Raw genomic sequence first — 57,671 nt, 5'->3', positions numbered from 1 at the left:
CAGAAGAGCAAAAGGAAGAAAGGTACTATCCGCATAGAAATCACCACCAAGGTGATTTTTTTGTCTTGATAGGGGGTTTTCATGAAAAAGGAATACAGAGTCTGTAAAAATTATGAATTCTCTTCTATTATTGGACAAAAACGATACGTGGCATCACATTCATTTGTGTGTTATTTTGAACAGCGAAAAAACGAACATGCTCGTGTAGGAATTAGTGTGGGCAAGAAGTTGGGAAATGCGGTTCAAAGAAATAAAGTAAAACGTCAGGTTCGTTCAATGATCGATCATCATTTTAATTTTCAAAGTGATTTCGATTTAATTTTAATTATTCGTCCTAAATATAAAGAACAGAGTTTTATTGAAAATGAATGTGAACTTCAAAAAGATTTGGCTCGTATAGAGAAGAGAATGAAGAGGTAAATCATGGCAAATTTATTAAAAGGGAAGTCAAAGATCCTGTTTCTTTGCTTGTTTATCCTGTTAACGTGTACGGCTTGTTCCAGTCCGCGTGCAACAGATGGAAAAACAAAATTGGATATGATCATCGCATCGGAAGAAGTAACGGTTCGTAAAGATCAGGTCAATATTTCAGAAATTCAAGATGAAGATTTGAAGAAAGAATATAAAGACTATAAAGATGATGAAAAAATTACGATCAAACCGATGACATTTGGAGAAGCCTTCAATGAAGGATGGTTTAGTGGTCTGATCGTATGGCCTTTGGCACAGGTTATCAACCGCATTGCGGCTTTTACAGATGCCGGTTGGGGTATCATCTTGACAACGGTTATTATTCAGGGTGCTGTATTCTTATTTACACGTAAATCGCAGATGTCAGCACAGCGCATGCAGGAAATTCAGCCGGAAATGCAGCGTATTCAAGATAAATATAAAGGTAAAACTGATGATCGTTCTCGTATGATGATGGCACAGGAAACACAAAGACTGTATCAGAAATACGATATTCATCCATTCGGTTCTATCCTTGTTACATTTATTCAGTTGCCAATCATGATGGGTGTATATTACGCAATGGTGCGTGCATCCAGTGTAGTCTATGGAACATTTATGGGAATTGACTTAACGCAAACTCCGTTATTTGGATTCCAACATCTACAATGGGCTTACATTGTGATCTATATTTTAATGGTCATTTCTTCGATTGCTTCTATGAAAATGCCGCAATGGCTGAAAAAACGTCAGGATAAAATTGATCATGTGAAGACCAAGGATTATTTAAAGAATGGTAAAGATCCAATGAGCAGCATGAATATGACCATGTATTTCTCAACCGGATTTGTTGCGTTGTTGTATATTTCCTGGCCAATCGCCATGTCTTTTTACTGGTTAGTGTCTTCTTTAACACGTGTATGCTTTAACATATTTATGCATGCGATGATTGTCAAAGAAGCCAAGGAAAAGAAATCGAAAGATATCATCAGGTAGGAGGCCAAGTCCATGGAATTTAAAAGATACACAGAAAAAACTTTGGAGGAGGCTTTAAAATCGGCTGCCAGAGATAAAGGTGTTTCTGTCGAAGAACTTCATTACAATGTATTGGAGGAAAAAAGCGGATTTTTAGGAGTCGGCAGGTCTGTTGAGATTGAGGCTTATTGTGAAAAAGATGTAGAAAACTTTATCGTTTCTTATATTCAACAGTATTTTGACAATTCGCAACTGGATGGTCAGGTTGATATTGAAAATGATAACGGATTCTATCGTATCACGGTTAATACCTCCAACAATGCGATATTGATTGGTAAAGCCGGAAAAACTTTGCAGGCATTTAATCGTTTAGTGAAAGCAGCTGCCAGCGCTGAGTTTAAAAAAAGAGTTGGTCTTTTGATCGATGTTAATGGATATAAAGAAGATCGTTATGAAAAGATCACAAAAATGGCAATTCGTGTTGCCAAGGATGTGCGGCGAACTAAAATTGACGCGACTTTAGATCCAATGCCGGCCGATGAAAGAAAGGCTATCCATAATGCATTAGCAAATATGGAGGATATCACAACACAATCAACCGGTGAAGGGGCAACTCGTCGCTTGCAGATTTTATATTCACCAGGTAAAGAAGTGGATTAAACGGGATTTATTCCCGTTTTTTTTGGAAAGGAAAGACTATGAAAATATTTGTAGGATTAGGAAATCCCGGAAAAAAATATGAAAATACAAGACACAATGCTGGTTTTATGGTCATGGATGAATTGGCTAAGTTATGTGAAGTATCCTTTGATCAGGAAAAATTTTCGGCGTATTTCGCAAAGACAAAATTAAAAGGAAAAGATGTTATTTTATTGAAGCCGACTACTTATATGAATAACAGTGGATTTGCTCTTCGTCAATGTATGGATTTCTATAAAGCATCACCGGAAGATGTTACAGTTATTTATGATGACGTGGATTTACCGGTAGGAAAAATTCGTCTTCGTCAAAAAGGAAGTGCAGGCGGACATAATGGTATCAAAAGCATTATTCAATGTATTTTTACCAGTGAATTCGACAGGATTCGTGTAGGAGTAGGAAAAGATCCGCAAATTGATATGATCAATTGGGTATTGGGAAAATTTAGAGAAGAAGAACAAAAAGATTTGAAAAATGCAGTAGAAAATAGCGCAAAAGCGGCTTATTATTCTATTGATCATTCTTTTATGGACACGATGAATCTATATAATAAAAAGTAGAAAGAGGAATTGTTTTTGGAAAAGATATGGAATTCTTTACAAGACAATGATGTAGTAAAAGGAATCGTCAATTCTAATGTTTCCTGCGGAAATTTGTTTTTGATGGAAGAAGCCTTATTGTTGGTATCCAGCTTTAAGAAAGAACCGAGAAACTACATTGTTGTGAAAAAAAATATGTATGAGGCGCAGCAACTCTATAAACGAGTATCCCCACTGATGGATGAGGTGCTGCTTTTTGTCATGGAAGAAAGCTTGCGTGTACAGGCAATCGCCAGCTCTCCGGAAGATAAAGATGAAATGATTTATTCCTTAACACAGCTTGTTAAAGACAATAAGCCTAAGATCATCATATGCAATGTCGCAGCTTTTACAAGATATTTGCCAGATCCTGTCTTTTTTAAGGAAAACTGTATTCATTTAGAAATTAATCAAGAGCAGGATATGAATACTCTAAAGAAACAACTTAATCGAATGGGGTATTCTCGTTTGAATTATGTGGATCGACCATGTACCTTTGCGTCACGTGGAGGTATTATCGATGTATTTAGTTTAGAATATGATCATCCAATACGAATCGAATTTTTTGATACAGAAATAGAATCAATTCGTTTCTTTGATGAAGAAACACAAAGAACAATTGAAAGAATTGATTCGATTGATTTTGGTCCGGCAACCGATTTACTTTTTACAGATGAACAGATTTCAGAAATTCAACAGGAAGTACAGAAAAAACTGGAAAAAGAATTGGCTTTGTTGGAGTTGGAAGAAGATAAAGAAATGCTGCAGGATCATATTGAGGCAGATATGCGTTCCTTGGAAAGTTATGAACCGGAAAATATACTGTATATTTATTTTTCCTATATAAAAGGATATCATCTGTTGGATTATTTGCAGGGAAAGATTATTTTTAGTTCCACTGAAGAAGTGCAACAATCTTTTAAAAAATTAAATGAAGAGACGATTTCTTATATGCAGGAACGTGTGCAGGATCATATCTCATTGCCTAAATATATGCTTTTTCAGGATATTCATATGATTATGCATAAAAAAAATATCTTGGAATTTCATGAATTTTTAGATGAAGATTCTATTGTTTCTGAAATTTTTCCTTTAGAGAAAGCCGCATTGCCTTTGATTAATCAATTAGAGGCAATCGATCGACATAAAAAGGTTTATTTTTCTCTGGAAACAAAACAGGCTAAACAAGTAGAGGCCTGTATGTTTGAAAATGAAATGAACTTACAGTGTGAGTTTATAGAACCTTGTTTTTATGAAGGCTTTTCCTATCAAGATATGATTGTGATCAGTGCCAGAGAATTATTTGTGGATGCCCATCATTCTAAACGATATCAAAAGACCTTTAAAGAGGGTCGTATCCTTGAAAATGTAATGGAGCTGGAAAAAAATGATTATGTAGTGCATGAACAATATGGAATCGGACAGTATCTGGGAATCGTCACGAGGGAAAACAAAGGAAAAAAATTGGATTATCTGCATGTAGTTTATCGAGGCGGTGATGAACTTTATGTTCCTTTATCTCAGTTTCAATTAGTTCGAAAATATATTTCAAAAGAAGGTGCGGGTGTAAAATTATCGCAACTGGGAAGCAATGCCTGGCAGAAGACCAAAGAAAAAGTCAATCAGCGTGTGGAAGAGATTGCGGCTCGACTGGTCGAACTCTATGCTCTTAGAAATGAAAATATTGGATATGCATTTCCAAAGGATGATGCGTTACAAAAAGAATTTGAAGAAGCATTTGAATATGAACCGACACCGGATCAGCTCAAAGCAATTCATGATATCAAAATAGAAATGGAAAAGCCAAAACCAATGGATCATTTACTTTGTGGTGATGTCGGTTTTGGAAAAACCGAAGTGGCGATGTGCTGTGCCTTTAAAGCCATTGCCAGCGGTAAACAAGTTGCCTTTTTATGTCCAACAACCATTCTTTCGATGCAACATTATCAAACTGTTCTGCATCGTTTTGAATCTACCGGCGCCAATATTGCTTTGGTGAATCGTTTTGTTTCACAAAAAGAGATTACGCAGATTACAAAAGATCTAAAAGCCGGAAATATCGATATTATTATCGGTACACATAAATTATTGAATAAAAGTTTTCAATATAAGGATTTAGGATTACTGATCATTGATGAGGAACAACGATTTGGTGTCGAACATAAAGAAAAAATTAAGGAAATGAAAAGTTCTATTGATGTACTTTCTTTAAGTGCCACACCGATTCCTCGTACTTTACAAATGTCTTTGATTGGGGTACGAACAATTTCACAGTTAAATACACCACCAGCCAAAAGACATCCGGTACAGACTTATATCATGGAAAAACGAGGTAGTGTCATACAGGAAATTATTGCCCGAGAATTGGCGCGAGGTGGTCAAGTCTTCTATCTATATAACCGTGTGGATCAGATTCATTCAACAGCCAATCATTTATCCAATTTGTTCCCGGATGCCAATGTTGCTGTGGCACATGGTAAAATGGCTAAAGAAACGATAGAAGAAACCATGATGGATTTTGCTCAGGGGAAATACCAGATTTTGGTTTGTACTACGATCATTGAAACTGGCTTGGACATTGCCAATGCGAATACGATCATCATTGAAAATGCCGATAAATTTGGTCTATCGCAGTTGTATCAGATTCGTGGACGTGTAGGACGAAGAGATAAGATTGCTTATTGTTATTTAATGATCCAGCCAAATAAAGAGTTAACAGAAACCGCACAAAAGCGTTTAAAATCCATCAAAGAATTTACCCGTTTAGGCAGTGGCTATAAGATTGCCATGCGTGATTTAACCATTCGTGGCGCCGGGGACTTATTAGGTCCTCAACAAGCCGGTTTCATTGACCAGGTCGGATTGGATATGTATCTGGAATTATTAGGAAATGCGATTTCTCGTCATAAAGGAGAACCGGTATCCAAAGCGAAGGAAGAAAAAAGAGCCATGCTTGATTTTAAAGGGCATATTCCGCAACAATTTACAGAAAATGATGGTGATAAGTTATCTATTTATCAACAAGTACGAAAAATTGATACGTTTAAAGATCTTAAATCATATCAACAGCGAATACAGGATTTATTTGGTAAAATTCCTAAAGAAGTACATCAGATCTTTGAACAAAGATGGTTTGATCTTTTTGTAAATCAAAAAGGAATTGAAAGCTTAAAAGAAGAAGAGAAACAATATGTACTGACATTTGATGAAGACTTTTCAGCACATTGCGACGGTATAAAATTGTTTGAAACAATGAATGATATCAATCGTGCAATTTCTTTAACCTTAAAGAAACAAAAGATCATCATAACAATTCCGAAGAAAAAGAATAAGGATCTGTTGATGGAAACACTAAAAAATATTGAGGAGAAATTTTTATGAGACTGGATAAATACTTAAAAACGGCTCGTATCTTAAAGAGAAGGGAAGCGGCCAAAGAATTGGCTCTTCAATCTCGAATTTGGATCAATGATCGTATCGCGAAACCTTCTTCAGAAGTGCATATCGGGGATCAAATTCGCATTCGTTTTGGATATCGTCTTTTAGAGATTCAAGTTATGGATATTCAAAAACAAGTTTCAAAACAGAATGCTCAAACTTTATTTGAAGTGATTAAGGAAGAAAAAATCGATGAAGAAGATTAAAGTTGTCTGTGGTGTCCTTGTTCAAGATGAAAAGGTTTTGATTGCCCAGAGAGCTACAGGAGATTCTATTGGGAAATTTGAGTTTCCGGGAGGAAAAGTAGAAATAGGGGAATCCAATGAAGAGGCTCTGATTCGAGAATTTAAAGAAGAATTAGATATTGATCTGATTTCGGTGATCTTTTTGGAAAAGAGTGTTGATCATCAGGCCGGTAAAGAAATTGAATTATATTGTTTCCTTTGTTTTGCCGATCAGAAGCCTGAAAAATGTATTGTTCATTCTCAACTGGTATGGACAACACCGGAACATATATATGATTATGACTTTTTCGAATCGGATAGAGGCCTTGTTCAAAAACTCATGGAGGTATGGCCATGTATGAAAAAACCAATGAAATCAAAGTTTTAAGAGATCCTATTCACGGATATATTCATGTGGAAGATCAAGTAATATGGGATTGTATCAATGCCAGAGAATTTCAGCGCCTGCATAGAATTCATCAGCTGGGCGGCGATTTTCAAGTGTATCATACGGCAGAACATTCTCGGTTTTCTCATAGCTTAGGTGTTTATGAGATTGCCAGACGTATGATTTATGAAGTCAAAAGCTTAAATGAGGCATTGGATGAAGATGAAAAAATTCAAGTCATGTGTGCTGCCTTACTGCATGATTTAGGGCATGGTCCTTTTTCGCATTTTTTTGAATCCATTACACATGTTTCTCATGAAACTATGACACAGAGATTAATATTAGATCCAGGCACTGAAATTCATCAGGCTCTGGTTAAAGCTAAGAAAGATCTTCCGCAAAAAGTGGCTTCCATCATTGCCCATACACATCCACGTTTATTGCTTACACAAATCATATCCAGTCAGTTGGATGCCGATCGTATGGATTTTCTATTGCGGGATGCCTATGAAACCGGTACAAGCTACGGTACGTTTGATTTAGAAAGAGTGCTTAGAACTTTACGGGTTTGTGAGGATAAATTATGCGTCAAGGAAAGTGGAGTACACTCCATCGAAGACTATATCATGGCTCGTTATCATATGTATTGGCAGGTTTATCTGCATCCGGATGCGAAAAGTTATGAATTGTTGATTCATATGTTTTTTAAACGATATATGAATATTCATACACAAATCAGACCCATTCCTATTTTTGAATGTTTATGTCAAAGCGAATTAAGCACAGAAGATTTTTTACTGATGGATGAATATCGGATGATGGTAGGCTTTCAGGAGGCTTTACGATCAAAAGATCCGCTTTTAAAAGATTTCGCATCTCGTATTTTAGATAGACATTTATTTGACTGGATCGAAGATCCGACAGAAGAGCAGGAATCCGAAGTTAAAGAAAGAATTCAACAACGAAATTTAGATTTAAATTATTATTTTTATGAAGAAACAAGTCGTTATCAAGCTTATTTGCCTTATCAGGAAAGAGAAGAAGGACAGATGATATGGATTCTTACTTCCAAAAAAGAATTGTTGCCACTTTCCCAGTGTTCTGAAATCGTTAAGGCTTTATTAAAAATGCCAAATAAGACCAAAAAACGAATTTATTTCGCAAAGGAGATTGGAAGATGAAAGAAATTCAATGGATCGTAAGTGATTTAGATGGAACACTTTTAAACGATCAAAAACAAGTATCCCAAAAGAATCAAAAAGCCATTCAATGGTTATTTGAACAGGGGATTGATTTTGGCATTGTTTCCGGAAGACCGGTAAAAACCATTTATGAAACACTGGATTTTTGGCAGATCAAACCTTATGTTCGTTTTATTATCGGTATGAACGGAGCTGCTTTCATGGATATTTCAACGCAAGAAATCACCTATGCTCCTTCCTTATCACTGGATGTGATTCAAAAAATTATGAATCATTTTAAAGGCTGGGATGTATGTTTTCAAATCTTAGATGAAAAAATTCGTTATACGAATCGTTCTACAGACTCTTCTATACAATACACTACAAAATGTCATGAAAGAGAAGTTGTAACGGATTTGATCGAATATAGTAAAAAGAATAGAGTTTTAAAATGGATGATTTATTGCGAGCCACAAATGATGGAACAAGTGCGAAAACATGCCAATGCACTCAATGAAAATCAAATTTCAGCTATCCAGACAGATGATTGCATGCTTGAATTTATGTCGGCAGATATCCATAAAGGATCTGGTCTTTTAAAGGCAAGTAAACAACTTCATCTGGATTTAAAGACGTGTCTTTCTCTGGGAGATGCGGATAATGATGTTTCTATGTTTGACGTAACTGGTTATAGTTTTTGTGTTCAAAATGGCACGAAATATGCCAAAGAAAAGTCAAAACAAGTTCTTCCTTATACCAACGAAGAAGACATTATCGATAAAATTGTTCGCGAGTATATATAGATGTTTACAGATGGTAAACAAATAGTAAAAAATGTATATTTTCATAAACAATAGATTGAAATTTTCATAGAAAAAGAATACTTTAGTAAGGGGATAAATTTATGATGCACCAAATCAGAGAATTTGAAAAAAATCGTATCGTTCATCTTATTGTTTCGATTTTATTGATGATTGTCAGCGCCTTGATGCAGTCGTATATCATGCAGGTATTTATGGATCCTTGTAACTTATTGTCAGGGGGATTTACCGGTATATCTATTCTGATCAGTCGAATTTTAGGCTTGTTCCAAATCGACTTTCCGGTTTCTGTAGGAATTATTCTTTTAAATTTGCCGGCCGCCATCCTTTGTTATAAGGAGCTGTCCAAACGTTTTGTCTATTTAAGCTGTTTACAGTTTAGCCTAGTATCTGTTTTTCTGGAGCTGTTTCAGTTTGATCCGTTTTTTGACGATCGAACTTTGAATGTTTTATTTGGTGGTTTACTTTGGGGCTTTTCCATTGCGATGGCTTTGCGTGCCGGAGGAAGTACCGGAGGAACGGATTTTATTGCACAGTATGTATCCAATAAAATTCATAAAGGAATATGGGATTATATTTTTATTGGAAACTGTATCATGCTGGTGATTTTCGGATCTATTTTTGGATGGGTCTATGCGGGCTATTCCATTGTGTTTCAGTTCTTATCCACAAAGGCCATCTCCAGCTTGTATCAACGATATAAACAGATCACTTTGGAAATTATCACAAAAGATCCGGAGCCCATTATTGAAACCTTTATGGCAACTTGTCATCATGGCATGAGTATCTTTGAAGGATACGGAGGCTATTCACATAGTAAGATTTATGTATGTAAAGCTGTTGTCAGTACGTATGAAGTGCAGGATGTCATTTATAATGTTCGGCAAACCGATCCTAAAGTCATTATCAACACCTATCATACCGCCAACTTTTACGGTCGTTTTTATCAAAAACCATTGGATTAAGAATACATCACACAGAAAAGGCTGTGTGATTTTTTTTTGTTTATAGCTTTATTATTTTTGTGAAACAAACATTCCGTAGCATTTTTTTGTTTGCATTTTATGTAAATTGTGATATATTTCTAGCGCTATGTTTAAAATACAGTTGATTGATCATCTGAATCGGCAGATTCTTTATCAGGGAAAAGCTGAGATAGAGTACACAAATCAAGGTGTGCGGTATTGTTTTGCCAATGAAAGGTTTTCTTTCTCGTGGACAGCGTATAAAGACACTTTGATCATCGACAGTATTTCCGAAGTCCATGTACATTTGGTTCTTAGATCTCATAAAAGGACAAAAGGATGGATTCGTACAGAATTTGGCGAGATCGATGTATCTTGTTTTACACATCATTACGAGATGCAGGATCAGCGTATTGAAATACAATATGAATTGGATATGGAAAAACAAAGTCAAAGGTTTGAATTTGTATTAGAAATAAAGGAGGCAGAATATGCAGTCCATTGAAATTGAATTAAAAAAAGCAATCCAGCAAGCGATTCAAAAAAGCTTTGGTTTGGAAGTTTCTTTGGAACAGATTGCCATTGAGATCCCTAAAAATAAAGACCATGGTGATTTTTCCAGTAATGTTGCGATGCAGCTGGCAAGAACGTTGAAACAAAATCCAAGAAATATCGCAACACAGATTACCGAAGCTTTGGATAAGGAAAGCTGCTCCGTTTCCTCAATGGAGATTGCGGGTCCTGGTTTTATCAATTTTACTTTGGATACCAATCGATATTCCAAAGTCATTGAAGAAATTTTGGAAAAGAAGGAAAACTATGGTCAACAACCATCCAATGGAATCAAAGTAAATCTGGAATATGTCAGTGCCAATCCGACCGGTTCTTTGCATTTGGGTCATGCCAGAGGGGCCGCCTGGGGAGATAGCTGTGCGCGTATTATGAAGAAAGCCGGGTACGATGTCACACGGGAATATTATGTCAATGATGCCGGAAATCAGATTACGAATCTGGCCTTATCCTTGAATGCCCGCTATCGTCAGGCGCATGGCATAGATACGGAAATCGGTGCCGATGGTTACCTGGGGGACGATGTAAAAGAAAAAGGTTTCGCATTGGCCAAGGAGTACCCGAATCAATATTTGGAACCGACACCGGAAAATTTAAACTTCTTTAGGAAAGAAGGAATAGCCTTTGAATTGGATAAGATCAAAGAAGATTTAAAAGAGTATCGTGTAGAATTTGATGTTTGGTCCAGTGAACAGGCGATTCGCGATGCCGGTAAAGTAGAAGAAGCGCTGCAGTTGTTGGATGAAAAGGGATATACATACCGAAAAGATGGAGCTTTGTGGTTTACCACTACAAAATTTGGGGATGATAAAGATCGTGTACTTCAAAAAACGGATGGATCCTATACGTATTTAGTACCGGATATTGCTTACCATAACGATAAATTCAAACGTGGCTTTGATGTGTTGGTTGATTTCTTTGGAGCCGATCATCACGGCTATATTCCTCGTTTAAAAGGAAGTATGACAGCCTTAGGTAATGATGCCGATAAGCTGCATGTGGATATCATACAGATGGTGCGACTGGTATCAAATGGTGAAGAAGTCAAGATGTCAAAACGATTAGGCAATGCGACAACGATTTCGGAACTTGTGGAAAGTGTCGGAGTTGATGCGGCTCGTTACTTCTTTGTACAAAGAGCACTGGATTCGCATTTGGATTTTGATGTCGAACTGGCCAAGAAACAGTCTAACGATAACCCGGTTTATTATGCACAATATGCGCATGCCCGTATGTGTTCTATTCAAAAACAAGCTACAGATATTGCGTTAGCTGATCACTTTGAGCGATTGAATCATGAAAAAGAAATAGAGCTGTTAAAGACACTGCAGGAGTTTAATAAAGTCATTACCGAAAGTGCTCGTACTCGTCAGGTTCATAAAGTATGTCACTATATTCAAAACCTGGCCTCTAAATTTCACAGTTTCTATAATGCCTGTAAAGTCTTAGATTCACAGGATATTGAACTTACTTCACAACGTTTAGCCTTGGTGAAAGCCACACAAATTGTCTTAGCCAATGCTTTAGAATGTATCGGTGTACAAGCCGTAGAATCTATGTAAATGTTTTAAAGGAGATTTTAGTATTATGAAACAGTCAATGACCGATGTTGCCTATCAGATTTTACAAAGTGGTAAAGATGCTATGCCATTTATTGAATTATGGACTCGTGTATCCAAAGAATTGGGATTTAATGAAAGCCAGTTTGATGACAATATTGCTCAGTTTTATACGGATTTATCAATTGATGGGCGCTTTTTCAACATGCCGCAAAACAACTGGGATTTAAGAAGCCGTCATACTTTTTCAGAAAGCGTGATGGATACGGATTCAATCGCCATTGATGAAGATAGCGATGACGAAGACCAGGATGAAACACTGGATTTGGATGAAGAAGTCAAAGACGAAGATCAAGAAGACGAAGATTAGTCATTTTTTAGTCACTTTCCTTTTTGATAATAAAAGGGAAAGGAGAAGAATGCGCACGATAAAGGCCTGCCGTTTGGCAGGCTCTTTACTTACTATTTAGAATAGAATACAATGAAGAACGAGGAAAATGTATGTTTAAAAGTATAAAGTACGTTTTAAAAGAAAATTTTTCAAATTTATTTCGAATCTATTCCATTGCCAAATATGAACTGTTGGCCGATATGCGTGATTCCAAATTTGGGATCTTCTGGAATTTCGCATCACCGGCTATTCAGGTCTTTACCTATTGGCTGATCTTTGGTGTCGCATGGAATAGAAAACCAATAGAAGTAAACGATATTAAAGTTTCTTATCTTCCATGGCTTGTTGTAGGATATGCGACCTGGTGGTTCATTCAGCCGTGTATTCAAAAAGGGTGCAGTGCCATTTTTTCCAAGACCAATGTGATCACAAAGATGAAATTTCCGGTTTCGGTCTTGCCGGCAACGGTAGTCTGTAAAGAATTGTTCAATCATGGATGCATGTTGATCATTGCCTTGGTTACTTTGTTTTTATGTGGTTATACACCTCAGTTCAACTGGCTTTGGATTTTTTATTATATGTTTTGTGCCTTTGTATTTTCGGAAAGTGTATCGTTGATTCTTTCAGTGTTGACCATGCTCTGGCGAGATATCAAAAAACTGGTGACATCTTTGATTCGAATGTTTATGTATTTTTCACCGGTCATTTGGGATTGTACCTTCAGCAGTCATGTACCTTTTCATGAATTTTTGAATTCTATCATGAAGTTAAATCCAGTCTATTACATTATTCAAGGATACAGAGATGCAATCTTCTATGGACAAAGTGTGCTGGATCATCCGGTATATACCTTATATTTTTGGTGTGTGGTACTGGTCTTGTTTGCCATCGGCTGTACGTTGATGTTTAAATTCAAGAAGAAGTTTATCGATTTGATATAGAGGTGGATATGGCAGAATATGCAGTAAAAGTAGATCATATTTCCAAAATCTACAGTTTAAAAAATAAAAATAACCAGCATAAGTCCAACAAACGATTTTATGCCTTAAAGGATCTGTCTTTTACGGTCGAAAAAGGAGATGTTGTCGGTATTCTGGGAACAAACGGTTCCGGAAAATCAACATTGTCATCAATATTGGCCGGTATCAGTGATATTGATGAGGGATCGATCGAAATTCATGGAGAACAAGCCTTGATTGCCATCAACACCGGCTTGAATGTGCAATTGACCGGGGAAGAGAACATTCGGGTAAAAGGCGCATTGTTGGGATTAAAGAAAAAAGAAATACAACGTATTACACAAAGTGTGATTGATTTTGCCGAATTGGGAGATTTCTTATATCAACCGGTAAAAAAATATTCCAGCGGTATGAAATCACGTTTAGGTTTTTCCATTTCACTGGCTCTTGATCCCGATATTTTTATCGTCGATGAAGCTTTGTCCGTAGGGGATAAAGGCTTTGCGAAAAAATGTTTGGATCATATGATGAAATTAAGAGATAACGAAGGAAAGACGATCTTCTTTGTGTCCCATTCTATTTCACAGGTTCAACAGTTTTGTAAGACGGGAATGTGGATCGAAGGAGGAAGGCTACAGGAGATGGGAGATATTGAAACGGTCTGTGCGCATTATTCGGAATATGTGGATCAGTTAAACGCGTTAAAACCAAAAGAAAAGAAAAAAATATTGAATGAAAAATTTGAAGAACGTGTTTTACCAGATACGAAACAAAGCTTTTTTTCAAGATTGTTGGGAGGATTATAAGATGAAAACAGTCATTACTTATGGAACCTTTGATTTATTTCATATCGGGCATCTGAATTTACTCAAGAGGGCAAAGGCATTAGGGGATTATTTGATCGTTGCGGTCAGCAGTGATGAATTTAATCGTGGTAAAGGCAAAGTCTGTCAGATCAAAGATACTGATCGTATGCAGATCGTAGAAGCCATTCGCTATGTCGATAAAGTCATTCCGGAAACCAGCTGGGAACAAAAAATAGAAGATGTCAAGAAATATAATGTAGATATTTTTGTCATGGGAGATGACTGGAAGGGAAAATTTGACTTTTTGAAAGAGTGTTGTGAAGTCATTTATTTGCCAAGAACAGAAGGCATTTCCACAACACAGTTAAAGGAAGAGTTAAAAGGCGATGAATAAGATCAGTATAATCATCCCTTTTCAAAAATATCTTCATTATTTAAAAGAATGTTTACAGTCATTAAAAGAAAGTACCTATCAAGATTTTGAAGTTTTGATCGTGTGTGATCATGTGGATGAAACTATGCAAAAAGAGATCCGGAATTTGAGTGATCTTTCCTTGCGTATTCTTTCATTGGAAGAAAAAACTGGGGTAGCGGCTTGTCGTAATGAAGGCTTACAACAGGCAAACGGAGAGTATGTCTATTTTTTAGACAGCGATGATTATATTCTGGAGGATACATTATTCCATTTGGTTGAACATCTAAATGGACAAGATGTGGTCTATGGAACGATTCGCAATACATGGAACAATAAAGCCAATTTTTTAGATAAACTTTCTAAAAAAGAGGTTGATGCGGATGATGAAGCCGAAAAAGAGCAGGCACAGGAAGAAAAGATTCAAAATCATTTAGAACGTTTCCAGAATCAGGACACAGATCGAATGCTTGCGATTTATCATACGATGGTCAAGCGCAGTGGATTTCAGACCATCACGGCTTTGTCTAATTTATACAAAAGACAATTCTTGATTAATCATCAAATTTCTTTTGATCCAAACTTTCGCTATTTCAGTGATCAGATCTTTTTGGCACAGGTTCTTGAAAAAGCATCCTCTTTTCAGTATGAAGAAGAGGCCTGGTATATCAAGAGAAAACACAACGATCCAATCAATGAACCAAGCTTAAATCAGGAAGAAAGCGATACTCGTTTTGAAGAAAGATGTCTGGCGGTAGAATGTGCTAGAAAATTGATCGATGCGCAAGGACCGGTACGTTATTATCTGGATAAAAAGTTGATTCGTTATGTCACTAAGACAATGATCAAACGCATACGAAGATCGCAGGATGAAAAATGGAGAAACGAATACTTTGTTCGTATTCAATCCACTTTATTAGATACGGCCCCTAGAGTATTAGATGATCTTTCTGCCAAACAAAAGCGAATCATTTTATTGATGATGAAAAATGATCTAAAAGGCGTACAAAAGGCAATTCGCTGGAGTTTTGGCAAGGCAAAGCTTAAAAGCATATTTGCGAATAAAAATAAGAATACGTTATATAAACTGGCCTATTATCATCGATATTTAAAAATGCCCATCAAAGAAAATGTGGTTTTGTTTGAAACATTCATGGCGAAAAATTATTCTGATTCTCCCAAATACATCTATGAAGCTTTAAATCGGATGTATCCGGGAAAATATGAATGTGTGTGGGCCATCAATGGGAAACATGATATTCCGTATGGGGCAAAAACGATCAAACGTTTTTCTTTTCAATATGCTTATTATTGTGCCATAAGCAAATATCTTGTCTTTAATGTTCGACAGCCATTATGGTTTCGTAAAAGAGAAGGACAGGTATTTTTAGAAACATGGCATGGAACCCCGTTAAAGCGTCTGGTGTTCGATCAGGAAGAAGTCACCAGTGCATCTCCGAAATATAAAGAACAGTTTTATAAACAAAGAAAAGAATGGGATTATCTGGTTAGTGCCAATCCATTTTCATCTAAGACATTTAGAAGCTGTTTCATGTACGAAGGAAAAATGTTGGAATATGGATATCCGCGCAATGATATTTTATATGCCCCGGACAAAGAAGAAAGGGCAAGGCGTTTAAAAGAAAAATTAGGTATTCCTTTAGATAAAAAGACTATTTTATATGCGCCAACATGGAGAGATGATGAGCATTATGGTAAAGGTGAATATAAATTTACGCTGGCTTTAGATTTAAAGAAAATGAAGACCATGCTGGAAAAGGACTATGTGCTTTTGTTGCGTACCCATCATTATATTGCGGACAAGATCGATACGACAGGCCTGGGAGGGTTTGCGTACAATTTAAGCACTTATGATGATATTTCTGAAATTTATCTGATTACAGATATTTGTATTACGGATTATTCCAGTGTCTTCTTTGATTTTGCGAATTTAAAGCGTCCGATTCTTTTCTATACGTATGATATAGAGAAATATAAGAATCAACTTAGAGGTTTTTATATTGATATGAATACCGAAGTGCCGGGACCGCTTTTATATACCAGCGAAGAAGTGATTGATGCGATTCTTCATATAGATACGATACAAAATCGTTATCAGAAGCGATATGACGATTTCTATGATCGATTCTGTTGTTTTGATGACGGCCATGCCAGTGAGAATATTGTTAAAGAGGTGTTTGGCTAGAAAGGAAGAAAGAATATGACCATCTTACGTTTTTTTAAAAAATGGGCAGGTAAGCTGATTCGTATTGTTTATCGATGTATCTATCGGTTGATACCGGTCGATGACAAGCTGGTCATATTTATTTCATTTCATGGGCGGGGATACTCGGATAATCCCAGAGCGATATTTGAGCAGATGCAACAGGATCCAAACTGGAAAGGGTATCGCTTTATCTGGTTTATCAAACATCATAAACAAAAGAACATTCAAATCAAAGGTGCGGAAATCAAAGAGTATTTTAGTTTTTCCTACTTTTATTATTTATCCAGAGCTAAGATTTGGGTGGTAAATTGTAAATTACCGCTTTATATCTGTAAAAAGGAGAATCAGATCTATTTACAGACATGGCATGGAACACCGTTAAAGAGATTAGCCCATGATATCGATGTCAGTGAAGATACCACGTTTTATCGTTCCGGTGTTTCTTATGAACAAATGTGTCACAGTTATGATGTCGATGTAGCTCGTTATAACTTTATGATCTCGCCAAATGCTTTTTGTACTTCGGTATTTCCTCATGCCTTTGGGATCAATCCTAAAAAATTGGTGGAAACCGGATATCCACGCAACGATTTTATTGCGAATGTGACAAAGGATGAAATTAGTTCGATCAAAAAAAGGATGAATTTGCCATTGGATAAAAAAGTGATCTTATATGCTCCGACATGGCGGGACAATTCGTATGTGGCGGCCGGCTATACGTTTGAGTTAAAAGCTGATTTCCATTTGTGGAAAGAAATATTAGGTAGCGATTATATTGTGTTGTTTAAACCACATTACCTGATCATTAATCATTATCAAAATGATGCTTCTCTACAAGGCTTTTTATACAATATTCCGGCAGAGGCAGAAATCAATGAATTGTATGTGATCAGTGATGTTTTGATCACGGACTATTCCAGTGTGTTCTTTGATTATGCGATCTTAAAACGTCCAATGTATTTCTATATGTATGATTTAGAAAGCTATGCCAGTGATTTAAGAGGATTTTATATGGATATCACAAAAGAGCTTCCAGGCAAGATCTATCGTGATGAAAAACAACTTTGTGAAGATATTAAAAACGAAGTTTATGATGCATCTTATTTAAAAGAATTTCACGATCGTTTCAACAATTTGGATGATGGACAGGCATCAAAACGTATCAGTAAACTGTTGATTGAGGCAAGGACATGAAAATAGAAAAAATCATCTTAAATATAGTCTTATCCATTTTAAACGGACTTACATTCTTTATACATCCTAAACAAAATCGAATTACGTTCATCTCAATGACGGCCGATCATTTGACAGGGGATTTCTATCAGATCGATCAAGCCTTAAAAAAAGAAGGATGTTACGACATTCACTATGATTTGTTTCAGATTCATAAAACGATAAAAGGATATTTTCTATATTTTATTAATCTTTGTCATCAGTTGATTCAGATGAAACAAAGCAAATTGATCATTTTAAATGACAACAATTATATTGTTTCTCAATTTAAACCAAAAGAAACTAAGGTTTTACAGATATGGCATGCCTGCGGTGCCATAAAAAAGTTTGGTAATCAAATTGAGCGTTCTTATCCGATCCAAGGGTATGATGCGGTTTTATGCAGTGCCCCGTACTGGAAAGAAGTGTATGCCCAGGCGTTTGGTGTAAATTCAAGCCAGGTTTATGTAACAGGATTGCCGCGAATCGATGAGCTGTTAGATCCACAAAGACAAAAAACACAAAAAGAAATGTTGTATGCGAAATATCCAATGATCAAAGAGAAAAAATGTATCTTATATGCACCTACATTTCGTGGAAATATGGTCAAAGGATTTCAAGTGGCCAGCTTTGATATGGGAAAGATATTGGATGCTTTAGGGGATGAGTATTGTATCTTATATAAGTTTCATCCATTATTGCCGGATATTCAAATCAATCATCTACGAGCTATCGATTGCCATGATGAAGATTTGTATGCTTTAATGCATGTCAGTGATGTTTTGATCAGCGATTATTCCAGTGTCATTTTAGATTATTCCTTACTGAATAAACCTATGATTGCCTATATTGATGATGTAGAAGAGTATGATCAAACGATAGGATTCAATTTAGACTATCGAAAGGAATTTCCGGGACCTGTTTGTCTAAATGAAAGAGAATTGATCGATGCGTTAAAAGAGGTATATATCCATTCCGATATATCGCGCTTCCAACAAAAATATATTATTCATAAGGATGGACAGAACACCAAAAGAGTAATTGAGAAAATTCATGAATTGATGAGAGGATAAAAAATCCTCTTTTTTTATACCTTTTGCCTGAATATAGATTGATGAAATATAAAAAATAGAAATTTTTCAAAAAAAGTCTGAACTTTGAATTTTTATACGTATATAAAATACAGAAGATCTTCAAAAAGCATATAACAAAGGAGATGAAGTGTGAACAAAGACAATATTATGAAGAAATTATTTGAAGATAAAGAAGTATTCGCAAGCTTTATCAATGGTGTGATCTACTAGGGAAGAAAGAGTCGAAGTCACTCATGAACTTGGCAGTTATCAAAGAAGAATGATCAATCAAGGAAGAGGCGAATTAGGAAGTAAAAGAGAAAATTTGTGCATTAGGCTACATAGAACAACAAATACAGGAAATTTATGATTTGTGAGTAGAATGAAACAATAACCATAGTTATCTTATAGACATGAATAATGTCTGTTTTAAAGATAGACTACTCCTAGGAAACGATCTTTGATATAATGACATCGCATGGAGAAACAGAATGAATCAAATAACATTTAAAGAAGCTTGTATGAATCATGGGATTTCTATAGAAGACAAGCAAATTGAACAATTAAAGCGATATATGGAACTTTTATTGGAATGGAACGAGAAGATGAATCTGACGGCCATAACCGATCCGGACGAAATTTGGGAAAAGCACTTTTTAGATTCAATTCTTCCTTTTAAGGATCTTTCTATTTCCAGTTTTTGTGATGTCGGAAGTGGGGCAGGATTTCCATGCCTGCCGGTGAAGATCGTATTTCCGCAAATACAATGTACGATGATCGAACCGTTACAAAAAAGATGCCGCTTTTTGGAACATGTGATCCAGGAATTAGACTTAAAAGAAATCGAAGTCTTAAATCTGCGGGCCGAGGATGTTGCCAAAAATCATCGTGAAGTTTTTGACTGCATCAGTGCCAGAGCAGTGGCTCGGTTGAATATCTTATTGGAGCTTTGTACTCCTTTATGTAAAGTAAACGGACGATTGGTTTTCTTGAAAGGAAAAAGTGGACTGGAAGAGTTGGAAGAGGCAAAAAAAGCCATGGAAGTATTAGGGCTTCAATTTGATCGAAGTGAAACACTTCAGATTGAAGATGCGCAACATATCAATTTATATTTCACAAAGAAGAAAAAGACTTCTTTAAAATATCCGAGAAATTATGGACAGATCAAAAAGAAGCCTTTAGGAGGATAGTATGTCAAAAGTAATTGCGATTTCTAACCAAAAAGGTGGCGTTGGGAAAACGACAACCGCTATCAATTTAAGCAGTGGATTGTCCTATATGGGCAAAAAAGTTCTTTTAATTGACTTTGATGCGCAGGGTAATGCTTCGCAGGGACTTTTGGCTATCACAAAAAGAGGACAGCCAAGCATCTACAATGTGCTTTTAGAAGATATGGATCCAGAACAAGTCATCGTACATAAACAAGAACCAGCTATTGATATTTTGCCGGCAAATATAACATTGGCCGGAGCAGACCTGGAACTGGACAAGATTGGCAATGGAAAAGAACAGATTTTAAAAAAGCGGTTGGCTTCTATAAAAGATCAATATGACTATATCATTATTGATTGTCCACCTAGCCTGGGAATCTTAAATACCAATGCCTTAACGGCGGCAGACAGCGTATTGATACCGGTTCAGTGTGAATATTATGCACTGGAAGGTGTGACACAGCTTTTATTGACGATCCGTTTGGTTCAGCAGCTTTACAATCCAGATCTTAGAATTGAAGGAATCTTAATGACGATGTTTGATATCCGTACAAAACTGAGCGTTGAAGTCTCACAGGATGTACGGCAAAATTTCGGCAAGCAGGTTTATCAGACCAGTATTCCAAGAAATATCAAATTATCCGAAGCACCTTCACGCGGCATGTCCATTTTTGAATATGATGTGACCAGTGCAGGAGCCAAGGCGTATGGAGAATTGACAAAAGAATTAGTAAAACGTAACGAGAGGGGGTAGTGCTTATGGATAATAACCGTTTGGGAAAGGGGTTGAATCAGCTTTTCGGACAGGACATTTCAAAAGTGCTGGATGAGATTCAAAATGGCGAAGTTCATACTGAATCACAGGAACAGACAAAAATCGATGTGGACCAGATTCGACCTAATCCTTATCAGCCTCGAAAAGTATTTAATGATGAAGCTTTACAGGAGCTGAGTCAAAGTATTGCACAACATGGGGTATTTACACCGATCCTGGTCAAAAAGAGCATTCAGGGCTATGATCTGATTGCCGGCGAACGAAGGCTTCGTGCCAGCAAATTAGCAGGATTAAAAGAAATACCGGCGATTGTTGTTAACTTTAGCGATCAGGAAATGATGGAGATTGCTTTACTGGAGAATATCCAGCGAGAAGATCTAAATGTCATCGAAGAAGCGAAGGCGTATGAACAACTTATGCATCGACTGCATTATACGCAGGAGCAACTTGCCAATCGTGTGGGAAAATCCCGAGAACATATCACAAACACGCTTCGTTTGTTGAAACTGCCAGAAGATGTACAAGATTTGGTTGTACAAAAGAAATTGACAATGGGGCATGTTCGCGCTTTGTTGGGATTAAAAAATGAACTGGATATGCGTAAAGTAGCCAAGCAGGCAATCGAACAGGGCTTATCGGTTCGTAAAGTCGAACAAATTGTAAAAGATAAGACTTCTAAAAAGGTCACAGAACCAAAACCGGAAGAAGATCCGTATGTTAGAGATGCGAAAAGTAAATTGGAAGAATATTTTCAGACATCTGTTTCTATTTCAGCGCATTCGGTTTCGATTCATTATCAAGACAAGGAAGATTTAACTCGACTTTTAGAACTTTTACATCTGATTGAGGAAGAGTAATCTTCCTTTTTTTTGTGGAGGAATTTGTCAAAGCTTATCTTTTTGCGTATAATAGAATGCATTCATGGGGTCTATACAAAGAAAAGCGCCAGGACTGTAATTTTACAGTTGACGAGGACCAGGTTTTTCGAAAGATTCGGCGGGTGACCTGGAGGCTGGATACGGCCTGAAACAATGGACAAAAACAGTCTGTGAAGATTGAACAAATCCATTCGGTATCCTCCATGAAGTGAATAGAAAATGGAGGATTTTTTTCATGTGCGGAATTACAGGTTTCGTGGGTAAAGGGGAAGCTTTACCATTTTTAATGCAGGGTTTAAACAAACTCGAATACCGGGGATACGATTCAGCCGGTGTGACTTTAGTAGATGATAATGGATTATATACCTTTAAAAGTAAAGGGCGTTTGTGTCAGCTGGAAGACTTGTTGAAGGGAGAGTCACATCCACAGAAAACCGGGATTGGTCATACGCGCTGGGCTACGCATGGCATTCCCAGTAATCTTAATTCACATCCACATACGAATGCGAAGAACACGATTTCTATCGTACATAATGGTATTATCGAAAATTATCAGGCCATCAAAAAAGAGTTGATTCGACAGGGATATCCTTTTTTATCGCAAACCGATAGTGAAGTCATCGTGCATTTGATCGACTACTATGATCGAGGAAATCTATTTGCGGCACTACAAAAGGCAGTGCGTTATTTAGAAGGAAGTTTTGCCTTGTGTGTGGTGTCTGTACAAGATCCTGATACGATTTATGTTGCCAAAAAGGAAAGCCCTATGATTATCGGACATTGTGCATCTGGTAGTTTTTGTGCCAGTGATATACCGGCTGTTTTAGAATACACCAAAGATATTTTGAGTTTAGAGGATGGACAAATTGCGGTGTTAAAAGCCGATGGAATACAAGTCTATGATTTTCAGGGAGAACTTCAGAAGCAAAAATGGATGCATATTCCTTACGATCTGCAGGCAGCGCAAAAAGGTGGTTATGACACTTTCATGGAAAAAGAGATTCATGAGCAGCCTTATGTTCTATCAGAAACCTTGCGTGGTCGAGTGGATAATGATGTGAGAATGGATGAGCTGAAAGAAATCAATATCAACTGGGAAAAGCTGGAAAGAGTTTACTTTTTGGCATGTGGAACTGCTTTAAATGCAGCTTCATTTGCGCAAGATCTGTTTCGTCAATGGGTTCCAGCCTGTCCTTCCTTTGCGTTGGCAGCCAGTGAATTTCGGTATGGGAATTACTATTTGAATTCGGATACGCTATGTATTTTTGTGTCGCAATCCGGAGAAACAGCTGATACCCTGGCAGCTTTACAGTTGGCAAAGGAAAAACAGGCAAAGACGTTATCTATTGTCAATGTATTGGGGTCTTCACTGGCTCGTAAGTCGGATTGTACGCTTTATACTTGTGCCGGACCGGAAATCGCAGTGGCGAGCACAAAAGCTTATACGACACAGCTTGTACTCTTGGTATGTCTGATGATCGCATTGAGTGAGAAATTAGGATGCCAGCCTAAAGATGTATCTAAACTGATGGCAGATTTGAAAAGAATTCCGGAAATCACAAAGGATATGTTGGCGCAACAAGAAATTGTCAAAGATTATGCACAATGTTTAAAAGATCAAAAAGATGCGTATTTTATCGGACGAAGACTGGATTATTTCAGTGTTGTGGAAGGCGCTTTAAAGCTAAAAGAGGTTTCCTATGTCCATGCGGATGCTTATATTGCCGGCGAACTTAAACATGGACCGATTGCCTTAATTGATAAAGGAACGGTGGTCATAGCGCTTGCGACACAGGAAGAAGTTGCTTCTAAGACGATTTCCAACATTGAAGAAACCATCGCCAGAGGAGCTAACGTTATACTGATTACGACTCAGTATCAGGATACCCATGCATTTCAAAAAGTCCTGCGCATTCCGGATGTACACCCGGCTTTGGCAGCTATACCAGCCGCTATCCTTTTACAGCTTTTTGCCTATTATGGAGCGGTGTTAAAAGGCTGTGATGTCGATAAACCTAGAAATCTTGCCAAGTCAGTAACCGTGGAGTAATCAAATAACTTTGATAAAGCATAAAAATTGAAAAGCCTTTTTGAACCGTGATTAAATAGGGTCAAAAAGGAGTGAGAACAAGTGCTAAATTATGTACATGATATTCCGACTAAGATCTATTTTGGGAAAACCAGATTTCCCAACTGGAAAGTATTTTAAAACCATTGGGAAAGAAAGTTTTGTTGGCATATGGCGGTGGTTCCATCAAAAAGACAGGATTGTATGATACGGTCAAAGAAATCCTTGATGCGGGTGACTTTGAGGTGGTGGAATTATCCGGTATTGCGCCTAATCCTCGAATTGAATCCGTTGTTGAAGGCGTTGCACTTTGTAAGCATCATCAAATTGATGTGATTCTGGCAGTTGGCGGCGGTTCTGTCATTGACTGTTCCAAAGCCATTGCGGCCGGTGTTTATTATCCAGGAGAGGATCTATGGGAAATGGTCAAAACGTCAGATCATCTTCAAAAGGCATTACCACTTGTTGATATTTTGACATTGAGTGCTACTGGTTCTGAATTTGATGGCGGCGGTGTTATTTCCAATTTAAAAACAAAAGAAAAACTTGGAGGACTTTTTACCTATCCTACGGCTTCCATTTGTGATCCGACCTATACTTTTAGTGTTTCTTCCTATCAAAGTGCTTCCGGAGCTGCTGATATCATGAGCCATATTATGGAAGGATACTTCTCAAAAACAAAAGACAGTGATTTATCGGATGAATTGGCACAGGGTGTTTTAAAAACGGTGATCAAAAATTTACCAATCGTACTTAAAGAACCGGATAATTATTCTGCCAGAGCTAATTTGATGGCCTGTGCCTCCGTAGCATGCTCCGGCATTCCGGAATACGGAAAGGCTTCTACCGGATGGCCTTGTCATGCGATGGAGCATGAGCTTTCCGCTTACTATGATATTACGCACGGTGTGGGACTGGCGATCTTAACACCTTCATGGATGCGCTATATTCTTCAAAAAGATCCCTCAGTAACGTGGCGATTTGTTCGTTTTGCCAAAGAAGTTTGGAATTTGGAAGATCAGGATGAAACAAAGATTGCCTATGCGGGCATCGATGCGTTGGAACATTTTTTCAAAGAGGCGGGTATCCCTATGCGTTTAAGTGAACTAGGTATCGATGATATATACTTTGAAGAAATGGCCAGGCATGCCAATCGTAATGGACGTTTATCCAATGCCTTTGTTGCTTTAAATGAGCAGGATATTGTCGAAATCTTTAAAAATTGTCTATAAAAACAGGCTCTTTCTCAATTTTGTTTTGAGGAGGAGCCTGTTTTGTCTTCTAAAATGGAATATCCTTCTTTTCGTACACGATGAACGATAAAATCGATCGTATCATCCAATCCATGATTTGCCAGATATTGTAGAAGAAAGAGAATTAGTCGGTCTGTATCCGGATGGATCATGATGCGATTTCTACCTTGCATGTAATAATCCAGAGCACTGTGGTTGGTATATTGATCTTTTTGATAGATCATACTGGCGGCGACACGATCACAAAACATCTCGATGACATAATTGACCGGCATCTTTACCGGATGGACTCCATTTGGTCCATTATCTAACCAGTATTCCCAGTGATGTTTATTACGCCCTTTATGATGCAGCCAGCTTAAAGAATAACCTATGTCTTCTTTCTGGGCATCGATAGGGGAACGAAAGCCTTGAAAGTAAGTAAAGCCTGTTTTTAATTCTGTCCAAGTGTATTTACTGAGATCGTGCAAAATCCCCTGCTTATACAAATGACAGCGAAAACAAAGCTGTGTAACTTTGGCTTTATGTTGATTGATCGTTTTCAGATGACCTCGAACCTTATGCATGGACAACATAGGATCCCTCCTGTCTGTATCTTATTCTAACACAATCCATGATCACAAAATTTTATTCTGTATTTAAAAGTGATAAAATGGTTCCGTTGAATGAATCGCAGGGAGGCAAACACATGAAATTCAGTGAATATCCATATCATACAATTGATGTCAAACAGGCAAAAGATACACTTGTCAAAATAGAAAAACGGTTGATGAACGCAGAAGATTATGCTTCTTTTAAACAAGCCTTTAAAGATTTAGATGCGTACAAAAAAGAGCTTTATACACAATTTAGTTTGTGTGAAGTTCGTCATACGATTGATACAAGGAATGAATATTATAAGAAAGAACAGGAGCATATTGATGAAATTGCACCAATCTTACAGGAAGATCTGGTTCGTATTTCTAATGTGATTCTGGAAAGTCCGTATCGAAAAGAATTGGAAAAGGAAATTCCTTCTACTTATTTTCTGGCTAAAGAATTTGATAAAAAATGTTTTTCTCCAGACATCATTGAAGAGCTCCAAAAGGAAAATCAATATTCCAGTCAGTATCAACAGCTGGTTGCCAGTGCGCAAATTGAATTTGAAGGAAAAAAGCGTACTTTGTCCGAATTAGAACCATTCATGAAGGCAAGCAATCGCTCTATGCGAAAAAAAGCTACAAAAGCATACTGGGGATGGTTTGAGAAACATGAGGAAGAATTAGGTAAGATTTTTGATTCTTTGGTAAAGATACGAACAAAGATGGCACAGAAGCTGGGATATAAAGACTATACAGAAATGGGATACTATCGCATGTATCGTTTTGATTATACGAAAGAGGATGTTCAAATGTATCGCAAACAGGTATTGGACACGGTCGTACCGGTTACGACTTCTCTTTTTGCGCGCCAACAAAAAAGACTGGGACTGGATGCGTTATATGCATGGGATGAAAAGGTGGAGTTTCAAAGCGGAAACCCAACACCTAAGCAGGATGCCAGGACTATGGTAGAAATTGCACTGCATATGTATCAGGAACTTGATAAAGATACCGGTGAATTCTTTCAATTTATGGTAGATCATAAACTAATGGATTTGGAAAGCAAACCGGGTAAGGCTGCCGGTGGATATTGCACATCTTTTGATACATATGGTGCACCGTTTATCTTTGCGAACTTCAATCAAACCAGTTCAGATGTAGAAACTCTCACGCATGAGGCTGGTCATGCTTACCAGGCATATGCTTCCCGTGATATTTTTCCGTCGGATTGTATCTGGCCAACCAGCGAGAGTGCAGAGATTCATTCCATGTCCATGGAGTTTTTGACATATCCCTGGATGAAAGACTTCTTTAAAGAAGATACCAGAAAATTTTATTTTCAGCATTTAAGCGATGCCATCAAATTTTTACCTTATGGAGTTTTGGTAGATCACTTCCAACATGAAATCTATGCCCATCCAGAATATACGCATACCAAGCGTATGGAAACATGGAGAAAGTTGGAGAAGATGTATTTGCCACACAAAAACTATGATGAAATTGCTGTGTTGGAAAGAGGTGGCTGGTGGATGCGACAGCTTCATATCTTTATGGATCCGTTTTATTACATCGACTATACACTGGCACAGGTCTGTGCTTTACAGTTTTGGAGCCGGGCTCAAAAAAGGGATCCAAATACATTAAAGGATTATAAAAAAATCTGTAAATTGGGTGGCAGTCTTCCTTTCCGAAAAATCGTGCAGGCTGCAAACTTAAAGAGTCCTTTTGAAGAAGGTTGCCTGAATGAAGCAATGAAAGAAGTACAGAACGCATTGAATGCGATTACCGATGAGGAACTACAATGAGAAGAACAAGGCAGGAACTACCAAAAGAAGAAACGTTAGAGATTTTGAAGAGAAATACATCGGGAGTTTTGGCTTTATGCGGCATGGATCAAAAACCATATGCGGTGCCATTAAGCTATGTTTATGCCAACCAAAAGCTTTATTTTCATGTGGCTTTGGAAGGGTATAAATTAGAACTGCTGAACCAGAATCCAAATGCTTCTTTTTGTGTCATTGATAAAGATGAGATTTTACCAGAAAAATTTACGACAAAATATAAAAGTGTCATTGTTCAAGGAAAAATCACAGTGGCAGACGAGCATGAAAAAAGGAATGCGATTACGCACTTAGCAAAAAAGTATGCCCCAGATATGGATCCACAAGACGAAATTGATCGATTTTGGAATCAGTTTCTGATCTTGGTTTTAGAACCGGCAACATGCACGGGAAAACAAGGAATTGAACTGGTGGAAGATGGATTACAGCTTTAATAGATTGGCATATTCGGCATAGTGTTTTTGAATCAGATGATTGAATTGAAGCTTTAAATATCCCATCGATAGAAACCAAACCAGGATAAAAACAAGAACTAGCATAGCAGCCAACATGGCAAAACAAATCCATAATATATCTGGTTTTTCACTGAGAAAAAAAGTAAGGATCAGTAAGATTGCCAAAATCAAAAGAGTCAAACAAACGGCAGCTTGAAAGGCTTTATGTTTGCGTTTTTGTTCCTTAAGTAAAATGGAATATATAAATTTTAACTGTTCTAAGGACAGTTCTTTGTGACAGATTTTGTGTTTTGTATCTGCGTCCAGTTTTGCGATAAAGATCTTAGCCATATCTGTATTATAAATCGGGAAAGTATCAAAAGAAAGGAGAAAGGTATGCAGAATCAGTATTTATCCAAGCTTCGAAATGGAGAAACGTTACACACATCTGATCAGATCAAGATGATATTTTTACTGGCATTGCCGGCCATCCTTTCCCAGATTTCCAGTACCGTGATGCAGTATATTGATGCCAGTATGGTGGGAAGCCTGGGTGCCAATGCCTCTGCCAGTATTGGGTTAGTATCCAGTACAACATGGATGTTTGGCGGAATTTGTTTTTCCGGTATTACCGGTTTTAGTGTTCAGGTGGCTCATGCCATTGGAGCCAAACAATTTAGTAAGGCACGAAATATCATGAAGCAGGGCTTTGTGATCGGTTTGGCTTTTGCCCTGGTTTTAAGCTTGATTGGATGTCTGATTTCTTCTTCGTTACCAATATGGTTAAAAGGAACACCGGAAATTGTTCAAAATGCATATTACTATTTTTTTGTGTTTGCCCTTTTTTTGCCCTTTCAACAGCTGAACTACATCGCCACAGGGATGCTGCAGGCATCCGGAAATATGAAAGTGCCCAGTTTATTGAATATCCTGATGTGTCTGTTGGATGTTTTCTTTAACTTATTTTTTATCTTTTATTTGAATCTGGGCGTCATGGGTGCCAGTATCGGTACGGGCTGTTCTCAGTTGGTCGTGTCGTTATTGTTGTGTGGATTTTTGTTTTATAAAAGTGATATTTTAAAGCTTCATAAAGGGGAAAAGCTGTGCTTTGATCGACATACGATTCAAAGAGCCATGCAGATTGGTCTTCCGGTAGGATTGGATCGCTTTGTGACAAGCAGCGCTTATGTGGCATTTACCCGTATCGTATCACCTCTTGGGACGATTGCGATTGCGGCCAACAGTTTTGGGATCACGGCTGAAAGTTTATGTTACATGCCGGGGTATGGAGTACAAAGTGCTGCCGTTACATTGATTGGACAAAGTATTGGTGCCAAAAGACAAGATTTGACCTTTCGCTTGGGCACGTTGACTACGGCATTAGGCGTTGGCTTGATGACTTGTTCTGGCTTGTTTATGTATTTTGGTTCACCTTTGATGATGCATTTATTAACTCCTGATGCGCAGATCATCGCTTTAGGGGTACAGATCCTTCGTATAGAAGCTTTTGCCGAACCGATGTATGGAGCCAGCGTTGTCGTGGCTGGTGTTTTGCAGGGAGCTGGGGATACACTGTCTTCCTCTTTGATGAATCTTATCAGTATGTGGCTGGTTCGTATTCCTTTGGCAGCCGGTTTAGCCGGTCATTATGGCTTACCGGGCGTCTGGTTTGCGATGGCGCTGGAGCTTAATGTTCGTGGCATTCTCTTTTTATTTCGACTCCTTCGTAAAAAGTGGATGCATCGCCTAAAGGCTTCCTAGAAAAGACTCTTCGTTGTTTTTAAAAGAAGATAATGGTATTCTTATCGTATGAACGAAAGACATGCGAAAATATTAGAGTTATTAAGTCGATATCATAAAATGGAAGTCTCGCGCCTTTCCACGCTTTTAAATGTTTCACAGGTAACGATTCGAAAAGATCTGATTGCCCTGGAACAAAGTGGGATGTTGGTTCGTGAACATGGATATGCCACGCTTAATAACAGTGATGATATTAATAAAAGGCTTGCCTTTCATTTTGAACAGAAGATGCAGATCGTAAAAAGAGCCGCACAACTGGTTGAAGATGGGGAAACGATCTTTATTGAAAGTGGATCCTGTTGTGCTTTGTTGGCAGTGGAAATCGCACAGACAAAAAAGGATGTAACGATCGTAACCAACTCGGCTTTTATTGCCGACTATGTGCGCAAGATCGAAAATGTTCAAATCGTTCTTCTGGGTGGAAACTATCAAAAGGAATCGCAGGTCATGGTAGGACCGATGACGGCGCAATGTGCGCAGGCTTATTTTGCGGATAAATTGTTTATCGGCACAGATGGTTTTAGTATTCGTACCGGATTTACTGGAAATGATTATATGCGAAGTGTTGCGGTACAAGATATGGCTAAACAAGTGGAAAAAGTCATAGTGGTGACAGATTCCTCCAAGTTTTATCAGAAAGGCAATGTATCTTTGATCGCCACCAATCGAATTCATATGTTGATTACCAATCCGGATATTCCTTTGGAACAGGAACAATATTTATTGGAACAAAAAGTAGAAATTATAAAGGCTTAGAAAAAACAATCTAAGCCTTTTTTTATGAATTCATTTTGATATTCCGTTAAATCTTCTTTCTGCAGTGCCTTGACATTTTTATAGGCATATTCTTTATGCATCATTTCATATTTTCGTTCTCCAAATTGATGAAATGGAAGAAGTTGTACTTTTTTTAACCCGATTTCCGTCAACAAAGAAGCTAAACCGGCGGCATCTTGGATGGAATTGTTAAAGCTGGGGATAACCGGAATACGGGGAAGGATTTCCAGACCTTGATGAAAGGCCCATTTTAAGTTGTTGATAATTTGTTCATTGTGAACGCCGGTACCTTCAAAATGGCGGTTGGTATCATAGTGTTTGACATCAAATAAGAGCAGATCAAAGAGTGGCGCCAGCTCATGAAAGGTTTCTTTTGGAATATAACCGGTTGTTTCAATCGCCAGATGTAAATTGTGGTTTTTTAATTCTTTGACCAGTTCTTTTAAGAAGTCTGGTTGTGACATCCCTTCCCCGCCGGATATCGTGATACCACCGCCGGACTCTTCATAAAAGTCTTTATCTTGTAAGGCAATGCGCACGATTTCTTCAATTTCCTTTGTTTCTCCTTCATTAGACAGTGCACTTTGAAGACACGTTGAAACGCAGTTCAGACAGCCTTGGCAAAGCTCTTCATCGATATGAATTTCTTCCTCTCTACATGAAATTGCCTGATGCATACAACTTTTTACACACTGAAGACATTGTACACATTTCTTTTGATCCCATAAGATTTGAACATTGGCGCTTTGGCTTTCAGGATTGGCACACCACTTACAGCGCAAAGGGCAGCCTTTTAAAAAAATCGTAGTTCGAATACCGGGTCCATCATGAATCGAAAATTTTTGTATGTTGAAAATAAGTCCTTTTGTCATGGCTATAGTGTATCAGTAGAAAGTCAGTTTGTAAACATAAAAAGTTTCAAATGAAACTAAAAAATATTACAAATGAATTGACAAGAAAGAAAAGGATTGATAGACTACAGGTAAAATAAGGAGGGCATTCTTATGGAGGATACACAACGTTTTGGTTCTTTGACACCTCGTATGCAGAAATATCGTCAGAGTGTTTTAGATAAGAAACCGTATGTTCGATCACAAAGAGCTTTATTATGTACAGAAGCATATAAGGCAAATCTGGAAAAGCCGGTTGTCTTAAAACGTGCGTTGATGTTAAAGAATATTTTGGAAAAGATGGATATTTATATCGAAGAGGAGAGCTTGTTGGCAGGAAATCAGGCAGAATCAAATCGTGATGCACCCGTCTTTCCGGAATATACATTGGAATTTGTGATCAATGAGCTGGATACCTTTGAAAAAAGAGATGGTGATGTGTTCTATATTACAGAACAAACTAAAGAAGAGCTTCGTTCAATTGCGCCTTTTTGGGAGAATAATAATTTGCGAGCTAAAGGGATGGCGATGCTTCCTAAAGAAGTAGATGTTTATATGGAAACAGGTTTCTTTGGTATGGAAGGAAAGCTGAATGCAGGTGATGCACATTTAGCGGTTTATTATGAACGATTATTAAAAGAAGGTTTGAAGGGATATGAAAAGCGTACTTTGGAGGCAAAAGAAGCATTAGATCTTTGTGATCCTGCATCCATCAGTAAATATCATTTTTATGATGCGGTCCTGATCGTGATCGATGCCGTGAAATCGTTTGCCAAACGCTATGCTGATCTTGCCAGAGAACAGGCTAAAACCGCAAATGAAGAAAGGCGACAAGAGTTGTTGGAAATCGCAAGAATCTGTTCTAAGGTTCCTTATGAGCCGGCGGAAAGTTTTTATGAGGCCATTCAGGCAATTTGGTTGATTCAGGTTGTTTTGCAGATTGAATCCAATGGACATTCTGTATCTTTTGGACGCTTTGATCAGTATATGCAGCCGTATTATCAAAAAGATAAAGAACAAGGATTGATCGATGATGATCAAGTCTTAGAACTTTTAAGCAATCTTTGGATCAAAGCTTTGACGATCAATAAAGTACGTTCGCAGGCTCATACATTTTCCAGTGCCGGTTCACCGATGTATCAAAATGTAACGATTGGTGGACAAACAACAGATAAAAAAGATGCGGTCAATGAGATGTCTTATCTGGTGCTTCGTTCGGTAGCACAGACTCGCTTGACACAACCGAATTTAACGGTTCGCTACCATGCCCATATCGATCCAAAATTCTTTGACGAATGTATTGAAGTGATGAAGCTGGGCTTTGGCATGCCGGCTTTCAATAACGATGAGATCATCATCCCTTCTTTCATCGATAAAGGGGTAAAGGAAGAAGATGCATATAATTACAGTGCCATCGGCTGTGTAGAAACGGCAGTTCCAGGGAAATGGGGCTATCGTTGCACAGGTATGAGCTATATGAATTTTCCAAGAATTCTTTTGATGGCCATGAATAATGGGATCGATCTGACCAGCCAAAAGCGGTTCACAAAAGGTTATGGTCAATTTACGGATATGAAAAGCTTTGATGAATTGATGGATGCCTGGGATAAAACCGTAAGGGAATTAACGCGAATGAGCGTGATCGTAGAAAACACGATCGATCAGGCTTCGGAAAAAGAAGTTCCGGATATCTTATGCTCTACACTGGTCGATGATTGTATTGCCCGAGGAAAGACCATAAAGGAAGGTGGCGCGATCTACGATTTCATTTCCGGATTGCAGGTGGGAATTGCCAATATGGCAGATAGCTTGGCAGCCATTAAAAAGCTGGTTTTTGAAGAAAAGAAGATTACCCAAAAAGAGTTGTGGGATGCGATTTTAGATGATTTCATCAGTCCGGAAAATCAAAGAATTCAGAAAATGTTGATTAAAGAAGCTCCAAAATACGGTAATGATGAGGATTATGCGGATCAATTGATCGTACAGGCTTATGCTTCTTATATCGATGAAATGAAGAAATATCCAAATACTCGTTATCACAGAGGTCCGATTGGCGGTATTCGTTATGCGGGTACTTCTTCAATTTCTGCAAATGTGGGGCAAGGATTTGGTACCATGGCTACACCGGATGGCAGAAAGGCCAGAGAGCCATTGGCGGAAGGCTCCAGTCCAGCGCATGCGATGGATACGCATGGACCAACAGCGGTATTCAAAAGTGTATCTAAGCTTCCGACCATTGAAATCACCGGAGGTTCTTTATTGAATCAAAAGGTAACACCGGCTATGTTATCGACGGAAGAAAACAAGCAGAAGTTGGAAATGATGCTGCGAACTTTCTTTAATCGTCTGCATGGCTATCATGTACAATACAATGTCGTAGATAAGGAGACATTATTGGATGCCCAGATTCATCCGGAAAAACATCAGGATCTTATTGTTCGTGTTGCCGGATACTCCGCATTCTTTAATGTATTAAGTAAAGCGACACAGGATGATATCATCGCTCGAACAGAACAGCAATTATAAAAAAGTCAGATGTTGAATCATTTATTCAGCATCTGATTTTCTTTGTATTTACTGTTGAGATAGTTTTAGAACAGCTTCTTCGCTAAGTCCTGTCAAGCGAGAAATGAGGTCATGTTGTAGGCCCTCAGATAACATATTTTGCGCAATTTCATAAGCTTTATTTGTTAAACCTTTCGAATAACCTCTTTGTTCACCTTTTGTAATACATTCCTGTGCATATTCTTCTAAAGCTTTACACATGCTGATAACACCCTCCTTTGTATGCTTTTGTATAAACTCTTGATTTAAATTCACAAATACATTGGCATGATAGAAGATATCCTCTTCTACGTTCTCCAGTAAGGAATCTGTATATAAATTTTCCCATTTCTTTTGATATACATATTGTATGATACGAAAGAACTTCTGTAAATAAAGACACATAAAATCGATAGGATCACTGTTGATATCAAACATCTTCATCTCATAATCCGGGATTTCATCTTTATTCCAGTCGCTTCTGTGTATGCACTCATACAAGGTTTTGCGATGTTCCCATTTTGATTCGCCCATGTAAAGGGTCAGGGAATATACCGGAGTTTGGTATCGATCTTGATCTGTTGATGGATACCGGCATATTTGTAGTTTAAGATGCGAACAGGCATATAGGATCCTTCTTTCTTTGAAATTCAAGATGGAGAAAGAACTTGTCATCATAAAACATCAATAAATCATTTTCCTTACGAAAACCAAGATCATGATGCGTTTCCTTGTCATAAAGTGAAAGCTTGTCGGGATCCAGGAGGAAATCCTTCTTAAAATAGACGGAAGAAAACAAATCGGCAAAATGCTGTTTATTGGAAAAGACTTCCTTTAAACAGAGATCATAGGGATTCATTGTCAAAATATCACCTTCCTTTCTTTTTATAAATGAATCCTGAACCAGCACTATTTCTATTCCGGAAAAAATAAGTACTACTATTTAATACGATAAAAAATCAAAAAACGTTTAAAAGTTTTTTAAAAAAATTGTCTTATACTTCAGAGATATGGTCTTGTCGGTAGGTGAAGTGTTTTTCCTATGGTATAATAACAAGGCAGGTGATAAAAAATGGAACATAAAACAATTTCAATCAAAGGTGCTCGTGAAAACAACCTGAAAAATATAGATTTGGAAATCCCTCGTGATAAGCTGGTCATTATGACTGGAGTATCCGGAAGCGGGAAGACCTCTTTGGCATTTGATACGATTTATGCCGAAGGGCAAAGACGATATATGGAATCTCTGTCGGCGTATGCCCGACAGTTTTTAGGGAATAGTGAAAAACCAGATGTGGATCAGATCGATGGTCTGTCTCCGGCCATTGCGATCGATCAGAAAACGACTTCCAACAATCCTCGCAGTACAGTCGGTACGGTAACCGAAATTTATGATTATCTGCGTTTGATGTATGCGCGGATCGGTGTGCCCTATTGTCCACATCACAATGAACCGATTACCGGCAGTACGATCAAAGAGATGATCGATCGCATTATGGAATTGGAAGACGGAACGCGCTGTACAATTTTGGCACCGGTGATTTCCGGAAAGAAAGGAACACACAAGGACCTTTTGGATAAGTTGATCAAGGAAGGCTATGTTCGTATTCGTTTGGATGGACAGATCGTTTATCTGGAAGAAGTAGAACCATTGGAAAAAAATAAAAAGCACAACATTGATGTGGTTGTGGATCGTATCGTGAAATCGGATAATCGTTCGCGTTTTCATGATTCACTGGAAACCGCATTGAAGTTGAGCGATGGCCTGGCCGTTTTACTGACAAAGGACGAAGAGATTCTTTTCTCCAGTAACTATGCTTGTAAGATCTGTGGTTTCAGCGTACCGAAACTGGAACCTAAATTGTTCAGCTTTAATGCGCCTTTTGGGGCCTGCCCGGAATGTAAGGGTTTGGGAATCACACAGAAGGTGGATCTGCAATTGTTGATTCCGGATCCTTCTTTATCCATTGATAAGGGAGGTATTCGCTATTATAAAAATATCGTCAATACGGAAAATCTCGAATGGCAGCGTATGCAGGCATTAATTGATTATTATCAAATCGATACAAGTGTTCCAATCAAAGATCTTCCGAAGAAAAAACTGAACTATATATTATATGGATCGGATGTACCGATTGCCTATCAGCTTCATTCGCGCGGTGGTATCCATCAAACGAAAAATGAATATATTGAAGGGGTTATACCGATGATTGAACGTCGGTATATGGAAACGACTTCGGCAATGTCCAGAGACTGGTATGGGTCTTTTATCGCCGATGCACCGTGTCCGGTATGTCATGGTGCGCGTTTAAACGAACAGGCTTTAAGTGTGCGTGTAGGTGGAAAAAACATTCATGAATGGACACAGATGTCGATCAAGGAAGCCTTGGACTTTATGAATCATTTAGAGCTGACCCCCATGCAGGAAAATATTGCACATCTGATCATTAAAGAAATTAAGAATCGTTTAGAATTCTTAAATCATGTCGGATTGAATTATTTAACCTTGGATCGTTTAGCTTCTACCTTATCCGGAGGGGAAGCACAGCGTATTCGCTTGGCCACACAGATCGGTTCTCGTTTGACCGGTGTGATGTATGTATTGGATGAACCGAGTATCGGTCTGCATCAAAGAGATAACGATCGTTTGATTTCTGCCTTAAAAGATATGCGTGATTTAGGCAATACACTAATTGTGGTAGAACACGATGAAGATACGATGAAAGCCAGTGATTATATTGTCGATGTCGGACCAGGAGCGGGTATTCATGGCGGACGGATCGTTGCGGCGGGTACTCCACAGGAAATCATGGAAAATCCGGATTCTATCACCGGTGCGTATTTAAGTGGACGTAAACGTATTGAAGTACCGACAAAGCGCCGTAAAGGAAATGGGAAAAAGTTGCGTATTGTCAAAGCCAGTCAAAACAATTTGAAAAATGTAACCGTAGATTTTAAACTGGGAACTTTTACCGTTGTGACCGGTGTTTCCGGATCTGGAAAGTCCAGTCTGGTGACGGAAGTTTTAACCCATGGTGTACAAAATGCACTAGGTCGTCTTCGTATTAAACCGGGCCAGTGCAAGGAAATCAAAGGACTGGAAAATATTGATAAGATTGTAGAGATCGGGCAAGATCCGATCGGTCGTACACCACGAAGCAATCCGGCGACTTATACCGGTGTTTTTGATGATATTCGTGATTTGTTTGCCCAAACTAAGGAAGCAAAAATGTTAGGATATGATAAAGGACGTTTCTCGTTTAATGTTAAAGGAGGACGTTGTGAAGCGTGTCAGGGGGATGGAATTCTTCGCATCTCCATGCATTTTTTGCCGGATGTGTATGTACCTTGTGATCAATGCGATGGAAAACGATATAACGAAGAAACATTGCAGGTACGCTATAAAGGAAAGAATATTGCGGACGTATTAGATATGACGGTCGAAGAAGCACTGGACTTTTTCTCTAATGTATCCAAGATTCGTCATAAGCTGCAGACTTTATATGATGTAGGTTTGTCGTATATCAAGCTGGGACAGAGTGCGACGACCTTATCCGGTGGGGAAGCACAGCGTGTCAAGCTGGCCAGTGAACTGCAGAAAAAGGCAACTGGAAAGACTTTGTTTGTCTTAGATGAGCCAACGACCGGCTTGCACAGTGATGATGTACGAAAACTGATTGAAGTTTTACAGCGATTGGTCGATCATGGTGATACTGTGGTTGTGATCGAGCACAACCTGGATGTGATCAAATGTGCGGATCAGATCATCGATATCGGACCGGAAGGCGGTCAGGATGGTGGAACGATCTTAGTCACCGGAACACCGGAACAGGTAGCTGCCTGTGAAAAGAGCTATACTGGACAATATTTGAAACCATTGTTGGAAAGGAAGTGAGAACATGGCACAGCAGGAAACACAGCCAACGATCAGCGTCAAAGATCTGGCGGCTAAATTTAATTGGGAAAGAGTAACGGGCGATGAAGAAAGCCTGCAGCGAAAGTTGGTCACCGCAGAAACCAATCGACCGGGGTTGGAGTTGGCCGGTTATTTTCCCAATACAGTAACCAAAAGACTGACGATTTTAGGAGATAAAGAAATCTTATATATTGAGCAGGAGATGGATGAAGTCTCACAGCGAAGAAGCTTTGAATTTTTGACGGGTGAAGATACACCGGCCATCGTAATTGCCCATGGGCATGAATGTCCGGCTATCTTGGCGGAAATTGCGATTCGTAAGAATTTTCCGATTTTTAAAACGGCGGTAGAGACAGCCCATACGATTGTCAATGTCACTAACTATCTGGATGAAAAGTTGGCACATTCGATCATCATTCATGGCGAATTGATGCGTATTTATGGAATTGGTGTCATGATCACCGGACCTTCCGGCATGGGAAAAAGTGAGATTGCCCTGGAATTAATCAAAAAGGGACATCAGTTGATTGCCGATGATCGCATCGACTGTTATCGAATTCATAATGTATTGGTAGGGCGTACCCCGAAGATGTTGGAAGGATTTATGGAGCTTCGCGGTGTTGGCATCATCAATGTAGGGCGTATGTATGGTGTTGGTGCTTTTGCCCATCAGACTAATATCGATTTTCAGATCGAACTGGTTTCTTTTGATGGAAATGAAGAGTATGACCGCGTGGGAATCGAAGAAAAAGAATACTCGGAAATTATGGGGGTAAAGATCTTAAAGATGCGCATCCCGGTCAGTGGCGGACGTCCGATGTCAACGATCATTGAAACGGCGGTTACGAATTACTTGTTGTTGCAGGACGGATTTGATTCGGCCAAAGAATTTGAAGAAATGGTCTTAAAAAAGATCGCAGCCAATAAAGAAGAGGATGAAGACAATGCAGCTCTTTCCTGATACAAAGATCATTCTTTCTATAGGAGGGCTTCATGTCACATGGTATGCCGTTTTGATTTTGACCGGTGTACTGGCCGCCTACTTTCTGGCGCAAAAAACCATGAAGAAATGGGGTTACAGTAAAACGATTTTAGAAGATTATGTAATTCCAATGATGGCTTTATCCATTATCGGCGCACGTTTGTACTATGTAATCTTTGAGTGGGATTTCTACAGTGCGCATCCTGATCAGATCATTGCGATCTGGAATGGTGGGCTCGCCATCTATGGAGGTTTGATCGTAGGGGTTCTTTACAGCATCTACTACTTTAAGCGACAGAGGATCAGTGCTTTGCGAATGGCAGACTGTATCATGCCTGGTGTTATGGTGGCGCAGGCTTTCGGACGTTGGGGCAATTTTATGAACCAGGAAGCTTTTGGAAAGGTCGTACCGGAAAGCTACTATGCGTTATTTCCATCTTTTATAAAAGATCAGATGTATATTCAAGGGGCATATCGTGAACCGACCTTTCTGTATGAAAGTGCCGGGAATATTTTAGGCTTTTTGTTTATTTATTTTATCTTTCGTAAACGATTTTATAAAAGACGAGGCGATTGTGCCTTTATGTACTGTATCTGGTATGGAGTTCTTCGCTTTTTAGTCGAAGGCTTGCGTACTGATTCTTTGATGATTGGTGCTTTTCGAGTCTCACAGCTTGTTTCTTTGGCCATTGTGTTGTTTGGCATATTCGGTTTAAGTGGTCTTTTACATAAAGCCTTTCACTGGAATCATAAGCCGGTGATCCTTTTTGATCTGGATGGAACCTTACAGGATTCTCAACATCTGGTCTTTGAAACGTTTAAAGAGGTATTTCGAATCCGTAAATCGGAACATCAGCTGTCACAAGAGGAACTGTATTCTTTCTTCGGGCCTACCTTGGAAGAAACCTTTTTAAAATACTTTAAAAAAGAAGAACTGGATGATGTGATCGCCTTGTATCAGAAAATCAATATCAAATTACACGATACTTTATTGAAACCGATGCCCAATGCCTTTGAAACGGTATCGACATTACATGAACAGGGCTATCAAATGGCTGTTGTGTCCAATAAGCGAATCGGTATTGTGAAAATGGGATTAAAGGCCATTCATTTAGAACCGTATTTTGATGTGGTTTTAGGAAAAGAGCAGCTTCCAGAACCCAAACCAAGTCCATCCGGACTCTTAGAAGCATGTAACTTGTTAAAAGTGGGACATGATGATGTAATATATGTCGGAGATAATGTGACAGATATCGTGTGTGCCAAAAATATGGCAGCTTATTCGGTAGGGTTTAGTAACGATGATAGACAGTTGGAACAACAAAAACAGGCGCATCCTTGTAAACAGATCACAGATCTTCGAGAATTAATTCAATTATGTAAGGAGGAACGAGCATGGAGCGACAATACGATTTGGTAATCATAGGAGCCGGGCCAGCCGGAATGGCGGCCAGTGTATATGGATCTCGTGCCGGTTTAAAGACATTATTATTAGATAACGGTGCTCCGGGAGGAAAGCTGATCAAAACGCATTTGATTTCTAACTATCCAGGAGTAAAGGAACTTTCAGGTGTCGATCTGGCAACACAGATGTTTGAACAATCGACATCCTTTGGAGCTGAATATGCCTATGGCGATGTCGAAAAAGTAGATGCTGACAAAAAAGTGTATTTAAGTGATGGTACGGTTGTAGAAGGAAAGGCCGTGATCGTTGCGACGGGAACGAAAGAACGATTATTGAACATACCGGGCGAACAGGACAACATCGGACGTGGTGTATCTTTCTGTGCGGTATGTGATGGAGCCTTTTTCAGAGGAAAAGATGTAGTTGTGATCGGTGGCGGTAATTCCGCTTTGGAAGAAAGTTTGTATTTAACACAGTTTGCCAATTCAGTAACGATTGTGATTCGAAGAGATGTATTCCGGGCAGAAAAGAGAATTCAGGATCAGATTCAAAACAATGAAAAAATCAAGGTCATCGTAAAACATATTCCCAAGGAAATCTTGAGTGAAAATGGTAAAGTTTCCGGTATTGTTTTGGAAAATGTAGATACCAAAGAAAAACAGACAGTTGCCTGCCAGGGAATCTTCCCTTATATCGGACAAGATCCGATCACTTCTTGTTTGGAAGGTTTGGGCGTTTTAGATGAAAGAGGCTATGTCAAAGTCAATGAACACATGGAAACATCGATCAAAGGTTTATATGCGGCCGGCGATGTCATCCAAAAAGAACTTCGTCAGGTTGTGACGGCTACCAACGATGGTGCCATCGCTGCCCAGCATGCTTTTCACGAGATTACGGGAATTTAACTTGTAAAGGCTTTCATTTTTTGTAAAAAAATGCTTTAATAGGGATAGAATTATTAGTATTGGGGTGAAAGATATGAACGCTATGGAAGCAATCTATAAGGCTATGGATGCCTATCATGAAATTACCGGATTGCACAGTTATTTTGTACAGGACGAGACAGATATTGTCAGTGCCAGTGCCAAAGAGAAGAATTTTTTCTGTAAATGTCTGAAAACCAGCAACAGTGCTTTAAAACATTGTGATGAGTGTACAGTAGAAAACTATACACAGGCATTACAATCCATGAAGGTACAGACATATTCTTGTCATGCCGGTCTTGTCAAATGGTCGGTTCCGGTAGAAGTTAAGGGATTGACAGGTGTGATCATTTCTGAAGGAGTTATTTCTAAACAGCAGATCAAGGAAAGTGAAGACTGGATCTCCTATTTATCGGAAAAGTATAACGTATCAAAGTCGATCCTGTTGGAAAACTATCATCAGGTACAACAGATGACAGAAGAGCAGGTGGATCGAAGCATTCAGCTTTTAAAAGATATTTTAGCTTATTATGCCGCAAGTATCAGTGAGGACTAAGGTTCTCACTTTTTTCATGCATCAAAAAAGATGCATTATGCGATCTGAAGATATTCGCAAAGTGCATCTTTACAATCTTGTGCATCTTGATAACCGGTTTTATAGAGGCTTTCCAGTTTTACGACATCTTGTTCCAGTCGTCCCACACCATGCGTATCACTTGGATAGATGACAAAAAGCTTGCCTTCCTTTTCCAACTCTTCCATTTTTTCAAACTGAGCATTGTATCGAGTGTGTCTGTTTTTACAGGCATCAATCACATAAGGATAGTCTTTGTACATTTTCTCAATCATTGGCATCAGTTTGTTGGAGCTTTTACGATAGCCTCTGACTTTTGTGGAAACCACAACGATCTTGTCATAGCCTTTATCCATCATAAATTCAAAAGGAATCGAATCGCCTAATCCACCATCTAACATCTTATGACCATCAAACTCTACGATCTTAGAGATGATTGGTAAGGATGCACTGGCACGTATATATTCCATGTTTTCCTGAATATGAGGGATGGGCGCATAGATGGACTGTCCGTTTTCACAATCAAAACAAACGCAGTACATACGAGTCTTAGAATTGTTGAAGGTTTTATAATCAAACGGATCTATGACATTGGGAATTTCATCATAGATGAATTGTGCATTGAATAAATCACCTGTTTGTATCAAAGATTTAAAAGAAAAGCTTCGTTTATCTACTAAATAGTGCGCACCGATACGAATGGCACGTCCTCTTTGTTCGCTGATATAGCTTGTCGCATGGCAGGCACCGGCACTGACACCGATGACACCGTCAAAATGAATGTTGTTGTCGAGAAGAAAGTCAATGGTTCCACACGTATAGGCACCACGCATGCCTCCTCCTTCTAAAACGAGTGCAGTTTTCATGAAATGACCTCCTTTATTGAATATTTATTATACCGCAATTGACGTTTGAGGCAAGGAATTAAATTGATGTGAAACCAGCAAAAGGGGTATAATGAAAAAAAGAAAGAGAAGTGATTCAAATGAAATTGATTCTTGCGATTATGTCAAATGATGACAGTCCTATGGTGAGTTCTGCCTTGAATAAAGATGGTTTTCAAGTGACCAAATTAGCAACGACCGGCGGCTTTCTTCGAGCCGGTAATACGACGTTGATTTGTGGATGTGAAGATGAAAAAGTAGAAAACGCAATTTCTATCATAGAAAAATATTCCAGTAAACGAACAGAGCTTGTTCCTAATACAGCAGGTTATGATATGAGCCATTTTGCGACATTTCCTTTAGAGGTTCAAGTAGGTGGAGCCGTTATCTTTGTTTTGGATGTCGATCAGTTTATAAAGGTATAATTCATAAGGATATTGAAAAACTTCTTAAGAATAGGTGTTTATAGCTTATTTTTAAGAAGTTTTTTATGTACGATACTATTAAATCACACAATTTGTGATTTTTTTATATAAAAACGGGAAAATGTAAAATAATATACTAGTAAAGCGATATGAAATATGGTATAAATGAATTAATCTTATATGACTAAAATAACAAACAGGTCAAAACATGATCTTATTTAACGAATAAAAATGACAATATAGAGAACAAATAGGAAGGTTAAAGGGTGAGAAAATGAGAAGAGGATTAAAAAAATGCTGGATTTTTTCTCTGGCTGTTTTTTTATCATTAACCACAATATTAGCTCGTGTACCACCGGATTTGACGGTATATGCGCAAAGCAAGGATGTAGAAGTATCCGCCGTAGATTTAGATGGAAATTCGTTAGGGCAAACGGTTTCATTTGCAGGGGGAGATATTACCGAAGCCACTGCACCGAAAATAGAAGGGAAACGATTTATCCGGGCTTATGTGATTGATTCTGAAACCAATAAAAAAGAAGCGATTCAAAGTATTGAATCCAGAGGTGGACGTGCTTACATTAAGCGAATCAATGAAAGTGTAGATGCTTTGGAACGCTCTTATCTAAGTACAGATACTGCTTCTAAGATTTATTTTGAATATTTAGATCTGGCGAAAACAGTAACAGTTACATATCAACCCGAAGATGGCAAAGATATTATTGTCACCGGGCCACCACATCTAGAGTTAGTGAATGGCAGTGCTGTTGGATATTTTACGGTATCTGTTCCACGAAATGCCAAACCCATAATTGAGACAAAGGAAGTTGTTTTCGATCAGGATGTGTCAACAACTAAAAGAACAGTATATCGTTACAAGATTACTACTTCAAAAGATTTAAATATTCCTATCCGAAGTGAAGTCAAAGAAACTCTGACTATCACGGCAAAGGCAAGTAATGATGGCAAACATGCCGATGATTGGAAGATGTCGGGGCTTCCTGCCTGTAATATAGGGGAAGCAACTGATAATGGCAGTTATGGACGTGCGTGTGTTCGACAAGATTATTTCTATGCCCAAACAGAAATTGTTACGGGAAATATTACCAATCAGGATATTGCCAACAAAAATTCGGTTGGTGAACAAATTACAGAAAGTACAGAAACTTCTTCGTATGGTAGTACAGTTCACCTCAAAGCCTATCATGATATGACTTATTGGGGCGGAAATAAACCTGCTGTATATTCTACCTTCATGTCTATTCTATGGATCAATGGACAACCGTTTGGAGCGCCGCAACCGTTTGCTCGTTTTGGGCCGTCTGCTTATGAAAATACATCGAAAGAGGCGTCCTATAAACGACCGTACTATGAAGATGTAAATGCGAGTTGGGAGAGTCGCCCTGGCTATGCGAATAAATACACACTCGTTTCCACTTTTGGGCGAAGACAAGGATGGGAACCCTATTGGGGATCGAGTTATTGGAGCGAAAAGAATCGTGACAATGGTTTTTACAATTGGTACAACGATATTATAAAAAGGCATGTCATCGGACAAAAAACACAGACATATGTACAACATGGTCCGCTAGCCGGGGCAACGGTAACGATCACGATTACGGATGCCAAATCAGATAACTATCGTGGCAGCTTAAATACATTTAATGAGTATAAAGATGGTGACGGTTGGGATGACACCTCAGCTTACAATAAAGGGCAGCATAATTCACTTCGTTTAGCCTATGATATTCAAATTGATAATGCACCAACGGATATTGAGGCTATACCTGAATGGGCATCAACGAATCAGTCAAAAGTCGGAATGTATCTAAACTATGGTGTGGAAGATACATGGGTACATGCTGCTGTTGTGAATGAAACAGGTTCTGGTCAAAACAAAACCTCCACGGTCAATGATCCGGCTGATTGGCGTAAAAGTGATTCTTCTTGGTTTACCACCGCAAATTCAAATGATCGATATGTGAATGGTGTAGATACAAAATGGGATAAAGATTTTAACCGAGAAAAACTAGATGATCCATTAACTTCCATTGCAGGAAAAGTGAAGAATGGATATACCAAGCCCATGTATCGAGATATGGCGATTAGTGATGTACACCTTGTGCCTAATTCCAGAGAGGCAAAATATGATGATCGATATGCCGAGCCCGGCAATTTCTTTGTGAATGTACCTGTGTTTGTAAAAATAGGAAATTCCATAGAAAATGATCGAACGAACGGATATGTTTCTGTCGGAGGAATGAATGTCATTGGTGTAGAAGCAGAACTACTACATTTGCCGGTTGATTATTATCTGGATGGAGGAACGGTTCAAACGCCTTCGGATTTCCCAGATGCGGCAACATCTAAGGCCGATGGAAATGAACGGTTTATGTATGATGTGGAGGGAAATCCGATTATCCATGTACCGTTAGAAGTTCCAACTCGCGAAAACTCTCAGTTTGTCGGTTGGGGATTATATAAGGTCAGTAACGGGGTGAAAGGTGAGAAGATTGCTTCTGTTGCTCCGGGAGAAGATATTGATATTCGAAACGAAACATTGTTTGGTCGTATCAGCGATACGCTTGGAAACGTTAACTTTGATAGTGTGCGCTTGGAAGCGGAATATATCGGTACCGAACAGCAAGCTGCAGATGCGTTTGTTGTCAATCACGTATATAAAGAAAACGAAGACAGCAAACAAGAAGATGGAACAGCGACGGTTGGATCGTTTGTTTCTATTCATGGTAGTGATTCCAGCTTAACGGAAAGCGGAGAAAAGAAATTCGCACCGGATAAGCTAGAATACAATGGCAATAAGTATAAACTGGTACTTTCTGATGATGCATCGCCTAGGGGTGGATATACAACCTTTACAGATACATCGACTTCTCTGACATTTACATATGTACGAACACGAGGCACAGTAAAAGTTCGATATGAAGATACAGAAGGAAATTTATTACCGGATACGAATGAGATTACCCTGGTTGATAACGGACTGGAAGGTACCGAATATGAATCGACAAAGGAAGAATTTACGGATTATGTGTTTGTCGATATGAAAGAGGACTCGGCCCCGGCAAAGGGTACGGTCCAAGAAGGGGATCAAACTGTTGTGTATGTGTATCGTCCTAAGGTCAAAGTTCCGAATACGGGACTGGATGTACCAATGGGCCCTACACTGGCCATACTATTGGATGCTGTGTTGGCTACGGGGATATTCTTGTTAATACGCCGTAAAAGACGAGGATTGTAAAGTAAGAAAGTCAAAGGAGAAAGAAAATGAACAAAAGATTTCAAAAAGGTTTGGCTGTTAGTACTTTAACAGCCATGGTAGTGGCACCGTTTGCACACCCTGTATATGCTGTAGGGACTGATGCCAATTCAAATGGTCTGAATGAGACAGAGGAAAGTACATTAAATCTTAAAAAAGATTTGACAGTCAGAGATTTAGATGATGCGAATTATACACCAGAAACACCAAACGTTACTTTTGGCTACACTGTTAGCAATGGTGAAGCAGGAACTTTTACATCTAAACAAGAAGGTAAAGGAGATCAAGTGTTCCAGGTAAAAGCCGGTAAAGATGGAAATTTGGTTAAAGTTAACGGTACAGCGACTACAGGTAATGTTGTATTTACCCAAGATGATTCAGCAAGTCAGGGTAAGGTTACTAAGGATATTGCATTGGATTTTAGTGGAATTACATTTACTGAAGCAGGTATCTATCGTTATGTGATTACAGAAGCTGATTATACGGTTAACGACAATTCTCAGCTTACAAATGCACTTCCACAAACCACAGCGAACAAAACACGTAATGTCGATGTATATGTAGAACAAGATGGTGATGCCTATAAAATTAAAGGCTATGTTGTTAGTAAAACAAGTGATTCTACTGGAAAAGATGCCGGTTTTACGGAAGAGAAAACAGATGGGAATGTAGATCCAACAAAGAGTAGTGTGTACTCTACATATGATGTAACATTAACGAAAAAAGTAGATGGCGTTTTAACAAACAATGCTGGTTATTCTTTTACTATCACATTGCCAACGGATGACAACGGTACTTATAAATATCAAAAGAATAGTGATCCGGCAACTACGGTAGAAACAACAAACGGTAACAATACTCATACTGTAACATTGGCGAAAAATGACACAATCAAAATTCAAGGTTTGCCGGTAGGTGCAACGATTGACATCGCCGAAGATCATGTAGAAGGATTTAAATTGCCGACTATTACTGTAGATGACGCAGCAAAAGAAATGTCAAATGATGACGGAGCTAAGAAGTGGACATATAGCGGTGTAGGATCTAACAATGCCAATAACGATGCAACCGATGTAGTAATTACCAACAAAACAGAAAATGATTCTATCTTACCTCCTACAGGTATCTTAATGACTATCGCTCCATTTGCAGCTATGGTAGGATTGGGTGCTGCCTTGATCGCATTGTTTGCCAAAAAACGTAAAAACGAAGCTTAATTCGAACGCTAAAAAGTAAACTTTATGTTGCTGGCAGAAAGAATCGCCCGATTTGGGAATAAAATTGTATCGCTTCTGACGGCTATATTGATCATATTGCTTCTAACGTATGGTCTATATTCTTTATGGGATATTTATCGTATCAATCATAATGCCTTTATATCCGATGAGTTATTAAAGTATAAGCCCGGACAGGAAAATGGCTTAGGCTTCGATGCTTTACGAGAACTCAATCCGGATGTGAAAGCTTGGATTACCATCGATAATACACATATTGATTATCCTGTATTACAGGGAAAAGATGATATGGAATATGTAAATAAGGATCCGTTTGGTGAATTTGCACTAAGCGGTTCCATATTCCTGTCAATCAAAAATGCATCGGATTTTTCAGATATTTACAACATGACATATGGTCATCATATGGAAAATGGTGCTATGTTTGGGGATCTGACAAAAATGTTGGATTTAAACTATTTAAAAGAACATACCACGGGCACACTGTATGTACCGGATAAAACTTATTCGGTGAAATTGTATGCTGCTTTGGAATGTAGTGCTTATGAAACTCGAATCTATAACTTAGCTAGTGTGATGTCAGATATGGAAGGGTTTCAAACGTATGTAAAAGCCAATGCCACATCGTATATAGATCAAGGAGTCAAATCGACGGATAAGATCATTGCATTGTCTACCTGCATGAGTGCTACAACCAATGGAAGGGTTGTTGTATTTGGAACATTAACGGAAACAGAAAAGGAGGTTCAATCATGATTATGTTTTTAAAAAAGAAACATTTTATTGTGTTTGGCTTTCTTTTTTGTATTTTTTGTTTTAGCTTGTTTGCGCAACCGTTACAAGCCTTGGAAACGGTAAAAACAAAATTAGATATTGAACTAGCCGTTGATGGGAAGTATCCTGATTTACTGCCCAAGGATACCTATGAATTTATACTGGAAAAGGAATCTGGTGGCACATACAAGATTGTGCAGATGGTATCCATCGTTGCCACTAAGGAAGGCAAAGCTTCGATAGAAAATATTTTGATTGAGAATGCGGGAGAGCATCATTATCGTCTCTATCAAAAGGCTGGATCGAATCAGGATATGAGCTATGATCCTACTGTGTATGATATTACGGTATATGCTTTTTATAATTCGAACCAAGAGTTGGTATGCGATGCTGTAGCCTATAAAGAAGGGGATACGCAAAAGGTATCTAACTTTGCGTTTACCAATCAAATGAATCATCAAAATGTAGTTGATGTCAGTGAAAAGAAGGATAAAACCGATACTTCAACACGGACGAATGAGCAAATGTATGCCATGTTATGTACATCCATGATTGTCTTGATGGTCGTTCTATATAGACGTTCCAGGAGAGAAACGAATGGCTCTTAGAAAGGCAAAGCGAAAAGAAGTACAACAGTATTTCCCAAAAGAATCCGTAGAATCTAGTCCGGTTCAAAAGCCAAAAAAGAATCCTAAAAAACGAGCGTTGGAGGAAATTCGTTTCTTTTTGATGCGAGCTGGGGTTCTTCTTTTGATTTTATACATCATGTTTGGCTGGATCTTTGGTCTCCATGTCGTAAATAATTTGGATATGCAGCCTAAGATATTTGCGGGAGATCTATCTTTGTTTTATCGTCTAGATCCCAGCTATAATATAGGTGAAGTACTTGTTTATCAGGTGGATGGAAAATCTTATCTTGGACGTGTGGTGGCACGAGCAGGGGATGAAGTTGATATTACCGAAGACAACCATTTAAAAATCAATGGAGATATCATGATTGAATCAGATATCTATTATGAAACCGGTCGTTATGAGAATGGAATCTCACTTCCTGTGAAAGTGCCGGCGGACAGTTATTTTCTATTGTGCGATTTGCGGGAAGGTGGAAAGGATTCTAGAATTTTTGGGCCCATTTCTCGTTCCGATATTAAAGGAAAAGTCATTACGGTACTAAGAAGAAGCAATCTTTAAATTCAAAGGAATGTAATTTTAAAAACGCATTGAGCGAGAAGCAGGAGATTTTAAACTCCTGCTTTTTGGTTGCTCCACTAAAAAAGAGCAAAAACTACGTGTTCGATGGCGCAATAGTTTTGGCTCTTTATATTACAGGGCTGAGACAATGTCCACACCCGGTAATGTCAGATTAGATTCTACTCTGGATTAGCTGTAAGATCTTGTCGGCTTCTTCTTTATCTTTTTGATAAATGGATGTATTAAATTGCGTTTTGATATCAGAAATATAGATAGCACGTACAGAATGATCTTTTAATGTTAATTTGATGCCTACATACAGACTGGGTTCTGCCGCAATACTCATAAATGTAACGCCCCCTAATACTTGATGTGCAAACGGAGCGGATTTACCCTTAAATTTGGCATCTTCATTGGCTATAGAAGCTTTTTCAATATCGGAATAAGCAACATCTCCACAAGTTCCGATAAGAATGGATAATTTTTTATTCTCATCATCAAATACAACGGATTGAAATTCTTTTTTCATGTTCTTTACCTCATTTTGCATCGATTATTTGGCAAGTTCCTATCTTCTCTGTATTCTTTGCTTTGAAAATGTACTAAAGAATAAGATATAGGGGCATAAGCTTACCCAGGTGGACTCAATTTGTCACATCGTTCATTGTATGCGGATAAGCAATAGAATCATCAACAAATTTTCGTGGATGTTTACAAGTTTAATATTCATTTTTCTTGATTTGTAAGCTATACATGATAACCACCTCGTCCAAAGCTATTCAGAAGCAATATATAATGATTGTTTGTCAATTAATAAGCCATGATAAAGTGTTTTTTTTCATTATTTTAAGGGGGGTTATTTATCTTCATTATATGTATGATTGTATGAAAATGCAATAAGAAGTATAAGATTTTACTTAATATAGAACAGAATCATTTATCGATGATGCTTATCGTATGGAAAGAGATGTTTGTTCTAAAAATGGTGTACCATGTAGAGGACTAAAAAGGCTTTTTGTTGTGTTAGCTATATCTCACTAATAATGCTTGTTTTTCTATAAATAAGGGTTTAAACTAAGAATAGTTCTTAGAAAAGGAGATAAGATGTACAAGGTTTCGAGGCAAAGAGAATGGATCTATGATTATATACAGTCACACCCTGATCGTCATATGAGCGTAGAAGAAATCTATGAGGGTCTAAAGGCAGAAAATCGTGAGGTTTCTGTTGCGACGGTATATAGAAATCTGAAGATCTTACAGGATGAAAATCGGATTGCCAGCTTGATGTTGGAAAGTGGAAAACAAGTTTTTGATAAGACGTGTCGCCCACATGATCATCTGATTTGCACAACTTGTCAAAAGATATTTGACTTGGATATGCCGTATGATCGTTCCATCGAACGTAAAGCGGAACATCAATTGCATATTCCTATTGAATCACATTCTCTTGTGTTGTATGGAACATGTGCAGATTGTCTTCAAAAGAAAGGTAAGGTATAGGAAAATGGAATTAAAAGGATCTAAAACAGAAAAGAATTTGCAGACTGCATTTGCCGGAGAAAGCCAGGCTCGTAACAAATACACGTATTTCGCCAACGTAGCTCGCAAAGAAGGTATGAATCAGATTGCGGAAATCTTTGAAGAAACAGCTCGTAACGAACAAGAACATGCTCGTTTGTGGTTTGAAGCTTTAGGCGGAATTGGCAGCACAGATGATAACTTAAAAGCAGCCGCTGCTGGTGAAAACTATGAATGGACAACAATGTATAAAGAATTCGCGGATACAGCTCGTGAAGAAGGATTCACAAAGATTGCTTTCCAGATGGACAAAGTAGCTGAAATTGAAAAACAACATGAAGAACGTTACTTGAAATTATTGTCCAATGTAGAAGAAGGAAAAGTGTTCTCTGGAGAAGAAAGCGACACTTGGATTTGTGGAATTTGTGGTTTCCAATATACAGGTGCTAATGCTCCTAAAGCTTGTCCGGTATGTGGATATCCTCAGTCTGTATTCCGTAGAATTGCGAAAAATTATTAATAGATTTATTGTTTTAATTGGAAGAGCTGCTCTTTTAAAAAGAGTGGCTTTTTTTATGGTATAAAACTTGAATGAAATAAAAATACAATGATAAACTGATACTAATTGATATCAATTAGTATCGGAGGTTATATGGAAATTACCAAATTCTTAGAGATTCTTCACGATAAAAAATTTATGGATTATAGAAAGATGAGTAATAAATATCCAGATACATTTCAGGAATATTTAGATACGCTTTCTATATTTTATAAGAAGCTCCCTTTAGAAGATGCACAGGGAAATTTTATGGTGTTTTTGGAAGAGCCTTTAAAGATTCAAACATCTACACTTAGAACATTGTTTCAAAATCAAAGTGGTTTATATAGTGCAAAGTCTTTGGAAACAGAGATTATTGCGACTTCCGCTATCGAAAATATTGATTTTTCCAGAGATAGTGTACGCTCTATTTTATCAGGGCAGGTATCTAAGAATGAAGAAGAAAAAAGAATTGAAGGCCTTAAAAAAGGAATGGAATTTATCTCAGATCCAGGTAATAAGATCACAGAAGAGAATATATATAAGTTGTATAAGATGGCAATTGGTAAATATCTCGATGAAGAAAATCAGTTAAAGGAAGGCAATTTATATCATCATGATTCGGTTTATGTAGTAGGAACAAAAGTAGAACATACCGGAATTAGTTACAAGCAAGTTCCTTCGTATATGAAGTCATTGGTTAAATATATAAATCAAAAAGATGATATACAAGATCTGATGAAAGCTTGTATTATTCATTTTTATATCGCTTATGTTCATCCATGGTTTGATGGAAATGGTAGGATGGCCAGATTAGTACATCTTTGGTTTTTGGTACAAAGAGGCTATCAATCAGTATTGTTTGTTCCTTTTTCCAGCCTTATTGAAAAGACAAGAAAACAATATTATGATGCCTGTCAAACCATTGAAGACAATTATCGCTATACGCATACAATAGATGTCACACCATTTTTGTTGTATTTTATAAATAATGTTTATAACAACATGGAACAGCCATTACAGGAGGATACATTGTCTGTATATCGATTAGCACTCAATCAAAAGAAGATCACAAACAAAGAAGATAAGTTATGGAAATTTGTCTTAACGTATTTTGGTACGGAAGAATTCTCAACGAAAGAATTAGAAAAGGCTTATGGAGATGCAGCCTATGCGACGATTCGAAGTTTTGTCTTAAAATTTAAGGGTTTGGGTTTGTTGACGGCAATTTCTTATACAACAAAGAATAAGTACAGGGTGAAAAGATAAATAAGATAAGCATTATTTAAACATAGTCTTGTTTTACAAAAAACCTATAAAAAACTGCAAGAAAGCAGAAAAATATATATAAAATCTGTAATTCTGCAGTTTTTTTATAAAATTTGATTCTTTTTCAGGAAGAATTTTAAAAATGGAAGAATTGTTGTATAGTTAACTTAATTAGAAGATGGGAGTGCTTTTCATGTCTTTAGTAACTTGCCTGCTTATATTGATTGTTGCTTTTTTGGCCGGTGTAGAAGGTGTTTTGGATGAGTTTCAGTTTCATCAACCGTTAGTGGCCTGTACCTTAGTTGGTTTAGTGTCTGGCTATTTGACAGAAGGTGTACTTTTAGGTGGATATCTTCAAATGATGGCTTTAGGATGGGCTAATGTTGGTGCGGCTGTTGCACCGGATGTAGCGTTAGCTTCTATTGCCTCCTCGATTTTGATGGTTCATGGATTACAGGGAAATCTTCCTGTAGATTTTGTGATTTCTGTATCGATAGCGATCGCTATTCCTTTATCGGTGATTGGTTTGTTTTTGACAAAGTTTTGCAGGACAAAAGCGATCCAACTGGTACAAAAGATGGATCAGGCGGCATTGCAGGCAGATTTTAAAGTAATGGAAAGACAACAGCTATTAGGTATAAGTATGCAGGGAATGCGTGTAATGCTTCCGGCTTTGTTGCTGGTGTTGCTTCCAAATGATTGGATCATTTCTTTGATTGGTAGCTGTCCGGTTGTTGTATTAAGAGGATTGAGCGTTGCCAAAGGATTGATTCCGGCTTTAGGCTTTGCGATCGTCATTAATGTATTGGCTTCCAAAGAAACTTGGGTTTTCTTTGCCCTGGGATTTATTTTGGCAGGTATATCATCGCTTTCTTTAATTGGTGTTTGTATCATTGGTGCTGCGATGATGTTGATTTATATGGCTTTGAAAAAAGGGACAGATCAAGGAACAAGTTTTGATATAGATGCATCAATCAGTGATTTGCTGGATCGATAGATCAGTGTGGGGTGTGGTATGCACATCCTTTTTTTGCGTTTTTTCAAATTTTCTTCAAAAAAGTTTGAATTTTAAGTTTCATAGCCCTTTATACGTTAAAGACATCAAAAGAAAAGATAGTTAGAGCACAATGATTCATGTTAGAATGTAAAGGATGAAAAGGAGAACAGGTTCATGAAAATTCTAGTGATTGGAAAAGGTGGAAGAGAACATGCTTTGGCTTTGGCATGTTCTAAAAGCAAGCTTTGTACGCAATTGTATATGGCACCGGGGAATCCGGGCATGGCAAAGATCGGTACATGTGTGAATATTTCGGATAGTGATGTGGATGGATTAGTGGCATTTGCCAAAGAAAAAGAAATTGATTTAACGATTGTTGGACCGGAGGCAACTTTGTCTTTGGGTGTTGTGGATGCGTTTCAAAAAGAAGGATTGAAGATCTTTGGTCCGACAAAAGCGGCAACCCAGGTAGAATCCAGTAAGGACTTTGCGAAAAAGATCATGGCTAAATACAACATTCCTACGGCGGCTTATGAAACCTTTGATGATTATGAAAAGGCAGTTGCCTATGTAAAAGAAAAGGGAGCGCCTATTGTTATTAAGGAAAATGGATTAAAGGCTGGAAAAGGTGTAACGGTTGCCTATACATTAGAACAGGCATTGGAAGCTTTAAAGATTGCGTTTGACATTCCGGGCAATAAAGTTGTTGTGGAAGAATGCTTAGTTGGCTTTGAATTCTCTTTGATCTGCTTGGTGCATAATGATGTAGTTGTACCTTTACAGATTGCCCAGGATCATAAGTGTGTGGGTGATGGTGATACAGGGCCCAATACCGGTGGTATGGGATCGTATAGTCCGGTTAAAAAGATCACACCGGAAATCATTGAACATACGATGAATACTGTTATGATCCCTATGGCTAAGGCCATGATGCAGGAAGATGTTTCATTTACCGGTTTCTTGTATGGCGGTTTGATGTTGACAAAGGATGGCGTCAAAGTCATCGAATTCAATGCTCGTTTTGGAGATCCGGAAGCCGAAGTCATTCTACCTCGACTGGAAAGTGATTTTGTACAAGCTATTCTGGATGTCATGGATGGAAAAAAGGTAGAATTGAAGTGGACCGATAAAGTCAGCCATGGTGTGGTTTTGGCCAGTACAAACTATCCGGCAAGTTCGACAAAGGGTGCCGTCATTGAAAATCTGGATGCGGTAGATGCCCTGGTTTATCATATGGGAACCAAAGAAGTGGATGGTCACCTGGTAACAGATGGTGGACGTGTATTGATGATTACCACCTTGGAAGATACACTGGAAAAAGCTTATGAACATACATATAAAGAAGTAGAAAAGATTCAATGCAGTGATTTGTTTTATCGTCATGATATAGGAAAGAAGGATATGGAACATGAGTAAGTCAGATTTAGAGATTGCACAGGAATGTGTCTTAGAACCGATTGAAAAAGTCGCAGCTAAAATCGGTATTCCATCCGATTGTCTGGAGCATTATGGTAAATATAAGGCTAAATTATCCTTTGATTTCATTAAAGAACTAGAAAATAAAGAAATGGGTAAACTGGTGTTGGTGACAGCAATCAACCCTACAAAAGCCGGAGAAGGAAAAAGTACGACAACCGTTGGTTTAGGGGATGCCTTAAATCAGATTGGTAAGAAGTCGATGATGGCTTTGCGTGAGCCAAGTCTTGGACCTGTATTCGGTTTGAAAGGTGGTGCTGCCGGTGGCGGCTATGCCCAGGTCGTTCCTATGGAAGATATCAACCTTCATTTTACAGGCGATATGCACGCGATCACAACCGCCAATAACTTAGTTTGTGCCATGATTGATAATCATATCCATCAGGGAAATGAATTGAACATCGATCCGGAAAAGATCACCTTTAAACGCTGTCTAGATATGAATGATCGTACCCTTCGTGATATCACGATTGGTCAGGGATCCAAAGCCAATGGAGTAGAGCGTAAAGATGGTTTCAACATTACAGTTGCCAGTGAAGTTATGGCGGCTTTGTGCTTGGCTAGTGATTTAATGGATCTAAAGAAACGCTTTGGTGAGATGTTGGTTGCCTATACGTATGAAGATAAACCGGTATATATCAAAGATTTAAAATGCGAAGGCGCCATGGCCATGGTTATGAAAGATGCGATTCTTCCCAATATCGTACAGACTTTAGAGCACAATCCGGTATTGATCCATGGTGGTCCATTTGCCAATATTGCGCATGGATGTAACTCCGTGATCGCCACGAAAGCTTGTTTACGACTGGCCGATTATACTGTAACCGAAGCAGGTTTCGGAGCCGATCTGGGTGCTGAAAAATTCTTGGATATCAAGTGTCGATTAGCCGATTTACATCCAAATGCTGTAGTCATTGTAGCTACGGTACGTGCCCTTAAACAGCATGGCGGCGTTGCCTATGAAGACTTAAAAGAAGAAAATGTGCAGGCATTATTGGATGGATGTCAAAACCTTGCCAAGCATATCGATACGATCCAGCAGTTTGGTCTTCCTTATGTGGTTGCCATCAATCAATTTGTTTCCGATACGGACAAAGAAATTGAAGCATTAGAAAACTGGTGTAAGGAAAACGGACATCCGATGTCTCTATCTACTGTTTGGGCCAATGGGGGAAAAGGTGCCATTGACTTAGCTAACAAAGTCGTTGAACTTTGTGAAAAAGAAAATACTTATGCACCGCTATACGATGTCAACAAAAGCATTGAAGAAAAGATCACAACCATTGCCCAAAAGGTATATGGTGCTGATGGGGTAGAATTTACCGAGGAAGCCAAAGCACAGATCGAAACCTTTAATAAAAACGGATGGGATAAATTACCAATCTGTATGGCTAAAACACAGATGTCTTTAAGCGATAATGGATCTGTGATGGGAAGACCAACTGGATTTAAGATTACCGTTAGAGAACTTAGACCAAGTTTAGGTGCCGGCTTTATCGTTGCCTTGACCGGTAAAGTATTGACTATGCCAGGACTTCCGAAACATCCAAGTGCCTTGGATATGGATATTGATGAAAACGGAAAGATTACAGGTCTTTTCTAAAAAGTAGTCAAGAGAATGGATTTAGAGCGTATTTATCATATTGATATGCGCTCTTTTTATTTGATTGATCTTTCTAAAAATATAAAAAAGAATTGTACTCCCCCTAGATTATGTTAAAATATGTGTAAACGATGGCACATTCGTTGCCATAGCTTGTGCCACGTTAAAAAAGACCCTATAAATATAAGTGTAATTCGTTATATTTTACTCATAAAATATGACGGTTTTTTACTATTAAGCGAAAATATAACTGAAATACAACTTATTTTTGTTTAATAATCCCATAATCGAGGGGGAGTAATCTCGATTTCATATATAAATAATTCGAAAAGACACTATGATGAGGAGGTTAGTCTATGTCGAAAAAATTCGCTAAATTCAACTAAAAAGTTGATGACCTAACATGAATAGCGTCAGATTCAGGGATATTCTTTGACATGTAAAGGAGATTCCCTATGATTAATGAAACATTCTTGAACCATCTAAAACCAGTAGAACTCGAATTCATTCAAGCCTTCATTTATAAACTGACAAGCGACAAAATAACTCTGGATACAACAAATTCAGAAAATATTGAATCTACTGTATCCCGTTGTCCGCACTGTGGATCTTTTCATTTTGTGAAAAATGGATTTAACAAAAAGCACAGGCAAAAGTATCTTTGCAGAGATTGCGGGAAAATATTCAGTGATACAACAAATACC

At 38.2% G+C, this 57,671-nt stretch carries 55 protein-coding genes (1 of these 55 running past the window's edge); 48 read left to right on the top strand and 7 right to left on the bottom strand.

Annotated features, from left to right (window positions below):
- The 25 genes from rpmH to G413_RS11180 form a co-directional block, all read left to right on the top strand.
- Positions 1-37, top strand: the 3' end of a protein-coding gene (rpmH, locus tag G413_RS0106885) for a 50S ribosomal protein L34 (protein ID WP_022790182.1). The gene continues 98 nt to the left of window position 1, outside the view; 37 of the gene's 135 nt are visible here — the last part of the coding sequence; its start codon lies off the left edge, out of view; its stop codon occupies positions 35-37.
- Positions 38-81: 44 nt separating this feature from the next.
- On the top strand, positions 82-420 hold the full coding sequence (gene rnpA, locus G413_RS0106880) for a ribonuclease P protein component (protein WP_022790181.1): 339 nt from the start codon (positions 82-84) through the stop codon (positions 418-420).
- Between the two features lie 3 nt (positions 421-423).
- Positions 424-1,446 carry a YidC/Oxa1 family membrane protein insertase gene (locus G413_RS0106875; protein WP_022790180.1) on the top strand — a complete coding sequence of 341 codons (1,023 nt, stop codon included), beginning with the start codon at positions 424-426 and terminating at the stop codon, positions 1,444-1,446.
- Between the two features lie 12 nt (positions 1,447-1,458).
- A complete protein-coding gene (locus G413_RS0106870) occupies positions 1,459-2,085 on the top strand; it encodes a Jag family protein (protein WP_022790179.1) in 627 nt (208 codons plus the stop codon).
- A gap of 38 nt (positions 2,086-2,123) precedes the next feature.
- Positions 2,124-2,684, top strand: a complete 561-nt coding sequence (pth, locus tag G413_RS0106865) for an aminoacyl-tRNA hydrolase (RefSeq protein ID WP_022790178.1) — start codon at positions 2,124-2,126, stop codon at positions 2,682-2,684.
- A 15-nt stretch (positions 2,685-2,699) separates the two neighbouring features.
- Positions 2,700-6,083: a transcription-repair coupling factor gene (gene mfd, locus G413_RS0106860; protein WP_022790177.1), complete on the top strand. Its 3,384-nt coding sequence runs from the start codon at positions 2,700-2,702 to the stop codon at positions 6,081-6,083.
- The gene (locus tag G413_RS0106855) at positions 6,080-6,346 is read left to right on the top strand and encodes an RNA-binding S4 domain-containing protein (protein ID WP_022790176.1); all 267 of its coding nucleotides are present in this window, start codon (positions 6,080-6,082) and stop codon (positions 6,344-6,346) included. The genes mfd and G413_RS0106855 overlap by 4 nt, the downstream gene beginning before the upstream one ends.
- Positions 6,333-6,752 carry a (deoxy)nucleoside triphosphate pyrophosphohydrolase gene (locus G413_RS0106850; protein WP_022790175.1) on the top strand — a complete coding sequence of 140 codons (420 nt, stop codon included), beginning with the start codon at positions 6,333-6,335 and terminating at the stop codon, positions 6,750-6,752. The genes G413_RS0106855 and G413_RS0106850 overlap by 14 nt, the downstream gene beginning before the upstream one ends.
- Entirely contained in the window at positions 6,719-7,933 is a 1,215-nt protein-coding gene (locus G413_RS0106845) for an HD domain-containing protein (protein ID WP_022790174.1), read from the top strand. Before G413_RS0106850 ends, G413_RS0106845 begins: the two co-directional genes overlap by 34 nt.
- Entirely contained in the window at positions 7,930-8,736 is an 807-nt protein-coding gene (locus tag G413_RS0106840; RefSeq protein WP_022790173.1) for a Cof-type HAD-IIB family hydrolase, read from the top strand. The genes G413_RS0106845 and G413_RS0106840 overlap by 4 nt, the downstream gene beginning before the upstream one ends.
- 101 nt (positions 8,737-8,837) lie before the next feature.
- Positions 8,838-9,719, top strand: coding sequence for a YitT family protein (locus G413_RS0106835; protein WP_022790172.1), 882 nt, complete (start codon positions 8,838-8,840; stop codon positions 9,717-9,719).
- Positions 9,720-9,846: 127 nt separating this feature from the next.
- A complete protein-coding gene (locus tag G413_RS0106830; RefSeq protein ID WP_022790171.1) occupies positions 9,847-10,224 on the top strand; it encodes a DUF1934 family protein in 378 nt (125 codons plus the stop codon).
- A complete protein-coding gene (gene argS / locus G413_RS0106825; RefSeq protein WP_022790170.1) occupies positions 10,211-11,851 on the top strand; it encodes an arginine--tRNA ligase in 1,641 nt (546 codons plus the stop codon). The genes G413_RS0106830 and argS overlap by 14 nt, the downstream gene beginning before the upstream one ends.
- A 25-nt stretch (positions 11,852-11,876) precedes the next feature.
- Positions 11,877-12,218, top strand: a complete 342-nt coding sequence (gene rpoE, locus G413_RS0106820; protein ID WP_022790169.1) for a DNA-directed RNA polymerase subunit delta — start codon at positions 11,877-11,879, stop codon at positions 12,216-12,218.
- A 131-nt stretch (positions 12,219-12,349) separates the two neighbouring features.
- Positions 12,350-13,180: an ABC transporter permease gene (locus G413_RS0106815; protein ID WP_022790168.1), complete on the top strand. Its 831-nt coding sequence runs from the start codon at positions 12,350-12,352 to the stop codon at positions 13,178-13,180.
- An 8-nt stretch (positions 13,181-13,188) separates the two neighbouring features.
- On the top strand, positions 13,189-14,004 hold the full coding sequence (locus G413_RS0106810) for an ABC transporter ATP-binding protein (RefSeq protein ID WP_022790167.1): 816 nt from the start codon (positions 13,189-13,191) through the stop codon (positions 14,002-14,004).
- A gap of 1 nt (position 14,005) precedes the next feature.
- The gene (tagD, locus tag G413_RS0106805) at positions 14,006-14,398 is read left to right on the top strand and encodes a glycerol-3-phosphate cytidylyltransferase (RefSeq protein WP_027969103.1); all 393 of its coding nucleotides are present in this window, start codon (positions 14,006-14,008) and stop codon (positions 14,396-14,398) included.
- A complete protein-coding gene (locus G413_RS0106800) occupies positions 14,391-16,622 on the top strand; it encodes a bifunctional glycosyltransferase/CDP-glycerol:glycerophosphate glycerophosphotransferase (protein ID WP_022790165.1) in 2,232 nt (743 codons plus the stop codon). Before tagD ends, G413_RS0106800 begins: the two co-directional genes overlap by 8 nt.
- 15 nt (positions 16,623-16,637) lie before the next feature.
- Positions 16,638-17,837, top strand: coding sequence for a CDP-glycerol glycerophosphotransferase family protein (locus tag G413_RS0106795; protein ID WP_022790164.1), 1,200 nt, complete (start codon positions 16,638-16,640; stop codon positions 17,835-17,837).
- The gene (locus G413_RS0106790; RefSeq protein ID WP_022790163.1) at positions 17,834-18,928 is read left to right on the top strand and encodes a CDP-glycerol glycerophosphotransferase family protein; all 1,095 of its coding nucleotides are present in this window, start codon (positions 17,834-17,836) and stop codon (positions 18,926-18,928) included. Before G413_RS0106795 ends, G413_RS0106790 begins: the two co-directional genes overlap by 4 nt.
- Before the next feature lie 491 nt (positions 18,929-19,419).
- Positions 19,420-20,118: a 16S rRNA (guanine(527)-N(7))-methyltransferase RsmG gene (gene rsmG / locus G413_RS0106780; protein WP_022790162.1), complete on the top strand. Its 699-nt coding sequence runs from the start codon at positions 19,420-19,422 to the stop codon at positions 20,116-20,118.
- 1 nt (position 20,119) lies between these two features.
- Positions 20,120-20,893, top strand: coding sequence for a ParA family protein (locus tag G413_RS0106775; RefSeq protein WP_022790161.1), 774 nt, complete (start codon positions 20,120-20,122; stop codon positions 20,891-20,893).
- A gap of 5 nt (positions 20,894-20,898) precedes the next feature.
- Positions 20,899-21,771: a ParB/RepB/Spo0J family partition protein gene (locus G413_RS0106770; RefSeq protein WP_022790160.1), complete on the top strand. Its 873-nt coding sequence runs from the start codon at positions 20,899-20,901 to the stop codon at positions 21,769-21,771.
- 256 nt (positions 21,772-22,027) lie between these two features.
- On the top strand, positions 22,028-23,842 hold the full coding sequence (gene glmS, locus G413_RS0106765; protein WP_022790159.1) for a glutamine--fructose-6-phosphate transaminase (isomerizing): 1,815 nt from the start codon (positions 22,028-22,030) through the stop codon (positions 23,840-23,842).
- Positions 23,843-24,006: 164 nt separating this feature from the next.
- Positions 24,007-25,092, top strand: a complete 1,086-nt coding sequence (locus G413_RS11180; RefSeq protein ID WP_239462907.1) for an iron-containing alcohol dehydrogenase — start codon at positions 24,007-24,009, stop codon at positions 25,090-25,092.
- Positions 25,093-25,106: 14 nt separating this feature from the next.
- On the opposite strand, the gene G413_RS0106755 is transcribed toward G413_RS11180, so the two are convergent.
- Complete coding sequence (locus G413_RS0106755; protein WP_027969100.1) at positions 25,107-25,679, bottom strand: DUF5662 family protein; 573 nt, start codon at positions 25,677-25,679, stop codon at positions 25,107-25,109.
- A gap of 122 nt (positions 25,680-25,801) precedes the next feature.
- On the opposite strand from G413_RS0106755, the gene G413_RS0106750 reads away from it, so the two are divergent.
- Both G413_RS0106750 and G413_RS0106745 read left to right on the top strand, forming a co-directional pair.
- Positions 25,802-27,499 (top strand): M3 family oligoendopeptidase, encoded by a 1,698-nt coding sequence (locus G413_RS0106750; protein ID WP_022790157.1) that lies wholly within the window; start codon positions 25,802-25,804, stop codon positions 27,497-27,499.
- Positions 27,496-27,969, top strand: coding sequence for a pyridoxamine 5'-phosphate oxidase family protein (locus G413_RS0106745; RefSeq protein WP_022790156.1), 474 nt, complete (start codon positions 27,496-27,498; stop codon positions 27,967-27,969). The genes G413_RS0106750 and G413_RS0106745 overlap by 4 nt, the downstream gene beginning before the upstream one ends.
- Here the strand turns inward: G413_RS0106745 and G413_RS0106740 are convergent.
- Complete coding sequence (locus tag G413_RS0106740; RefSeq protein ID WP_022790155.1) at positions 27,958-28,320, bottom strand: hypothetical protein; 363 nt, start codon at positions 28,318-28,320, stop codon at positions 27,958-27,960. The two genes, G413_RS0106745 and G413_RS0106740, sit on opposite strands and share 12 nt — an antisense overlap.
- A gap of 45 nt (positions 28,321-28,365) precedes the next feature.
- Here G413_RS0106740 and G413_RS0106735 point away from each other — a divergent pair, with 45 nt between their 5' ends.
- Together G413_RS0106735 and G413_RS0106730 are read left to right on the top strand one after the other, a co-directional pair.
- Entirely contained in the window at positions 28,366-29,730 is a 1,365-nt protein-coding gene (locus G413_RS0106735; RefSeq protein WP_022790154.1) for an MATE family efflux transporter, read from the top strand.
- 48 nt (positions 29,731-29,778) lie between these two features.
- Entirely contained in the window at positions 29,779-30,525 is a 747-nt protein-coding gene (locus G413_RS0106730) for a DeoR/GlpR family DNA-binding transcription regulator (RefSeq protein ID WP_022790153.1), read from the top strand.
- Here G413_RS0106730 and G413_RS0106725 read toward each other — a convergent pair.
- The gene (locus tag G413_RS0106725; protein ID WP_022790152.1) at positions 30,522-31,418 is read right to left on the bottom strand and encodes a glycyl-radical enzyme activating protein; all 897 of its coding nucleotides are present in this window, start codon (positions 31,416-31,418) and stop codon (positions 30,522-30,524) included. The genes G413_RS0106730 and G413_RS0106725 overlap by 4 nt on opposite strands.
- 132 nt (positions 31,419-31,550) lie before the next feature.
- Here G413_RS0106725 and G413_RS0106720 point away from each other — a divergent pair, with 132 nt between their 5' ends.
- Positions 31,551-33,962 carry a glycyl radical protein gene (locus G413_RS0106720; RefSeq protein WP_022790151.1) on the top strand — a complete coding sequence of 804 codons (2,412 nt, stop codon included), beginning with the start codon at positions 31,551-31,553 and terminating at the stop codon, positions 33,960-33,962.
- Positions 33,963-34,010: 48 nt separating this feature from the next.
- Here G413_RS0106720 and G413_RS11175 read toward each other — a convergent pair whose 3' ends face one another.
- Positions 34,011-34,514 carry an RpnC/YadD family protein gene (locus G413_RS11175; RefSeq protein ID WP_147285016.1) on the bottom strand — a complete coding sequence of 168 codons (504 nt, stop codon included), beginning with the start codon at positions 34,512-34,514 and terminating at the stop codon, positions 34,011-34,013.
- Between the two features lie 73 nt (positions 34,515-34,587).
- Positions 34,588-34,839, bottom strand: a complete 252-nt coding sequence (locus G413_RS0106710) for a hypothetical protein (protein ID WP_022790149.1) — start codon at positions 34,837-34,839, stop codon at positions 34,588-34,590.
- 213 nt (positions 34,840-35,052) lie between these two features.
- On the opposite strand from G413_RS0106710, the gene uvrA reads away from it, so the two are divergent.
- From uvrA to G413_RS0106685, 5 genes are all read left to right on the top strand, one after another.
- Positions 35,053-37,875 carry an excinuclease ABC subunit UvrA gene (gene uvrA, locus G413_RS0106705; protein ID WP_022790148.1) on the top strand — a complete coding sequence of 941 codons (2,823 nt, stop codon included), beginning with the start codon at positions 35,053-35,055 and terminating at the stop codon, positions 37,873-37,875.
- A gap of 4 nt (positions 37,876-37,879) precedes the next feature.
- Positions 37,880-38,857: an HPr(Ser) kinase/phosphatase gene (gene hprK, locus G413_RS0106700; protein ID WP_022790147.1), complete on the top strand. Its 978-nt coding sequence runs from the start codon at positions 37,880-37,882 to the stop codon at positions 38,855-38,857.
- Positions 38,841-40,298, top strand: coding sequence for a prolipoprotein diacylglyceryl transferase (gene lgt / locus G413_RS0106695; RefSeq protein WP_022790146.1), 1,458 nt, complete (start codon positions 38,841-38,843; stop codon positions 40,296-40,298). Before hprK ends, lgt begins: the two co-directional genes overlap by 17 nt.
- Positions 40,274-41,188, top strand: coding sequence for a thioredoxin-disulfide reductase (gene trxB, locus G413_RS0106690; RefSeq protein ID WP_022790145.1), 915 nt, complete (start codon positions 40,274-40,276; stop codon positions 41,186-41,188). Before lgt ends, trxB begins: the two co-directional genes overlap by 25 nt.
- 73 nt (positions 41,189-41,261) lie before the next feature.
- Positions 41,262-41,762 (top strand): PocR ligand-binding domain-containing protein, encoded by a 501-nt coding sequence (locus G413_RS0106685; RefSeq protein WP_022790144.1) that lies wholly within the window; start codon positions 41,262-41,264, stop codon positions 41,760-41,762.
- A 35-nt stretch (positions 41,763-41,797) separates the two neighbouring features.
- Here G413_RS0106685 and G413_RS0106680 read toward each other — a convergent pair whose 3' ends face one another.
- Positions 41,798-42,646 (bottom strand): patatin-like phospholipase family protein, encoded by an 849-nt coding sequence (locus tag G413_RS0106680; protein WP_022790143.1) that lies wholly within the window; start codon positions 42,644-42,646, stop codon positions 41,798-41,800.
- Between the two features lie 119 nt (positions 42,647-42,765).
- On the opposite strand from G413_RS0106680, the gene G413_RS0106675 reads away from it, so the two are divergent.
- The 6 genes from G413_RS0106675 to lepB all read left to right on the top strand — a co-directional run bounded on the left by G413_RS0106675 (position 42,766) and on the right by lepB (position 49,566).
- Entirely contained in the window at positions 42,766-43,089 is a 324-nt protein-coding gene (locus G413_RS0106675) for a cyclic-di-AMP receptor (protein ID WP_022790142.1), read from the top strand.
- A 274-nt stretch (positions 43,090-43,363) separates the two neighbouring features.
- Positions 43,364-46,348, top strand: a complete 2,985-nt coding sequence (locus G413_RS0106670; protein ID WP_022790141.1) for a MucBP domain-containing protein — start codon at positions 43,364-43,366, stop codon at positions 46,346-46,348.
- A gap of 26 nt (positions 46,349-46,374) precedes the next feature.
- Positions 46,375-47,583, top strand: a complete 1,209-nt coding sequence (locus G413_RS0106665; protein ID WP_022790140.1) for a DUF7601 domain-containing protein — start codon at positions 46,375-46,377, stop codon at positions 47,581-47,583.
- 24 nt (positions 47,584-47,607) lie between these two features.
- On the top strand, positions 47,608-48,357 hold the full coding sequence (srtB, locus tag G413_RS0106660) for a class B sortase (protein ID WP_022790139.1): 750 nt from the start codon (positions 47,608-47,610) through the stop codon (positions 48,355-48,357).
- Positions 48,354-48,983: a Spy0128 family protein gene (locus tag G413_RS0106655; RefSeq protein WP_022790138.1), complete on the top strand. Its 630-nt coding sequence runs from the start codon at positions 48,354-48,356 to the stop codon at positions 48,981-48,983. The genes srtB and G413_RS0106655 overlap by 4 nt, the downstream gene beginning before the upstream one ends.
- The gene (lepB, locus tag G413_RS0106650; protein ID WP_022790137.1) at positions 48,973-49,566 is read left to right on the top strand and encodes a signal peptidase I; all 594 of its coding nucleotides are present in this window, start codon (positions 48,973-48,975) and stop codon (positions 49,564-49,566) included. The genes G413_RS0106655 and lepB overlap by 11 nt, the downstream gene beginning before the upstream one ends.
- 172 nt (positions 49,567-49,738) lie before the next feature.
- On the opposite strand, the gene G413_RS0106645 is transcribed toward lepB, so the two are convergent.
- A complete protein-coding gene (locus G413_RS0106645; protein WP_022790136.1) occupies positions 49,739-50,095 on the bottom strand; it encodes a hypothetical protein in 357 nt (118 codons plus the stop codon).
- Positions 50,096-50,670: 575 nt separating this feature from the next.
- Between G413_RS0106645 and G413_RS0106640 the strand changes: the two genes are divergently transcribed.
- From G413_RS0106640 to G413_RS12315, 7 genes are all read left to right on the top strand, one after another.
- Positions 50,671-51,066 (top strand): Fur family transcriptional regulator, encoded by a 396-nt coding sequence (locus G413_RS0106640; RefSeq protein ID WP_022790135.1) that lies wholly within the window; start codon positions 50,671-50,673, stop codon positions 51,064-51,066.
- 4 nt (positions 51,067-51,070) lie between these two features.
- Positions 51,071-51,604: a rubrerythrin gene (rbr, locus tag G413_RS0106635; RefSeq protein ID WP_022790134.1), complete on the top strand. Its 534-nt coding sequence runs from the start codon at positions 51,071-51,073 to the stop codon at positions 51,602-51,604.
- A gap of 132 nt (positions 51,605-51,736) precedes the next feature.
- Positions 51,737-52,891 carry a Fic family protein gene (locus G413_RS0106630; RefSeq protein ID WP_022790133.1) on the top strand — a complete coding sequence of 385 codons (1,155 nt, stop codon included), beginning with the start codon at positions 51,737-51,739 and terminating at the stop codon, positions 52,889-52,891.
- 193 nt (positions 52,892-53,084) lie between these two features.
- Positions 53,085-53,888: a mannose/fructose/sorbose family PTS transporter subunit IIC gene (locus G413_RS0106625; protein ID WP_022790132.1), complete on the top strand. Its 804-nt coding sequence runs from the start codon at positions 53,085-53,087 to the stop codon at positions 53,886-53,888.
- 174 nt (positions 53,889-54,062) lie between these two features.
- Positions 54,063-55,304: a phosphoribosylamine--glycine ligase gene (purD, locus tag G413_RS0106620; RefSeq protein ID WP_022790131.1), complete on the top strand. Its 1,242-nt coding sequence runs from the start codon at positions 54,063-54,065 to the stop codon at positions 55,302-55,304.
- A complete protein-coding gene (locus G413_RS0106615) occupies positions 55,297-56,967 on the top strand; it encodes a formate--tetrahydrofolate ligase (RefSeq protein ID WP_022790130.1) in 1,671 nt (556 codons plus the stop codon). The genes purD and G413_RS0106615 overlap by 8 nt, the downstream gene beginning before the upstream one ends.
- Before the next feature lie 455 nt (positions 56,968-57,422).
- On the top strand, positions 57,423-57,671 hold a 249-nt coding region (locus tag G413_RS12315; protein ID WP_037614481.1), incomplete at its 3' end, for an IS1/IS1595 family N-terminal zinc-binding domain-containing protein.

The sequence above is a fragment of the Faecalicoccus pleomorphus DSM 20574 genome, from assembly GCF_000420345.1.
Classification (GTDB): Bacteria; Bacillota_I; Bacilli_A; order Erysipelotrichales; family Erysipelotrichaceae; genus Faecalicoccus; species Faecalicoccus pleomorphus.
This window is presented reverse-complemented; position numbering and strand designations above follow the sequence as displayed.

Bases quoted from the DNA above. Each gene is read 5' to 3' on its own strand.
- rnpA (WP_022790181.1), top strand. From the start codon at position 82: ATGAAAAAGGAATACAGAGTCTGTAAAAATTATGAATTCTCTTCTATT.
- G413_RS0106875 (WP_022790180.1), top strand. From the start codon at position 424: ATGGCAAATTTATTAAAAGGGAAGTCAAAGATCCTGTTTCTTTGCTTG.
- G413_RS0106870 (WP_022790179.1), top strand. From the start codon at position 1,459: ATGGAATTTAAAAGATACACAGAAAAAACTTTGGAGGAGGCTTTAAAA.
- pth (WP_022790178.1), top strand. From the start codon at position 2,124: ATGAAAATATTTGTAGGATTAGGAAATCCCGGAAAAAAATATGAAAAT.
- G413_RS0106855 (WP_022790176.1), top strand. From the start codon at position 6,080: ATGAGACTGGATAAATACTTAAAAACGGCTCGTATCTTAAAGAGAAGG.
- G413_RS0106850 (WP_022790175.1), top strand. From the start codon at position 6,333: ATGAAGAAGATTAAAGTTGTCTGTGGTGTCCTTGTTCAAGATGAAAAG.
- G413_RS0106845 (WP_022790174.1), top strand. From the start codon at position 6,719: ATGTATGAAAAAACCAATGAAATCAAAGTTTTAAGAGATCCTATTCAC.
- G413_RS0106840 (WP_022790173.1), top strand. From the start codon at position 7,930: ATGAAAGAAATTCAATGGATCGTAAGTGATTTAGATGGAACACTTTTA.
- G413_RS0106835 (WP_022790172.1), top strand. From the start codon at position 8,838: ATGATGCACCAAATCAGAGAATTTGAAAAAAATCGTATCGTTCATCTT.
- G413_RS0106830 (WP_022790171.1), top strand. From the start codon at position 9,847: ATGTTTAAAATACAGTTGATTGATCATCTGAATCGGCAGATTCTTTAT.
- argS (WP_022790170.1), top strand. From the start codon at position 10,211: ATGCAGTCCATTGAAATTGAATTAAAAAAAGCAATCCAGCAAGCGATT.
- rpoE (WP_022790169.1), top strand. From the start codon at position 11,877: ATGAAACAGTCAATGACCGATGTTGCCTATCAGATTTTACAAAGTGGT.
- G413_RS0106815 (WP_022790168.1), top strand. From the start codon at position 12,350: ATGTTTAAAAGTATAAAGTACGTTTTAAAAGAAAATTTTTCAAATTTA.
- G413_RS0106810 (WP_022790167.1), top strand. From the start codon at position 13,189: ATGGCAGAATATGCAGTAAAAGTAGATCATATTTCCAAAATCTACAGT.
- tagD (WP_027969103.1), top strand. From the start codon at position 14,006: ATGAAAACAGTCATTACTTATGGAACCTTTGATTTATTTCATATCGGG.
- G413_RS0106800 (WP_022790165.1), top strand. From the start codon at position 14,391: ATGAATAAGATCAGTATAATCATCCCTTTTCAAAAATATCTTCATTAT.
- G413_RS0106795 (WP_022790164.1), top strand. From the start codon at position 16,638: ATGACCATCTTACGTTTTTTTAAAAAATGGGCAGGTAAGCTGATTCGT.
- G413_RS0106790 (WP_022790163.1), top strand. From the start codon at position 17,834: ATGAAAATAGAAAAAATCATCTTAAATATAGTCTTATCCATTTTAAAC.
- rsmG (WP_022790162.1), top strand. From the start codon at position 19,420: ATGAATCAAATAACATTTAAAGAAGCTTGTATGAATCATGGGATTTCT.
- G413_RS0106775 (WP_022790161.1), top strand. From the start codon at position 20,120: ATGTCAAAAGTAATTGCGATTTCTAACCAAAAAGGTGGCGTTGGGAAA.
- G413_RS0106770 (WP_022790160.1), top strand. From the start codon at position 20,899: ATGGATAATAACCGTTTGGGAAAGGGGTTGAATCAGCTTTTCGGACAG.
- glmS (WP_022790159.1), top strand. From the start codon at position 22,028: ATGTGCGGAATTACAGGTTTCGTGGGTAAAGGGGAAGCTTTACCATTT.
- G413_RS0106755 (WP_027969100.1), bottom strand. From the start codon at position 25,679: ATGCATAAGGTTCGAGGTCATCTGAAAACGATCAATCAACATAAAGCC.
- G413_RS0106750 (WP_022790157.1), top strand. From the start codon at position 25,802: ATGAAATTCAGTGAATATCCATATCATACAATTGATGTCAAACAGGCA.
- G413_RS0106745 (WP_022790156.1), top strand. From the start codon at position 27,496: ATGAGAAGAACAAGGCAGGAACTACCAAAAGAAGAAACGTTAGAGATT.
- G413_RS0106740 (WP_022790155.1), bottom strand. From the start codon at position 28,320: ATGGCTAAGATCTTTATCGCAAAACTGGACGCAGATACAAAACACAAA.
- G413_RS0106735 (WP_022790154.1), top strand. From the start codon at position 28,366: ATGCAGAATCAGTATTTATCCAAGCTTCGAAATGGAGAAACGTTACAC.
- G413_RS0106730 (WP_022790153.1), top strand. From the start codon at position 29,779: ATGAACGAAAGACATGCGAAAATATTAGAGTTATTAAGTCGATATCAT.
- G413_RS0106725 (WP_022790152.1), bottom strand. From the start codon at position 31,418: ATGACAAAAGGACTTATTTTCAACATACAAAAATTTTCGATTCATGAT.
- G413_RS0106720 (WP_022790151.1), top strand. From the start codon at position 31,551: ATGGAGGATACACAACGTTTTGGTTCTTTGACACCTCGTATGCAGAAA.
- G413_RS11175 (WP_147285016.1), bottom strand. From the start codon at position 34,514: ATGGGCGAATCAAAATGGGAACATCGCAAAACCTTGTATGAGTGCATA.
- G413_RS0106710 (WP_022790149.1), bottom strand. From the start codon at position 34,839: ATGAATCCCTATGATCTCTGTTTAAAGGAAGTCTTTTCCAATAAACAG.
- uvrA (WP_022790148.1), top strand. From the start codon at position 35,053: ATGGAACATAAAACAATTTCAATCAAAGGTGCTCGTGAAAACAACCTG.
- hprK (WP_022790147.1), top strand. From the start codon at position 37,880: ATGGCACAGCAGGAAACACAGCCAACGATCAGCGTCAAAGATCTGGCG.
- lgt (WP_022790146.1), top strand. From the start codon at position 38,841: ATGCAGCTCTTTCCTGATACAAAGATCATTCTTTCTATAGGAGGGCTT.
- trxB (WP_022790145.1), top strand. From the start codon at position 40,274: ATGGAGCGACAATACGATTTGGTAATCATAGGAGCCGGGCCAGCCGGA.
- G413_RS0106685 (WP_022790144.1), top strand. From the start codon at position 41,262: ATGAACGCTATGGAAGCAATCTATAAGGCTATGGATGCCTATCATGAA.
- G413_RS0106680 (WP_022790143.1), bottom strand. From the start codon at position 42,646: ATGAAAACTGCACTCGTTTTAGAAGGAGGAGGCATGCGTGGTGCCTAT.
- G413_RS0106675 (WP_022790142.1), top strand. From the start codon at position 42,766: ATGAAATTGATTCTTGCGATTATGTCAAATGATGACAGTCCTATGGTG.
- G413_RS0106670 (WP_022790141.1), top strand. From the start codon at position 43,364: ATGAGAAGAGGATTAAAAAAATGCTGGATTTTTTCTCTGGCTGTTTTT.
- G413_RS0106665 (WP_022790140.1), top strand. From the start codon at position 46,375: ATGAACAAAAGATTTCAAAAAGGTTTGGCTGTTAGTACTTTAACAGCC.
- srtB (WP_022790139.1), top strand. From the start codon at position 47,608: ATGTTGCTGGCAGAAAGAATCGCCCGATTTGGGAATAAAATTGTATCG.
- G413_RS0106655 (WP_022790138.1), top strand. From the start codon at position 48,354: ATGATTATGTTTTTAAAAAAGAAACATTTTATTGTGTTTGGCTTTCTT.
- lepB (WP_022790137.1), top strand. From the start codon at position 48,973: ATGGCTCTTAGAAAGGCAAAGCGAAAAGAAGTACAACAGTATTTCCCA.
- G413_RS0106645 (WP_022790136.1), bottom strand. From the start codon at position 50,095: ATGAAAAAAGAATTTCAATCCGTTGTATTTGATGATGAGAATAAAAAA.
- G413_RS0106640 (WP_022790135.1), top strand. From the start codon at position 50,671: ATGTACAAGGTTTCGAGGCAAAGAGAATGGATCTATGATTATATACAG.
- rbr (WP_022790134.1), top strand. From the start codon at position 51,071: ATGGAATTAAAAGGATCTAAAACAGAAAAGAATTTGCAGACTGCATTT.
- G413_RS0106630 (WP_022790133.1), top strand. From the start codon at position 51,737: ATGGAAATTACCAAATTCTTAGAGATTCTTCACGATAAAAAATTTATG.
- G413_RS0106625 (WP_022790132.1), top strand. From the start codon at position 53,085: ATGTCTTTAGTAACTTGCCTGCTTATATTGATTGTTGCTTTTTTGGCC.
- purD (WP_022790131.1), top strand. From the start codon at position 54,063: ATGAAAATTCTAGTGATTGGAAAAGGTGGAAGAGAACATGCTTTGGCT.
- G413_RS0106615 (WP_022790130.1), top strand. From the start codon at position 55,297: ATGAGTAAGTCAGATTTAGAGATTGCACAGGAATGTGTCTTAGAACCG.